Annotated in this window: 51 protein-coding genes and 1 pseudogene (1 of these 52 cut by a window edge); 29 read left to right on the forward strand and 23 right to left on the reverse strand. The window is 62.3% G+C overall.

The window, feature by feature from the left end; translation table 11 throughout:
* Positions 1-111 (forward strand): annotated as a pseudogene (locus tag ACQ4WN_RS21365) (IS1595 family transposase); the annotation flags it as partial.
* A 171-nt stretch (positions 112-282) separates the two neighbouring features.
* Here the strand turns inward: ACQ4WN_RS21365 and ACQ4WN_RS21370 are convergent.
* Positions 283-1524, reverse strand: coding sequence for a hypothetical protein (locus ACQ4WN_RS21370; protein WP_436553329.1), 1242 nt, complete (start codon positions 1522-1524; stop codon positions 283-285).
* A gap of 144 nt (positions 1525-1668) precedes the next feature.
* Positions 1669-3294 carry a response regulator gene (locus ACQ4WN_RS21375; protein ID WP_436553330.1) on the reverse strand — a complete coding sequence of 542 codons (1626 nt, stop codon included), beginning with the start codon at positions 3292-3294 and terminating at the stop codon, positions 1669-1671.
* Positions 3295-3643: 349 nt separating this feature from the next.
* Here ACQ4WN_RS21375 and ACQ4WN_RS21380 point away from each other — a divergent pair, with 349 nt between their 5' ends.
* Together ACQ4WN_RS21380 and purL are read left to right on the forward strand one after the other, a co-directional pair.
* The gene (locus ACQ4WN_RS21380) at positions 3644-4708 is read left to right on the forward strand and encodes a GGDEF domain-containing protein (protein ID WP_436553331.1); all 1065 of its coding nucleotides are present in this window, start codon (positions 3644-3646) and stop codon (positions 4706-4708) included.
* Between the two features lie 193 nt (positions 4709-4901).
* Positions 4902-8939, forward strand: a complete 4038-nt coding sequence (gene purL / locus ACQ4WN_RS21385; RefSeq protein ID WP_436553332.1) for a phosphoribosylformylglycinamidine synthase — start codon at positions 4902-4904, stop codon at positions 8937-8939.
* Between the two features lie 104 nt (positions 8940-9043).
* Here purL and ACQ4WN_RS21390 read toward each other — a convergent pair whose 3' ends face one another.
* A complete protein-coding gene (locus tag ACQ4WN_RS21390) occupies positions 9044-10189 on the reverse strand; it encodes a DUF3800 domain-containing protein (RefSeq protein WP_436553333.1) in 1146 nt (381 codons plus the stop codon).
* 45 nt (positions 10190-10234) lie between these two features.
* Positions 10235-11041, reverse strand: a complete 807-nt coding sequence (locus ACQ4WN_RS21395) for a lipid II flippase Amj family protein (protein WP_436553334.1) — start codon at positions 11039-11041, stop codon at positions 10235-10237.
* A gap of 312 nt (positions 11042-11353) precedes the next feature.
* On the opposite strand from ACQ4WN_RS21395, the gene ACQ4WN_RS21400 reads away from it, so the two are divergent.
* The gene (locus tag ACQ4WN_RS21400) at positions 11354-11809 is read left to right on the forward strand and encodes a tellurite resistance TerB family protein (protein WP_436553335.1); all 456 of its coding nucleotides are present in this window, start codon (positions 11354-11356) and stop codon (positions 11807-11809) included.
* Positions 11810-11840: 31 nt separating this feature from the next.
* Here the strand turns inward: ACQ4WN_RS21400 and ACQ4WN_RS21405 are convergent, their stop codons facing one another.
* From ACQ4WN_RS21405 to ACQ4WN_RS21420, 4 genes are all read right to left on the reverse strand, one after another.
* A complete protein-coding gene (locus ACQ4WN_RS21405) occupies positions 11841-12368 on the reverse strand; it encodes a hypothetical protein (protein ID WP_436553336.1) in 528 nt (175 codons plus the stop codon).
* Between the two features lie 63 nt (positions 12369-12431).
* A complete protein-coding gene (locus ACQ4WN_RS21410) occupies positions 12432-12824 on the reverse strand; it encodes a hypothetical protein (protein WP_436553337.1) in 393 nt (130 codons plus the stop codon).
* 34 nt (positions 12825-12858) lie between these two features.
* A complete protein-coding gene (locus tag ACQ4WN_RS21415) occupies positions 12859-13308 on the reverse strand; it encodes a hypothetical protein (RefSeq protein WP_436553338.1) in 450 nt (149 codons plus the stop codon).
* Between the two features lie 185 nt (positions 13309-13493).
* A complete protein-coding gene (locus tag ACQ4WN_RS21420; RefSeq protein ID WP_436553339.1) occupies positions 13494-14219 on the reverse strand; it encodes a helix-turn-helix transcriptional regulator in 726 nt (241 codons plus the stop codon).
* A gap of 277 nt (positions 14220-14496) precedes the next feature.
* On the opposite strand from ACQ4WN_RS21420, the gene ACQ4WN_RS21425 reads away from it, so the two are divergent.
* From ACQ4WN_RS21425 to ACQ4WN_RS21445, 5 genes are read left to right on the forward strand one after another with little or no spacing between them, the layout of a single operon-like run.
* Positions 14497-15180: a vWA domain-containing protein gene (locus tag ACQ4WN_RS21425; RefSeq protein ID WP_436553340.1), complete on the forward strand. Its 684-nt coding sequence runs from the start codon at positions 14497-14499 to the stop codon at positions 15178-15180.
* A 14-nt stretch (positions 15181-15194) separates the two neighbouring features.
* On the forward strand, positions 15195-15953 hold the full coding sequence (locus ACQ4WN_RS21430) for a PP2C family serine/threonine-protein phosphatase (protein ID WP_436553341.1): 759 nt from the start codon (positions 15195-15197) through the stop codon (positions 15951-15953).
* On the forward strand, positions 15950-18298 hold the full coding sequence (locus ACQ4WN_RS21435) for a hypothetical protein (RefSeq protein WP_436553342.1): 2349 nt from the start codon (positions 15950-15952) through the stop codon (positions 18296-18298). The genes ACQ4WN_RS21430 and ACQ4WN_RS21435 overlap by 4 nt, the downstream gene beginning before the upstream one ends.
* A 9-nt stretch (positions 18299-18307) precedes the next feature.
* Complete coding sequence (locus tag ACQ4WN_RS21440) at positions 18308-19654, forward strand: toxin-antitoxin system YwqK family antitoxin (RefSeq protein WP_436553343.1); 1347 nt, start codon at positions 18308-18310, stop codon at positions 19652-19654.
* Positions 19639-21012: a toxin-antitoxin system YwqK family antitoxin gene (locus ACQ4WN_RS21445; RefSeq protein ID WP_436553344.1), complete on the forward strand. Its 1374-nt coding sequence runs from the start codon at positions 19639-19641 to the stop codon at positions 21010-21012. Before ACQ4WN_RS21440 ends, ACQ4WN_RS21445 begins: the two co-directional genes overlap by 16 nt.
* Positions 21013-21254: 242 nt before the next feature.
* Here ACQ4WN_RS21445 and ACQ4WN_RS21450 read toward each other — a convergent pair whose 3' ends face one another.
* The 3 genes from ACQ4WN_RS21450 to nadB form a co-directional block, all read right to left on the reverse strand.
* Positions 21255-21626 (reverse strand): DUF4304 domain-containing protein, encoded by a 372-nt coding sequence (locus ACQ4WN_RS21450; protein ID WP_436553345.1) that lies wholly within the window; start codon positions 21624-21626, stop codon positions 21255-21257.
* Positions 21627-21980: 354 nt separating this feature from the next.
* Complete coding sequence (locus tag ACQ4WN_RS21455; RefSeq protein WP_436553346.1) at positions 21981-22484, reverse strand: hypothetical protein; 504 nt, start codon at positions 22482-22484, stop codon at positions 21981-21983.
* Between the two features lie 30 nt (positions 22485-22514).
* Complete coding sequence (gene nadB / locus ACQ4WN_RS21460; RefSeq protein ID WP_436553347.1) at positions 22515-24128, reverse strand: L-aspartate oxidase; 1614 nt, start codon at positions 24126-24128, stop codon at positions 22515-22517.
* A 203-nt stretch (positions 24129-24331) separates the two neighbouring features.
* Between nadB and ACQ4WN_RS21465 the strand changes: the two genes are divergently transcribed.
* The 5 genes from ACQ4WN_RS21465 (at position 24332) to ACQ4WN_RS21485 (ending at position 30937) form a co-directional block, all read left to right on the forward strand.
* Positions 24332-25720, forward strand: a complete 1389-nt coding sequence (locus ACQ4WN_RS21465) for a TIGR03013 family XrtA/PEP-CTERM system glycosyltransferase (RefSeq protein ID WP_436553348.1) — start codon at positions 24332-24334, stop codon at positions 25718-25720.
* Positions 25717-27768, forward strand: a complete 2052-nt coding sequence (gene prsK, locus ACQ4WN_RS21470; RefSeq protein WP_436553349.1) for an XrtA/PEP-CTERM system histidine kinase PrsK — start codon at positions 25717-25719, stop codon at positions 27766-27768. Before ACQ4WN_RS21465 ends, prsK begins: the two co-directional genes overlap by 4 nt.
* 12 nt (positions 27769-27780) lie before the next feature.
* Positions 27781-29136 carry a PEP-CTERM-box response regulator transcription factor gene (prsR, locus tag ACQ4WN_RS21475; protein WP_436553350.1) on the forward strand — a complete coding sequence of 452 codons (1356 nt, stop codon included), beginning with the start codon at positions 27781-27783 and terminating at the stop codon, positions 29134-29136.
* A gap of 117 nt (positions 29137-29253) precedes the next feature.
* Positions 29254-30165, forward strand: a complete 912-nt coding sequence (locus ACQ4WN_RS21480) for a hypothetical protein (protein WP_436553351.1) — start codon at positions 29254-29256, stop codon at positions 30163-30165.
* A 202-nt stretch (positions 30166-30367) separates the two neighbouring features.
* On the forward strand, positions 30368-30937 hold the full coding sequence (locus tag ACQ4WN_RS21485) for a DUF1439 domain-containing protein (RefSeq protein ID WP_436553352.1): 570 nt from the start codon (positions 30368-30370) through the stop codon (positions 30935-30937).
* A gap of 23 nt (positions 30938-30960) precedes the next feature.
* Here the strand turns inward: ACQ4WN_RS21485 and ACQ4WN_RS21490 are convergent, their stop codons facing one another.
* Both ACQ4WN_RS21490 and ACQ4WN_RS21495 read right to left on the reverse strand, forming a co-directional pair.
* Positions 30961-31449 (reverse strand): hypothetical protein, encoded by a 489-nt coding sequence (locus tag ACQ4WN_RS21490; RefSeq protein ID WP_436553353.1) that lies wholly within the window; start codon positions 31447-31449, stop codon positions 30961-30963.
* Between the two features lie 8 nt (positions 31450-31457).
* Positions 31458-31724, reverse strand: coding sequence for a DUF7661 family protein (locus tag ACQ4WN_RS21495; protein WP_436553398.1), 267 nt, complete (start codon positions 31722-31724; stop codon positions 31458-31460).
* A gap of 168 nt (positions 31725-31892) precedes the next feature.
* On the opposite strand from ACQ4WN_RS21495, the gene ACQ4WN_RS21500 reads away from it, so the two are divergent.
* Entirely contained in the window at positions 31893-32666 is a 774-nt protein-coding gene (locus ACQ4WN_RS21500; RefSeq protein ID WP_436553354.1) for a hypothetical protein, read from the forward strand.
* Positions 32667-32785: 119 nt separating this feature from the next.
* Complete coding sequence (locus tag ACQ4WN_RS21505; RefSeq protein WP_436553355.1) at positions 32786-34834, forward strand: M13 family metallopeptidase; 2049 nt, start codon at positions 32786-32788, stop codon at positions 34832-34834.
* A gap of 33 nt (positions 34835-34867) precedes the next feature.
* On the opposite strand, the gene fdx is transcribed toward ACQ4WN_RS21505, so the two are convergent.
* Both fdx and lpxO read right to left on the reverse strand, forming a co-directional pair.
* A complete protein-coding gene (fdx, locus tag ACQ4WN_RS21510) occupies positions 34868-35200 on the reverse strand; it encodes an ISC system 2Fe-2S type ferredoxin (protein WP_436553356.1) in 333 nt (110 codons plus the stop codon).
* Between the two features lie 182 nt (positions 35201-35382).
* Positions 35383-36282, reverse strand: a complete 900-nt coding sequence (gene lpxO, locus ACQ4WN_RS21515) for a lipid A hydroxylase LpxO (RefSeq protein ID WP_436553357.1) — start codon at positions 36280-36282, stop codon at positions 35383-35385.
* Between the two features lie 144 nt (positions 36283-36426).
* On the opposite strand from lpxO, the gene ACQ4WN_RS21520 reads away from it, so the two are divergent.
* From ACQ4WN_RS21520 to ACQ4WN_RS21560, 9 genes are all read left to right on the forward strand, one after another.
* Positions 36427-36870, forward strand: a complete 444-nt coding sequence (locus tag ACQ4WN_RS21520; protein WP_436553358.1) for a hotdog fold thioesterase — start codon at positions 36427-36429, stop codon at positions 36868-36870.
* Positions 36871-37085: 215 nt separating this feature from the next.
* Positions 37086-38666 carry a methyl-accepting chemotaxis protein gene (locus ACQ4WN_RS21525; RefSeq protein ID WP_436553359.1) on the forward strand — a complete coding sequence of 527 codons (1581 nt, stop codon included), beginning with the start codon at positions 37086-37088 and terminating at the stop codon, positions 38664-38666.
* 97 nt (positions 38667-38763) lie between these two features.
* Entirely contained in the window at positions 38764-39300 is a 537-nt protein-coding gene (locus tag ACQ4WN_RS21530; RefSeq protein ID WP_436553360.1) for a hypothetical protein, read from the forward strand.
* Between the two features lie 148 nt (positions 39301-39448).
* A complete protein-coding gene (locus ACQ4WN_RS21535) occupies positions 39449-39946 on the forward strand; it encodes a VOC family protein (protein WP_436553361.1) in 498 nt (165 codons plus the stop codon).
* A 116-nt stretch (positions 39947-40062) separates the two neighbouring features.
* A complete protein-coding gene (locus tag ACQ4WN_RS21540) occupies positions 40063-40551 on the forward strand; it encodes a hypothetical protein (protein WP_436553362.1) in 489 nt (162 codons plus the stop codon).
* Positions 40552-40604: 53 nt separating this feature from the next.
* A complete protein-coding gene (locus ACQ4WN_RS21545; protein ID WP_436553363.1) occupies positions 40605-41111 on the forward strand; it encodes a hypothetical protein in 507 nt (168 codons plus the stop codon).
* Positions 41112-41264: 153 nt separating this feature from the next.
* Positions 41265-42503 (forward strand): formate-dependent phosphoribosylglycinamide formyltransferase, encoded by a 1239-nt coding sequence (purT, locus tag ACQ4WN_RS21550; RefSeq protein ID WP_436553364.1) that lies wholly within the window; start codon positions 41265-41267, stop codon positions 42501-42503.
* Positions 42503-42940 carry a DUF6678 family protein gene (locus ACQ4WN_RS21555; protein WP_436553365.1) on the forward strand — a complete coding sequence of 146 codons (438 nt, stop codon included), beginning with the start codon at positions 42503-42505 and terminating at the stop codon, positions 42938-42940. The genes purT and ACQ4WN_RS21555 overlap by 1 nt, the downstream gene beginning before the upstream one ends.
* 16 nt (positions 42941-42956) lie before the next feature.
* A complete protein-coding gene (locus ACQ4WN_RS21560) occupies positions 42957-43694 on the forward strand; it encodes a hypothetical protein (protein WP_436553366.1) in 738 nt (245 codons plus the stop codon).
* Here ACQ4WN_RS21560 and ACQ4WN_RS21565 read toward each other — a convergent pair.
* From ACQ4WN_RS21565 to ACQ4WN_RS21590, 6 genes are read right to left on the reverse strand one after another with little or no spacing between them, the layout of a single operon-like run.
* The gene (locus tag ACQ4WN_RS21565; protein ID WP_436553367.1) at positions 43681-44397 is read right to left on the reverse strand and encodes a tetratricopeptide repeat protein; all 717 of its coding nucleotides are present in this window, start codon (positions 44395-44397) and stop codon (positions 43681-43683) included. The genes ACQ4WN_RS21560 and ACQ4WN_RS21565 overlap by 14 nt on opposite strands.
* On the reverse strand, positions 44394-45707 hold the full coding sequence (locus tag ACQ4WN_RS21570; RefSeq protein ID WP_436553368.1) for a glycosyltransferase: 1314 nt from the start codon (positions 45705-45707) through the stop codon (positions 44394-44396). Before ACQ4WN_RS21570 ends, ACQ4WN_RS21565 begins: the two co-directional genes overlap by 4 nt.
* Positions 45701-46612: a hydrolase 1, exosortase A system-associated gene (locus tag ACQ4WN_RS21575; RefSeq protein ID WP_436553369.1), complete on the reverse strand. Its 912-nt coding sequence runs from the start codon at positions 46610-46612 to the stop codon at positions 45701-45703. Before ACQ4WN_RS21575 ends, ACQ4WN_RS21570 begins: the two co-directional genes overlap by 7 nt.
* Positions 46609-47466, reverse strand: coding sequence for a hydrolase 2, exosortase A system-associated (locus tag ACQ4WN_RS21580; protein ID WP_436553370.1), 858 nt, complete (start codon positions 47464-47466; stop codon positions 46609-46611). Before ACQ4WN_RS21580 ends, ACQ4WN_RS21575 begins: the two co-directional genes overlap by 4 nt.
* The gene (locus tag ACQ4WN_RS21585) at positions 47463-47708 is read right to left on the reverse strand and encodes an acyl carrier protein (RefSeq protein ID WP_436553371.1); all 246 of its coding nucleotides are present in this window, start codon (positions 47706-47708) and stop codon (positions 47463-47465) included. The genes ACQ4WN_RS21580 and ACQ4WN_RS21585 overlap by 4 nt, the downstream gene beginning before the upstream one ends.
* Positions 47687-48466, reverse strand: a complete 780-nt coding sequence (locus ACQ4WN_RS21590) for a GNAT family N-acetyltransferase (RefSeq protein ID WP_436553372.1) — start codon at positions 48464-48466, stop codon at positions 47687-47689. Before ACQ4WN_RS21590 ends, ACQ4WN_RS21585 begins: the two co-directional genes overlap by 22 nt.
* Before the next feature lie 186 nt (positions 48467-48652).
* On the opposite strand from ACQ4WN_RS21590, the gene ACQ4WN_RS21595 reads away from it, so the two are divergent.
* The 3 genes from ACQ4WN_RS21595 to ACQ4WN_RS21605 all read left to right on the forward strand — a co-directional run bounded on the left by ACQ4WN_RS21595 (position 48653) and on the right by ACQ4WN_RS21605 (position 53480).
* Positions 48653-50257, forward strand: coding sequence for an acyl-CoA ligase (AMP-forming), exosortase A system-associated (locus ACQ4WN_RS21595; RefSeq protein WP_436553399.1), 1605 nt, complete (start codon positions 48653-48655; stop codon positions 50255-50257).
* A 113-nt stretch (positions 50258-50370) separates the two neighbouring features.
* Entirely contained in the window at positions 50371-51549 is a 1179-nt protein-coding gene (locus ACQ4WN_RS21600) for a pyridoxal-dependent decarboxylase, exosortase A system-associated (protein WP_436553400.1), read from the forward strand.
* On the forward strand, positions 51546-53480 hold the full coding sequence (locus tag ACQ4WN_RS21605; protein WP_436553373.1) for an asparagine synthetase B family protein: 1935 nt from the start codon (positions 51546-51548) through the stop codon (positions 53478-53480). Before ACQ4WN_RS21600 ends, ACQ4WN_RS21605 begins: the two co-directional genes overlap by 4 nt.
* Here ACQ4WN_RS21605 and ACQ4WN_RS21610 read toward each other — a convergent pair.
* Positions 53389-54324, reverse strand: coding sequence for a polysaccharide deacetylase family protein (locus tag ACQ4WN_RS21610; protein ID WP_436553374.1), 936 nt, complete (start codon positions 54322-54324; stop codon positions 53389-53391). The two genes, ACQ4WN_RS21605 and ACQ4WN_RS21610, sit on opposite strands and share 92 nt — an antisense overlap.
* A complete protein-coding gene (locus tag ACQ4WN_RS21615) occupies positions 54321-55619 on the reverse strand; it encodes a putative O-glycosylation ligase, exosortase A system-associated (RefSeq protein ID WP_436553375.1) in 1299 nt (432 codons plus the stop codon). The genes ACQ4WN_RS21610 and ACQ4WN_RS21615 overlap by 4 nt, the downstream gene beginning before the upstream one ends.
* A gap of 133 nt (positions 55620-55752) precedes the next feature.
* Between ACQ4WN_RS21615 and ACQ4WN_RS21620 the strand changes: the two genes are divergently transcribed.
* A protein-coding gene (locus ACQ4WN_RS21620; RefSeq protein WP_436553376.1) for a glycosyltransferase crosses the window boundary here: on the forward strand, positions 55753-56110 show its start. The gene runs 1727 nt beyond the window's last position; the window shows 358 of its 2085 coding nt (coding positions 1-358); it begins with the start codon at positions 55753-55755; its stop codon lies off the right edge, out of view.

Raw genomic sequence — 56110 nt, forward strand, 5'->3', positions numbered from 1 at the left:
CTGCCGAATTATCTGGGGTGGCGCTGGATACTCGACGCCGGACGCATCCGCTCCCCAGAAACATTGTTGAAGGCAACCATGGGAGAGTTCCCACACCTTACGGTGACATAGCCTAATTTAACGAGCGCTTCTGGTAGAACCCGGCCGATGGCGTTCAGGATAGCGGTTTGCCCATCTGTAAAACGCATTAATGGGCAACATTTCCGTGCACGCGTGAATGTTTCGTAGCGGGGAATCAGTTTAATTGCAAATTTACAATTATTGAGATGCCCTCCACCCCTTCTAAGGTGTCACGAGCTGCGCAGAAGCGCTGCCTTCAGGGATAATCAGGGCAAAGTCGTAGCCGTTGATCAGGTTGAACAATTCAATGTCGCCGCCCGCCAGCTTGCGCGAGCCTGGCCGCAGTGGACGCAGATCAAATAGCGACCAACTGCCGTCGGTGGCGCCTGCACTGGCCAGCAGTTTGAAGGCCGGGCTGTCAAGTTCGATTTGTGCCGGCTGATATGGCTTGCCCGCTCCCGCGAATCTCAGTTGCGTACCCTTCGCCGCCAGCACGATCAGGTGCAGCGAGGTAAGGCCCTGGCCTTCGGCGCGTTCAGCCAGAAAGTTGCCAATGTCACGATTGTTAAGTGGATTAATACCCTTGTATGCGTGATTTGCGCCGACCTTGACCACCAGCTTTTGCTCTTGCATGCCGAGCCGGGTTTCCAGGGTCCGCTTTAACAGCGTCAAACGCAAGCGGTTGGATAGCTCGCGATCGCCGGGCACTTTAGAGGCGCTTTTCTGATAGATGGCGCGGGTGGCCAGCAATGCATCGAGCAGGCCTAGCGCGGTTTGCTCTTTGGGGCCGGCAAGTAGCGGGCGCAACGATGTCAGGTCCTCGGTTGAGCCCGACAGTATAAAGTACTCGAAGGGATTGCCGGTGGATGCCGCCTTTTGAGACGCGACAGCTTCCATTTGACGCAAGGCTTCCAGCTTCGCGCGGGCGGCCGGATTAACCGGCTGGGCCAGCATCAGAGTGATCAGATATTTGGCCGCACCGACGAACTCCTGATCGATGCCCCATTGCTGGAAGCGCGGTCCTGCGGCCAGGGCAAAGCCGGCGAGCATCTCTGCTTCCTGGCGCATGGTGTAGAAAGCAACGGAGTCCGGATAAGTGGCGTCGAATCTGGCGATAGCAGCAACCGCGTCGGCGCCCTTGAGTATCCCTTGGAGCGCGCTTGTCACGGCTGGGCCATTTTCAGTTACCAAGGTCGTGAAGCCGGCAGGGGGCAAGGCATTGAAGTAGGCGGCTGAGAATTGGGCGATCTCGGCGACACCGTGATCCTCGCCCAGGAGGACGTACTGCGCCTGGCGAGAAGCCTGCAGCAGCAGTGCCGCACCGGGTCCCGATAACGTGCCTTTGTCAACGGTGATGGCGAGTCGGCTAGCTGTGAGTTTGTCAAGGACGGCGGTATCGGCGACGGCCGAATCGGCGAAGCCGAGCGTCAGGGCGGCGGCAAAGAAGGCGAGACGGAAGAACATAGTAGTGTGGGCCGATCAGGGCGGTCAGTAAATGAATCAACAGTGTAAACTGTCGTTAGGAACGTCGGCTTCTGGGCCGATAGCGGACGGGGACGCCGGTTCCCCCAGGGGCACGCCCCGTCAACCAAAGGGGGCAGGCAGGAGTCAGGTTGCGATACCATACTTGTGCTGCGTGGCAGCATACTGTTGCTTGAGCGATTCCAGCTTCGGATGCCTGGGGTCGATCTTGCGGATCACTTGCATCTGGTGCTGCGCCTGTTCGGCCAGCGGGGCTTCCCAGCCCAGCATATTGAGCTGGCGCAAGATGGCGTCGACGGAGGCGAACAGCACGGGCAGGTTGCCTGGCGTCTTGCGCAGGGCCTGGCGCAGCACGAAGACGGCGCCTTTGAGCTCGCCGCTTTCCGCCTTGCTGGCCGCGTCCTGCATCAGTTCCTGCACCTGGTTGCTGATTTGCTGGCCCATGCCTTGCGCCAGGTCATGGCGGCCCGCTTTTTCAAACACGTCGACGGCCGCTTCCATCGTCACGTCGCTGTCGGCTTCGTTGACGAGTTTCATCATGACATCGGATGCGGCCTGCTCAAGGTTGTTTTTCAGGCAGCTTTGCACCAGGCCCACCTTCAGTTGCGTCGACAGGCCCCGCGCCGTGTCCAGGGCGGCGGCGGCCAGCTGCAGTTCGCTGGCGGCGGCGATGTCGTTGCCCGACAGTTCATGCAGCATGGCGGCCGAGATGGCGCGGCAGGCTTCCACATTGGCGCCGCCCCGCAGCGAGCGCTCCATGTCGCGCAGCACGCCGCTGGCCTGCGGCGCATCGCCCTTCTTGACCAGTGTTTTGACCAGGTTGACGTGGTCTTCCGGATCGCGGAATTCAGAATACTTCGCTTTCGTCACCACTTGCTTGTAAGCCCGTTCGGCCGCGCCGATGTCGCCCGTGTCAAACGCGATGCCACCCAGGTGGCGCAAGCGGCGCACCATGTGCGGCGAGATGGCCACCGCGTCTTCGAGGATTTTCTTCGCCTGCATCTGCTGGCCCATGGCTTCATGGTTTTGCGCCAGCAGGTCGTAGGCGGCCATGAAGCGGGGATAGGTTTCCACCAGTTCCAGCAGCGCCTCCTGCGCATCTTCATGGCGCTGTTGTTCGAACAGCGTGCGCGCCAGGCCCAGGTGGGCCCAGGCCATGGGCCGCGTGGCCAGCATGTCGGCGTACAGCTGTTCCGCTTCCTTCCATTCATCGAGGGTGATGTGCAGCTCGGCGCGCAGGCGGGTGAAATCGGCCGCCAGGCGCGGGTGCTGCAGTTCGGCCGCGCGGCAGCTTTTCACGGCTTCGCGCAAGTCGCCCTTGTCGATCAGCTGATACGTGGGCAGGAAAATGGCGCGCCGCTCGATGGCGCGCGCGATGCGTCCGCTCAGCACGTCGACCGTAAACGGTTTTAAGATGTAGTCGGACGGGGTCAGTTCGGCCGCGCTGATCACCTTGCTGTGGATGGCTTCGGAGGTCAGCATGATGAAGATCGTCCACAGGCCGATCAGCTTGTGGTGGCGCAAGTCTTCCAGCAATTGCTGGCCATCCTGGCCGTCCATGCCACTACCAAGATCGTACTCGCACAGGATGATGTCGAACGGTTTCTTCATCAGCAGGCGGATGGCCGTGCCGGAATTGACCGCATATTCCACCTTGGTGATGGCCGCCTGGTTCAGCATATTGTGCAGATTTCCCCGCATGCTGGGGTTCGGGTCGACGATCAGGACAGATAAGTCGCTAGTTTCTGGCATTGTTCAGCTCTCGTTCATCTGTTCGGTCATTTGCCGGAACGCTTTTTATATGTCTCTACCCGGCAACATTATTTTTTATCAGCATACTGCAAAGCCGGCCGACACTGCCAGCAAAATGCATGCAATCGGGCATGCAGCGCGAGGGCAGGGACGCCCGGCGCCGTCCAGCGTTGTATTTCATGACACAGGGTTCGCTTGTGGCGGTCCCAGCACCTGTTTTTTCGTCCATTTATTGACTAGCGTGATAGTATTTTATAAATGCAACAAGTGTTGCATACCGCGCCATGTCGCGGCAAGGCATGCGCAGGCTGTATGGGCGCTTTCTCCCTCTCTGGTATCGATACCCGTCATGCGCTTACCCGATCTGTCTACCTTGCGACGCATTGCCGTTCCGCTGGCATTTGGCGGCAACAGCGAACAGCAGCATACCTATTTTGCGGAACTGCACCGGGTCGGTATGGTTACGCAACTGCTGGGCATCATCGCCTACAGCATGACCTGGCTGCTGATGCCAGAGCCCTATCATCCGAACCTGCCGCACGCCGTGCTGGCGCTGCTGGGCATGTTGACGAGCCTGGTGGTGCGCTATCGCTGCACCACCTTGCCCGTGCTGACTATTACCGGCGCCTGCGCCGTGCTGACGTTGACCTTCGGCTTGCGCACCATGGCCGACGCCGTCCTTCACGCCAGCTTCTGGGTCTTGCCCGTGGGCGTCTTCATGACCCTGGCGATTGCCTCCATCTTCAATGGCGGCCTCAGCTACCTGGCCGTGGTGGCCGGCGTGTGGTGGAACGTGGGCCACGGCCTGTACCCGGTGAACGCGGGCTTGCCCGACCAATCCTGGGCGCCCTTGATGATAGTCGTCAGCGTCCTGTTCGGGCTGGCGCTGAATGTCAGCTTCAGCTTATTGCGTTTGCGTAACTATCACGCCAAACTGGAACTGACGCGGCTGGCCTTCCAGGACAGCCTGACGGGTTTGAACAACCGCCGCATGTTCACGCAGCGCGCGCAGCAGATGCATGGCGCGCCCGACGGCGGCATGCTGCATTTCCTGATGATCGATATCGACGATTTCAAGATCATCAATGACCAGCAGGGTCACGATGCAGGCGACGAGGTGCTGGTGCGCACGGCCGCCATCATCGCGGACAAGGCGCAAGGCCATTTGTGCGGCCGCCTGGGCGGCGAGGAATTCGGTGTCGTCTACGCGGGCGACCACGAAGCGGTGCGCACCTTTGCCGGCACCTTGGTCGAGGCCGTCAGCCAGGCTTTCCATGCTGCACAGTTTGTGTCGATCAGCGTGGGCGTGGCCGAGCTGGAGCGAGGCAAGGAACTGGGCCACAGCTACCGGCTGGCGGACGAAGCACTGTACCTGGCCAAGCGCCAGGGCAAGAACCGCTTCGTGATTGCCTGATGTTCGCATGAGGGTGTTGTTGCCGTGTCAAAAACTGCCGCTGTGTGGGGCGCAAGGGTGGCAAAGCCCCAAGTTCCGGTCATAAGGCAAGGGTAAAACGGGTATAATGCGCGCAAAGGAAATTTGCCGTACGAAAGATATTGTCATACCTACCTTTAACCCGCAGCCACGCTGCATCAACCACCTTCCAATCATGTTGATACTGCCGGGTTCCAATGCCCTGTCCCATTTCCGTAGCCACCGTCTGTTAAGCCAACTGCAAGCCGTTTCGCCTGCGATTGTTGCCGTGCAAGCACGCTATGTCCATTTCATCGATGCCAGCGCGCCTCTCACCAACGACGACAGCACGCGCCTTGGCGCCTTGCTGACGTACGGCGAACCGGCCCACGCTGACAATACGGAAGGCGCTGCCGAAGAATTCTTCGTCATCCCCCGTTTCGGCACGATTTCGCCGTGGGCTTCGAAAGCCACCGACATCGCGCACAACTGCGGCATGGCGCACATCAAGCGCGTCGAACGCGGCATTGCTTTCCGCATCAACCTGAAATCGGGCATTCTGGGCAGCGCCATTGGCGCCGGCAAATTGACGGACGAGCAGGTTCAAGCTGTGGCCGACCTGCTGCACGACCGCATGACGGAATCCGTGCTGCGCAGCGCCGACCAGGCCAAGGACTTGTTCCGCACCCTGGAAGCGCGCCCACTGGAATCGATCGACTTGCTGGGGCAGGGCAAGCGTGCGCTGGAAACGGCGAACACGGAACTGGGCCTGGCGATGTCGGAAGACGAAATCGACTACCTGGACGCCGCCTTCACCAAGGCTGGCCGCAATCCGACGGACGTGGAACTGATGATGTTCGCGCAAGCGAACAGCGAGCATTGCCGCCACAAGATCTTCAACGCCGACTGGACCATCGACGGCGTGGCGCAGCCAAAGTCCTTGTTCGGCATGATCAAGAACACGCACGAACTGCAGCCGAAGGGCACCGTCGTCGCCTACAGCGACAATTCCTCGATCATGGAAGGCGCCACCGTGTCGCGCTTCTACCCGCGCGGCGACAAGCACGAATATGCGGCATCGACGGAGCTGACACACACCTTGATGAAGGTGGAAACGCATAACCACCCGACGGCCATCTCCCCATTCCCTGGCGCCTCCACGGGTGCGGGCGGCGAGATCCGCGACGAAGGCGCGACGGGCCGCGGCGCAAAGCCAAAAGCTGGCTTGACGGGTTTCACCGTATCGAACCTGTCGCTGCCGGACGCCGTGCGCAGCTGGGAAACGGCCGCTTCCGTGACGGCGCCTCTGGCTGGCCGTACTGACGCAGATCAATACGGCAAACCGGAGCGCATCGCTTCGCCGCTGCAAATCATGATCGAAGGCCCATTGGGCGGCGCCGCGTTCTCGAACGAATTCGGCCGTCCGGTATTGGGCGGCTACTTCCGCACGTATGAACAGAACGTCGGCGTCGACAGCGATGCCGTATTTGGCTACCACAAGCCGATCATGATCGCCGGCGGTATCGGCAATATCTCGGCGCAGCACACGCACAAGAACGACATTCCCGTTGGCAGCCTGCTGGTGCAGCTGGGTGGCCCGGGCATGCGCATCGGCATGGGCGGCAGCGCCGCCTCGTCGATGACCACCGGCAGCAACACGGCCGACCTGGACTTCGATTCCGTCCAGCGCGGCAATCCGGAAATGGAACGCCGCGCCCAGGAAGTCATCAACGCCTGCTGGCAAATGGGGCTTGATAATCCGATCATCTCCATCCACGACGTGGGCGCGGGCGGCTTGTCGAACGCTTTCCCGGAAATCACCAACGACGCCAAGCGCGGCGCGATTTTCGACTTGCGCAAGGTGCCGCTGGAAGAATCGGGCATGGCGCCGAAGGAAATCTGGAGCAATGAATCGCAGGAACGCTACGTCCTGGCCATCGCGCCGGAAAGCCTGCCATTATTTAAGGCCATGTGCGAACGCGAACGCTGCCTGTTCGCCGCCGTGGGCGTGGCCACCGAAGAGCGTCAACTCAAATTGATCGACCCGGAACTGGGCAACGAACCGGTCGACATGCCGATGGACGTTCTGCTGGGCAAGCCGCCAAAGATGCAGCGCGACGTGGTCCACGTGGCCAACGATTTCCCGGCGATTGACCTGACGGGCATGGACTTGAAGGATGTAGCGCAAAAAGTGCTGCTGCTGCCTACCGTGGCCGACAAATCCTTCCTGATCACCATCGGCGACCGCAGCGTGGGCGGCATGACCGTGCGCGACCAGATGGTGGGACCATGGCAAGTGCCGGTGGCCGATTGCGCCGTCACCACCATGAGCTTTGAAGGTTATCTGGGCGAGGCGATGGCCATGGGCGAACGCACGCCGCTGGCCGTGATCGACGCCGCCGCCTCGGGCCGCATGGCCGTGGGCGAAGCCGTCACCAACATCGCTGCCGCCGCGATTGCCGACATTTCCGACATCAAGCTGTCCGCCAACTGGATGGCCGCCTGCGGCCAGCCTGGCCAGGACGCAGCCCTGTACGACACGGTGAAAGCCGTCGGCATGGACCTGTGCCCGGCGCTGGGTATCAGCATCCCCGTCGGCAAGGATTCGCTGTCGATGCGCACGACGTGGAAAGATGAGAACACGGGCGCGGCGAAATCCGTCACGTCGCCGGTGTCGCTGATCGTGTCCTCGTTCGCGCCAGTGACGGACGTGCGCAAATCGCTCACGCCGCAGCTGAAAACGGACAAGGGCGACACGTCCTTGATCCTGATCGACCTGGGCCGCGGCAAGAACCGCCTGGGCGCATCTGCGCTGGCGCAAGTCATGGGCCAGCTGGGTAATGAAACGCCGGACGTGGACAGCGCGGCCGACCTGAAAGGCTTCTTCGCGGCCATTCAAAAGCTCAATAGCGACGACAAGCTGCTGGCCTACCATGACCGTTCGGACGGCGGCCTGTACGCCACCCTGACGGAAATGGCGTTTGCCGGCCACACGGGCATGTCCGTCAACCTGGACATGCTGACCATGGAAGGCGAGCACTCGAGCGACTGGGGCGACGCCAAGAACTGGACCGGCCAGGTTGCGGAACGCCGCAACGAACTGACCCTGCGCGCCTTGTTCAGCGAAGAGCTGGGCGCCGTGATTCAGGTGCGCGCGGAAGAAAAGTCGCTCGTCATGGACGTGCTGCGCACGTTTAACCTGGGCGCCTGCAGCCATATCATCGGCAAATTGAACGACCGTGACGTGATTGAATTCACGCGCGACGCCAAGCTGATTTACACCCAGCCGCGCGCGGAGCTGCACCGCCTGTGGAGCGAAACGAGCTGGCGCATCGCCCGCCTGCGCGACAATCCGGCTTGCGCGGACGCCGAATACGACCGCCTGCTGGACGTGCAAGACCCGGGCATGTCGCCTATCGTCACGTTCGACCAGAACGAGAACGTCGCCGCGCCATTCATCGCCACCGGCGTGCGTCCGCGTGTCGCCATCCTGCGCGAGCAGGGCGTCAATTCGCACATCGAGACAGCTTACGTGATGCACCAGGCAGGTTTCACGGCCGTCGACGTGCACATGAGCGACCTGATTGCGGGGCGCGTCAAGCTGGACGACTTCCAGGGCGTCATCGCCGTGGGTGGCTTCTCGTACGGCGACGTGCTGGGCGCGGGCGAAGGCTGGGCGAAAACGATTCTGTTCAATGCCAGCCTGGCGGAACAGTTCGCGCGCTTCTTCAACCGCACGGACAGTTTTGGCCTGGGTATCTGCAACGGCTGCCAGATGATGAGCAACTTGAAATCCATCATCCCCGGCGCCCACGCCTGGCCTAAATTCACGCGCAACAAGTCGGAGAAATTCGAAGGCCGCTTTGCCATGGTCGAAGTGATGGACTCCCCATCGATCTTCTTCAACGGCATGGCCGGCACCCAGGCCGGCATCGCCATCGCCCACGGCGAAGGCTACGCCGACTTCTCGCAAACGGGCGACATCACCCAGGTCACCAAAGCCATGCGCTTCGTCGACAACAAGGGCGCCGCTACCGAAGCGTACCCGTACAACCCGAACGGCTCGCCGGAAGGCATCACCTCCGTCACCACGCCAGACGGCCGCTTCACCGTGCTGATGCCGCACGCAGAACGCGTGTTCCGCAGTGTCCAGCAGTCCTACCACCCTGAAGCATGGGGCGAGGATTCGCCGTGGATGCGCATGTTCAGGAATGCGCGGAAGTTTGTGGGGTAATTAGCTCGCTTGCAGGGTAGCGCTGGAGTTCAATGCGCTGCTGCTGGGGTAGGAATGAGAAAACCGCTGTCGGGAGACAGCGGCTTTTTGTTTTTTGAAATACATTACTTCATATTTTTAATGATTGCTTGTAAGTTCTGAAATCGTTGCTCACTAAGAAATTTTATTTCACCGATGCTTCCGAGGTCGAAAATCTCGTCAGCTTTTTTTAGACGACTAAGTAAAGGTATGGCAAGTCCATCTACTAAGTCGGCAAAACCTATCAAGTCTGCGTAGCTAGCTGGTATTTTGTAGCCTTTGGTTGAGCTGGCGATTACAACATCATGATCTCTTAGTTTAGCAATTACGTTTGAGCGTAGATATTGTTTTGTTATATCATGAAAACCCTGATATTTTAGGTGATCAAGAATTTCATTGGTGGAAGTGAAAATTTTCTCAAAAGGAAATCTTGTTTGAAAGAGTAGGTAGCTTAGTGTGGCATATTGTATTTTTATTTCCCTGTCAGTCGAGTTGAAATTATTTCTTAAAAATCCAGATGCTCTTTGAAGTGAGATATTGGATATTTTCAAATCAACAGCACTGGATGATTTATTGATTGTTAAGTCTGCCTCGAATTTTGGTGGCCATTCATCTATTCTTATTCTTTTATTTTGTATGAGGCTTAGAAAGCAATCTCGAGCTTGGCCGGAAACTTTTTCTTCATATAATTTTGCGGTAGTGCCAACCAGGAAATCAGCAAGTTGAACTAATATTTGATCTCTGCTATCAACAATTTCGATTTTCGAATCAAAGAAAAGATCAGGTATATGGTTGTTGGAAATGTATTTTCTAAAACTTTCGATAAAATAAGAGTCGCCATGTCCATCGGCATAAATTGTTATATTGCTTATTGAGTTAAATATTTGACTGTAAAGGAGTCCATTTATGAATTTTATAAAGGATTTTTTGTGCCGCAATCCGCTATCTTTTATTATTCGAGATTTATCTACGCAAACCGCGTAAAACTTGAAATTTAAAGATGATATTTCGTTTATTATTTTTATTCTTTTTCTATCGCTCAATTTGCTTGATTTTATCTCGCTAGAATTGAAGTGTTTTATTCTAATTTTTTCTATTGATGCTTCAAGTTCGGACCTTTGTTCGGCCGAAATTATTACTGCTAGCACTATGAAATAATTTGACGCACCAACCTTCTCGGTTGCTAAATCATGGTTTCCGGATTCATCGACGAAGGCAACGTAATCGCTCATTGGTAGTCCATTTTAAGTTTGTACTTTTAGATATTTTTTTAATATTCACAGCCCCTTCGCCACCCCCACAATCACAACCGCCGACGGCACCAGCAAAAACTGCGCAATCAGCGTTCCCGCCAACCGGCTTCCCACCAGCCACACCACTGCGCGCCGGAATTGCGATTCTTCGATCTTGCCCTCGATGACGTCATCTGTCATGCCAGACATATGCGGGTCGATGAAGACGGCCATCATGATGGTGGCGCCGCCGTTGATGATCGATGAAAGCGTGCTGGAGGTGACGCGCACGCTGGGGTCGAGCACGCCTGCGTATAGGGCCGCAAAGACTCCGACTGTCCACAGGGCCGTGGCGATGACATTCATGGCCGTCATGGAGATGGAAACGCCCGATTTTTCGCGCAGGCCCGTGACGTTGGCGGGCTTGGGCAGGCTGGCGGAGGTCTTGAGGTAAGACAGGCCGCCCTTGAAGACGGCGTGCAGCAGCAGTTTCGGTACCGACCTGTGCACCTGGAAATGCTCGACGGCGCGGCAGAAGGCGCGCTGGAAGGTGGGGATCAGGATCGCGCCTAGGATGGTTGCCAGGCTGGCGGAGAATAGCAGCCAGCGGAAATCTACCAATAGCGTGCTGGCGGCAACGTGCTGGTCGATGCCTGTTTCCACGCGCTTGGCCAGGAATGGTCCCAGGAAAGAGTTCGACGTGCGCGACAGCAGCATCAAAATGCTGAACAGGGCCAGCGACACGGCGATGCGTCGCGTGCGGATACCGGCGATGCGCACGGAGTAGGCGAGGGTGCCGATAATGTGGATGATGAACGTCAGTGCGCAAATCAACAGCAATTGCTTGTCCATCACAACCTTGCAGTAAAGAAAATGTCATTCCATGCTGCCATGAAGTTACTTATTCTTCAACTGCAAAGAAGATAATTTTATGTGATTGGGGGTTTTTGGTAGTTTGTGTGGAGTTGACTGAATTTCACCCCAAGGCAGAAACTGGGGTCAGACCCGACGGGTCTGACCCCGGCTTTTGCCTGTGGGTGAGATAAATGCCGCCAGTGAGCGTATGGCGTAGTTCATTGCTTGTATTTCAAGCTTGCACCCTCAACTACCGCACATGGCGGCGTGTCTTGCCGCACTGATGAATGACCAACCCGGAGAACCACCATGAGTTTCGATTCTTTTTTGTCCAAACTGAAGTCCAAAGCAAGTGAACTGAAAACCGAGGCATTGAAGTACAAGAACAAGGATTTCCTGAACGCCGCGATGGCGGGCTCGGCCTTGATCGCCATGGCCGATGGCAGCGTCAGTGCGGAAGAGAAGCAGAAGATGGTGAAGTTTATTGAAAGCAATGATGCGCTATCGGTGTTTACCACCACGGACGTGATCAAGGCTTTCCAGGACTATGTCGGTCAGCTGGAATTCGACAAGGATATCGGCGAAGCCAAGGCGTATCAGGCGCTGGGCAAGATGAAGTCGAATGTGGAGGCGTCGCGCCTGCTGGTGCGCATGATTATCGCCGTTGCTTCGTCGGACGGCAATTTCGATGCCAACGAGCAGCGCGTGGCCAGCAAGATCGCGCGCGAGCTGGGCTTGAATCCAGACGAGTTCGAGCTGCAGTAACCGCCAGGCCAGCCGGCCCCGGCTGGTTAGCTTAATCCTTGTCCCACCACGGCGGCGTGCCGGAAGACCAGGGGCACGCCATTTCCACTTCGCTGATCCTGTAGCGGATCTCGATCACCTGGCCATGGTGGAACGGACCGCGTCTCCAGTCGCCGGAATGAAAAACGTAGCCTTTGCCCTTGATGCAAAGACTGGTCGGATTGTTGCCGATGGGACCGGTCGAGTGCAGGGTGACGCGCACTTCGCCGTTGGCGTCCAGTGGGGCGTCGCCTCCCATGAAGAGTGGATCCGAGCCCACGTCGCAGACACGGGTGCTGCCTATCTTGCTGCAGTGCTTGATATACGTTTCCTGGCGCGCCTGGGCCAGGTAATTGTCATGCCGCATCGGCTTGCCATCGTCATAGGTAAAGCGCAGGATGACTTGCGTGGGTTCGCTGGCAGGATGGCGTGTGGTGCTGGTGCAGGCGGCGCTGACCAGGGCCAGCAAGGGCCAGGCCAGCAGGCGCAGGATGCCGCGCAGCAGCGTTGAGATCGGATTGTTGCCGAGTGAATGCCGCATGTGGCGTTGCCATTTGTCTCATGAACTGGACGGCGATCATAGCATGCGTTGGCGGCGGTTCCGCTAGGCCGCGCCGTGATTCAATTCCTGCAGCACTTTCTTGCACAGCTCGCCGTACCCCACGCCCGTGCCCCGTTTGTGGGCGGCCAGGTCGACGCCGGCGCTGATGTCGTCCCATGCCACGCTGCCGGGCAAGGGAAGCAAGTCGTCGTCCAGGTCCATCTCGAAATGGATGAAGTGGCCGTCAGCGCTCAGCAGCTTGCCGGACACGGTGGGCATGCCGGGCCAGGCCAGTTGCAGGTCAAGCATGAGGGCCGTGCCCAGTGCCACGCCATGGCTGGCGGCGCACTGGCGCAAGGCATCGGGCAGCGGACGGGCGCGCCACCAGGCTGCCGTCTGGCGGATGGCCGCCAGGGTCAGCGCGTTTTGCTGTTGGACCGAATATTGTTTGCTCATGGCTGCCACCCCAGGCGGAACGCAACATGCACCATCAACGTGATGCCAGGCCCATGTTTTGCACGTGGGCGGGCACGATGTCGCCGCTGGCCATTGTCTCGGCTGGTACCCGCATCAGCACTTCGCCACCCACGCTGCCATCGTCGCGCAAGTCGATGCGCATGGCCAGTTGCTGGTCGAGCGCCACGAAGCTGTTTCTGCTACTGGCGATGATGCGGTGTTCTTCCTGATCATCGATGCGCGCATACATGAAGGCGCCGATGGTGCCCGCATTGCGCAGGTGAAGCACCTGGCCGTTCGCCAACGCATAGCCGCCGCGGAACGGGGCAAATTCTTGCGCATTCATAAAGTGCCTGTGGGCAGGCAGTTCGATCGTTTGCAGGCGTCCGCCCGGAATGGTGACGGTCTGGCTGTCGGGGAGCGATTGCGCATTTGCCAGCAGGGCGCAAACGCCCAGGGTGCCGGCCAAGATCCATGTTTTCATTTTCCAGCCCATCCTTGAATGTGGTGCCGTCCGCTGCCGGGGCGGCGATGTTGATGTGGGTGCCAGGGAAACCGAACCGGCTTGTCCGCAAGCGCTGCTGTCACACTGGCAAGGTGCGGCCTACCGGTTTTGCCAGTGTAGGCAAGCAACATGCACCGCGCATCATCCGATCGGATGACACGGCGTCATGCATCGAGTACCGCCAGATGGGCCGTTGCGCCATGGATCAGGGCGATCAGCTCGCCCTGGCGCCGCGTATCCGTCTTCAGATAGGTGTGATGCAGATGCGTCTTGACGGTGTTGACGCTGATGCCGCCGCGCGCGGCGATTTCCTCGATGGTCGCCCCTTGCGCCAGCGCCTTGCCCACTTGCGCTTCGGCTTGCGTCAGGTCGAACAGCTGGCGCAAGGCAGGGACAGACGTGCTCGCTTGCGTCGGGTCGCGCGCGATCAGCAGCGCGCATGGCGGCTGGCAATCGGCAAGCGGGGTGACAGTCAGGGCCAGCGGCGCCTGCTGCTTGCGCGCCAGGCGCAGCGACTGACATTGCGCTGCGCCGCCGGTGCTGGCGATGACCAGGCGCACGGCGTGCACCAGGGCGGGCGGCGCGGCGTGTTCCAGTTGCGCCGTATGCAGGGCGTAGCCGGCGGGGGTGGCGAAGCGCAGCCCGAGGTTGGCATCGAGCACCAGCACGGCGGCGCCCATGGCGTCGAGCGCTGCCAGCGCGCAGTGGCTGGCCAGTTGTGCTTCGCGCAGGCGCTGCTGCAGGCACAGCGCGCGTTGCAGATGCGGCAAGATTTCTTGCCATTGCTGGCCGCTCAGGTCAGCGCTGTCGAGCCGTGGCCAGTCGCCTGCGCCGCAGGCTGAGTCGTACATGGCGCCGATCAGTTTGCCCACATTCATTGCCGTGCTCATGCTTGCCCCCATTTCCTCATTACATCAGTGTGCCGCGGGCGTGCAGGTGCGGAACTGGGTAAGGGCCGTGTGGTACAGCAATTTGCCCCAACTTTGTAAGGAAGGGCTGATCGCTGCCATCTGGCCTGGGCAACTTTCAAGATAGTACAAAGATAGTGCTGCCGCAATGGTGTGAGGAAATCTGCCTGGATAGTGTTCTGTAGGAAACTCGCGCGGCTAAAACACGTCCATGATGTAAGATTCGCACTATGTTCGATTTTACATTTACCGATTGCCCATGAGTTCAATAATGATCCCCGACGTCGCCCTGGTCGACAATACCGAACAACGCACGCCGCTGGTGCTCGTGCTGGACTGCTCCGGCAGCATGGATGGCGAACCCGTCTCGCTGCTGAACGAAGGCCTGGCCTTGCTGGAACAGGAGCTCAAGTCCGATGTCATTGCCGCCAAGCGCGTGCGCATCCTGGTGATTCAATATGGCGCCCACGATGAAGCCGCGGTGGCCAGCAACTGGTGCGACGCCATGGATTTCACGGCGCCCCATCTTGAGGCGAACGGCACCACGCCGACCGGCGTGGCCGTCGAACTGGCCCTGGCCGAAATCGAGCAGGAAAAGCAGCGCTTCCGCCAGGCGGGCGTGGCGTACACGCGGCCATGGCTGTTTTTGATGTCGGACGGCGAACCGACGGACCGCTGGCAGCAGGGCGCCGAACAGGCACGCGCGGCCGAGCAGGCGAACAAGGTAGCGATCTTCCCCATCGCCGTGGGCGACAATGCAAATATCGATACCTTGGGGCAGTTTTCCAGCCGTGGCGAGCGGGGCGTGAAGCAGCTGAAAGGCTTGCAGTTCCGCGAACTGTTCCTGTGGCTGAGCGCCAGCATGCAGGTGGTGTCGCAATCGCGTCCCGGTGCGCAGGCGCAGCTGGCCTCGACGGACGGCTGGTCTGTCGTGAATACGTGAAAGCCCGCTGATCCATGGCGATAGCAAATCAGCATTGGCGCGTGTTTGGCGCCTCCGTCACGGGCAAGGCGCACCTGGATAAAGATATCCCATGCCAGGATGCGCACGCGCATGCCGTCGTGGGCGACGTTTTGGTGGCCATCGTTTGCGATGGCGCCGGTTCGGCTCGGTTGAGCCAGCAAGGCGCGCAGTTTGTTGCTGCGCAAACCGTGCAGGCGCTGGCCGGACGGCTGGCGCAGGGTGCCAGCGTGCAGGATTTGCATGACGGCGCGCTGGCCGGCACGCTGGCGCAAATCCGCGCCGCGCTGGATGACATCGCCCGTGCCGCCAACGCCACCCTCGACGACTACGCCAGCACCGTGGTGGGCGTGGTCATGGGCGCCGACAACGGTTTCTTTTTCCACCTGGGCGATGGCCTGGGCGTAGCGCAACTGGGCGATGGTGGCGAGCTGATTTCGTTGCCCGCCAACGGCGAATATGCGAATGAAACCTATTTTCTGTCCGGCGAGCGCTGGCGCGAACAGCTGCGCCTGCTTGCGATTCCGCAAGCCGTGCGCGGCGTGGTGCTGATGTCTGACGGCTGCATGCCCTTTGCCATGAGCAAGAACAATGCGGCGCTGTACGCACCGTTCATGGATGCCGTGCAAGGCTATCTGCGCACGGTCGAGAGCGTAGAGTTGGGCGATGCAGCGCTGGCGTCCACCCTGGCCGACCCGCGCACGCACCAGATCACGGGCGACGACAAGACGCTGATGCTGGCCTTGCGCGCATGAGTCAGAAGCAAGGCGTCACGCCCGGTCTGAGTCCGGGTGGCAAGATCTGGCTGGATAAAGCCAGAAGTCTTGTCTTGGGCAAACTCGTCAAGAGCGGCGGTGCGGGTAGCGTGTATCTGCTGCCCGGCGCGCCCGCGCAGGTGGCCAAGCTGTACCATCCGCACCTGGACCGGGCCGCCAACCGGCGCAAGCTCGAAGCGATGCTGGAACTGTCGCCCGAGCTGCCCGATCAATTGGAAAACGGCAAGCGCTACGTGCAGATCGCCTGGCCGCAAGCGGCCGTGTTCGACGGCCAGGGCGGCTTTGCCGGCTTCGTCATGCCCCTGCTGGACATGGCCCAGACGGCCGAGCTGGAGCAAATCATGCAGGAGCGCCAGGCGCGCGCAGCCGGCTTGCCCACGGGGCTCGGTCCCAAGCTGACCCTGGCCGCCAACCTGGCCGCCGTCATCGATGCGCTGCACCAGCAGCAGCATTACGTGGTCGACTTGAAACCGGTGAATCTGCGCTTTTACCGCGATTCGCTGTACATCGCCATGCTTGATTGCGATGGTTTCAGCATCCAGGGCCATGCGGAGCGTTTTCCTGCCGAGCAATTCACGGCTGACTACCTGGCGCCGGAATTCCAGCGCAAGGGCATGCCGGTGGGCACGGAAATGGCGCAAGACCGTTTTGCGCTGGCCGTTATCATCTTCCAGTTGCTGAACTTTGGCATCCACCCGTACAGTGGGCGGCCCGGCAATGCGCAGGTGGCGACCGATATTCCCGGGCGCATCCGCGACGGCTGCTATGCGTATGGCGTGAAACGCCACAAGCAGCTGGCGCCGAATGCCACCAGCGGCCACGCGCTGATGCCGCCCGAATTGCGCGCCATGTTCGATCGTGCGTTTTCTCAATCCCCAAAACCGCAGCGGCCATCGGCGGCAGACTGGGCGCAGTTGTTGCGCGGCTATGCACAGCGCAGCGGCGGCAAGCTCGTCGTTTGTACCGCGAACCCCGAACACCAGCATTTCGTGGGCCAGGGCTGCGCTGCCTGCGCGCGCGACAAGGTCATCGGTGCGGCCGCGCAAGCCTCGGTGCAGGCGCAGCAGAGGCAACTGCTGCAACCATCGTGGCCGCAGCAGCGCAGCGCGCGCGGCGCGCACCATACGGCCCCCGGCCAGGCGCCGGTCGCCATTCCATTATCGGGCAACACGGGCGGCGGCATCACGGGCAAGGGCTGGGCCGTGCTGGTGCTGCTGATCGTGCTGTTCCTGATCGGCTTTACGGCCTGGACGTCGTCGCCCGAGGAAGTCAAGAACAAGGCTGCCATGCAGGCGGAAGCCGACCAGGCGGCGGGGCGCGAAGTGTTTGCCTGGCGCCAGCGCAAGACGACCGGTTTCCAGCCATCGGACGCGCGCAAGGCCGTGCGCAGCCTGTCGCAAGCGGTCAGCGAGGGCGACGATGACGCCGTGACGCGCGGCTTGCAGCTGCTGTACCGGGAAGGGGAAGGCAAATCGTCCGGCTACAGCGGCGACAGGGTGCGCGCGCGGCTGCGTGCGACCTTGATGGAGGGCATGGGCGCGATGGCGGGCTACGATTCTGAACTGGCAAACACCTATCTTGACCAGTTGCAAGCGGACCCGCGCGATCATCTGGCGGCGGCGGCCATGGGGCGCATGCATCTGAGCCTGGACGAACGACAGGCGGCGCGCCAGTATTTCGAGCAAGCCGTGTGGGCACGCCCCACCGATGGCGTCGCCTGGCTGGGCATCGCGGCCAGCGCGCTGCTGCGCGGCGGCGACGAGCGCGATGCCGTGAATCTGGTGGCGCTGGCGCAGCTGACGGCTTACCGTTATGCGGTGGAGAACGCCTTGCCGACGGAAGCGGGCGAGCCGGCGGACAATGGTGTCGCCCGCACGATGCAGCGCATGGACCTGAACGCCAAGTTGCTGCGCCTTGCTCAGGGGCGGGCCTACCAGCAGCGCTGGGACAAGGCGCTGGCCGATGGCGCGCTGCTGGCGGCCAGGCTCAAGGCCATGCCGCCCTTGCGGGATCAGGTCGGCGGCGTGCAGCGCGAGACGATGACGACGGTTGAATATGGCGTGCTTGACGAAAAGCATGCAACGGGTGAAAACCGCTTGACCCTGACCATTGCCGCCGACGGCACCCTGAGCTATGCGGCGGCCGAGTTGCCGATGGAGCCGATGCTCAACAAGGTGCTGCTCGATAGCGTCAAGCGCTGGACCTACTTGCCGGCCGTGCAGCACGGTCAATTGCGCGATGCCAAGGTGGTGGTGCTGGTGCGTTACCGCAATGGCCGGGTTAGCTTCGTGCCGGGCGGTGTGGCCGTCACGGCGGATAATTAGAGGAATACCATGAAAATCAAGACGATATGCGCCTTACTAGGCGCCTCCTTGCTGGCCTCAGGCATGGCGCAGGCGGACATCGTGCAGCGCCTGGTATTGACAGCCATGGCGGCCGAGCCAGATAGCGAGGGCGGCGATGTGTTCACTATTGCCGGCACGACAGCCTGCGGCGACAAGCAGATACGCATGGATGCCCGCTCGGTGAATCTGGACGAGGCGCCGTATGACGCGCTGAAAGCCGATCTGGCCCGGCATATCCGCGCCAGAACGCCCATGCGCGTCACCCTGAAAAAATGCCCGGACGATGCGAGCGTACCCATCGTGCGCCAGATTGCCGCCTGCACACAAGCCAGTTGCGCCGATGGCCGGGCGCGGCTGTATCTGCACGAACGTTTCTTCCCCATAGAGCAAGAAAAAGCAGCGAATGTGCTGCTGTTGCCCTTGCCGATAGGCAAGATGCCCGGCACGTGGAAGGTGGACATTGTCAGCGTGGCAGGCCACAAGCTGCGCCTGTCGGGCCATGTCAACAAGGCCGATTATGCCTCCGGTGAACTGGTGGGCGGCTATGTCACGTATTACCCGAGCGGCAAGATCGAGAAGCAGGTGGCGCAGGATGGGCAGGGCCAACAGCACGGCATCGGCAGCAAGTACTTTCCCGACGGCACCCTGGAGCTGCGCGGTGAATGGCGCCATGGCTTGCCCGAGGGCGAGCACCAGCGTTATCACGCCACGGGCAAGCTGAGCGAGGCGACGCTCTACCTCAACGGCACGCAAGTCGACGGGCCTGTGCAGACCTTTGATGAAAATGGCAAGCTGAGCAGCAGCTACACTTTGCGCGGCGGCAAGATGGAAGGCGAGATGCTCACGTACTTCCCGGATGGGAAAATCTCCAGCCGCGCAGAAATGCAGCACGGCAAGTTCAATGGCGTTAGCACGAATTACTACCCCGATGGCGCCGTGCGCGCCAGGATGACGCAGGTCAACGACCTGCCGACTGGCGTGGCGATGGAATTCTATCCAGATGGCAAGGTGGAGAGCCGCCAGCAGTACGGTGACAAGGGCGGGCTGCTGAGCTTGCAGCGCTACAGCCCCCAGGGTGTGCTGGTGCTGGAAAGACGGTGGGATACGCAATTGCGCGAGCAGGGCACGTCGCGCTCGTGGTACGAGAACGGCAAGCCCGAGCAATCCATCGAGTACCTGAACGACCGGCGCGAGGGCTGGAGCCGCAGCTGGCGCGAGGATGGCAGCCTGAAGAATGAATGCCGGTATGTGGCCGGCAAGGCGCAGGGCGACTGCGGCGAAGCGCCGCCAGCGCCGGAACTGCAGCGAAAGGAGCAGGCATGGCGCGCACTTTGAACCATTTGTTTGGCGCCATGCTGCTGTTGCCGGCGCTGGCCCACGCCGAGATTGAGCAGCGGCAAATAGTCACCGCGATCAAGGCGACGCCCGACGGCGATGTGCTGACCCTCGCCAGCGACAGCGGCTGCGGCGGCAGGCAGGTGCTGATGAATGCCGTTTCCGTGGGCCTGGATAAGGATCAGTATGTCGCCATGAAGCATCAATTGGTTCCCTTGATCCGCCACAAGACGCCCTTGCTGATGCGTATCACATCGTGTCCCGCGCCAGGCAAGGTGGAAGGCGAAGCGGGAGCGCTCGCCATGCCCGAAGTTGGCAAGCTGGGCCGCTGCGAGCCGCAGGCCTGTGCCGACGGCAAGCCGCGTTTGTACCTGAATCACAATCTATCGAGCGGCGAAGTCAAGGAACATGCGCGCTATGCGCTGGTCCTGCCGCTGCCGCCAGGCAAGACGCCAGGCACCTGGCACGTCGAGGTTTATCATGTGCGCGAAGGCGAGCCGAAGCGTCTGACGGGCCAGGTCAACGATCGCGATTACCTGCGCGGCAAGCTGGTGGGCAACTACAGCATGTATTACCCGCATGGACAGCTGGAAATGCAGGTCGAGCAAGATGGGCGAGGCGTGCAGCAGGGGACGCAGACCCGCTATTACCCTGACGGCAAGATGTCCATACGCGGCACGTGGCGCAACGGCGTGCAGGAGGGGGAAGAGCAGACCTATCACCAGAATGGCAAGCTGATCGAGTCGCGCACCTACCGCAACGGCGCCCGTGCCGATGGCCTGGTGGAAACGTTCGACAAGGATGGCAAGCTGCGCACGCGCATGACGCAGGTCAAGGGCCAGACGGAGGGCGAATTGCTGCTGTTCTATCCGGACGGCACAGTAGAAAGCCGCAGCCTGTATGTGAACGGCATCCAGACGGGGCCGAGCACCAGCTATTTCCCGGATGGCAAGGTGCATCGCACAGGCAACTATGTCGACGGCAAGCCTGCTGGCGAAAGCGTCGAGTATTACCCGGACGGCAAGGTCGCCAGCAAGCGCACGCACAGCGGTCACTACGTCATGCGCAGCGAACAGCGCTTCAGCCGGGCCGGCGTATTGATCGTGCACAAGCTGTGGAATGCGGGCGGGCGCGAGGAGGGCGCATTGCGTTCCTGGTATGCAAATGGCAAGCCGAGGCAGCTGATTAAATATGTCGATGGCGAGCGCCAGGGCTGGACGCGGCACTGGCGTGCGGACGGCAGTGTGGAAAGCGAATGCCGCTATGTTGCCGACGTGGCGCAGGGGGAATGTACCGGCGAGTCAGCCAAGTTTTCTTACACGGAAGATGGCATCGAGTTTGACATGCCGGAACCCTGAACAGGGAAAGTCACTGCCGTCCGATCACTGGTGCGTGACTAGCCTTTTGCGAGGCATGTACAGGTACTGGAGTGACACTGGATGGCGCCCAGAGCTCGTCCGGCCGCAGCACCGTGGTCGTGGCGGCATTTCGCATATAAATACCGTTGGCTGCCTGGACTGATCCGTAGCGCATGGCTGTTTGTGCCGAGCAGGACCTTTTGTGGGCGGCAGCTTTCGCCCCAAAGCGGACGGTCGAGTAATTAGGTGGATATTCGAACTTCTTTAAAGACTAACCCTTTTTTTGAATCCGAATCTGCCAGCCGAGAAGCGTCGCTTAGGCGCTCTCTCGCGGCGAACCATGACAGCGCATTATCAAGAGCCACGACGGGCTCAGCGAGCGCTAGTCTCATTTGCACATGACATTTATTCTCTGTTGGATTCGTCAGACTTCCGAGCGCGAGGAAGTAGGTACCAAGATTAATATAGTAGTCGCCACTTCCCCAGGGCGACTTCGTTACGTTCAGAACTGCAATACTTTCCGCCTGTAATCTTCGCCAAGTTGCGTTAGACTTTTTAAATCCATGAGCCTTTAAAAGCGGAGCAATGGTTTTGATGAAGGTTTCTGAGTTCATAAATAATTTGTCAGCTATTGGCCGGATTCGGCCATACGCAACTAGCCCTTTCTTTTGGATTTTTCGTGTTGCAAAATCGACCTGCACTCGTCTGCGGTTGGCACGTTTTTCGCAGTCAGTATGGTATGCCAGCCACCGCAATCAGGGTCAGGGCAACCACACACCGTTGTTCGCACCGGGTGCTGGGTTAATCCATCGCGTTTCTGAATAGCATTAGTTCGTTCCTGACTCTTGATAAGGTGGACTACTGCGCCTCGACTCAAAAATTTCCCTGCCATGATTTTCCACTAGGTACCCTGAACCGCTCAAGACGTTAACGTTTTTAATGTCTGCTGTTGGCCAGTTGTAGCCACCTCAAATTCCATAATTGTTTTGAACAGCGGCCTTCAGTTCAGCCTGCGACAAGCCTCCTTGCTGCCAAAAATAAAAAAAATACTCCAATGTTTCGGCAGGAGCGCCAATATCCATAGGATGCAAGACGCATATGGCAGTTCTTATTTTCAAAACGTCTGGCTCGTCCGATTGGTCTCGCCCTTCAATTGCTCGCCAGAGGCGTACACGCTCCCTGATGACTTCCTCAGCCGTCGCCGCACCGGTGATGTATCGATGCGCCACAGCTGCTGCTGACTTGGCAACCTCAGGCAATTGGGAAGTCACTCGTTCAATAGCCTCAAGCATGAATCGCTGAGCTAAAAGTTGTTCTGCAGGGTCATCCAGGTCCACCGCAGATGCAATGGCATCAAAAAGGTTACTATGCAACATTTCCATCCAGTTTAGGTGATTGCTCGATGCCTGCAGCGTGGGCGCTTCTGGCAAATAGCGGAACACCGCAATGCCTGATCGTACGATGTGATGCAATCAGCATTCGACGGCGCTTGTGTATGTCGCCTACCTATGCGGCGGCGTCAGCACGCTGGCGATGGCTTTGGGCAAGGTTTCCGGATAATCTCGGCTGAAGTGCAGGCCGCGGCTTTCCCGGCGCGACAGGGCGCTGTTGACGATCATCGACGCCACGTCGACCAGGTTGCGCAGTTCCAGCAGGTCGTGCGTGATGCGGAAGTTGCGGTAGTACTCGTCGATTTCCTCTTTCAGCAGCGCGATGCGGTGCTGGGCGCGTTCCAGGCGCTTGGTCGTGCGTACGATGCCCACGTAATTCCACATGAAGCGGCGCAGCTCGTCCCAATTGTGGGAAATCACTACTTCCTCATCCGCATCCGTGACGCGGCTTTCATCCCAGTCGGGCAGATACGGCGTGCCCAGCTTTTCCTTGCTTTCGATGTCTTGCGCGCAGGCGCGGCCGATGACGATGCATTCGAGCAAGGAATTCGACGCCAGGCGGTTCGCCCCATGCAAGCCCGTGCAGGCCGTCTCGCCCACCGCATACAGGCCCGGCAAGTCGGCGCGACCGGACAGGTCCGTGACGACGCCGCCGCAGGTGTAGTGGGCGGCGGGCACGATGGGGATCGGCTGCTTGGTGATGTCGATGCCCAGTTCCAGGCAGCGCGCGTAAATCGTGGGGAAATGTTCGATGAGGAATGCGGCCGGCTTGTGGCTGATGTCCAGGTGCACGTAGTCGAGACCCCGTTTCTTGATCTCGAAGTCGATGGCGCGCGCCACCACGTCTCGCGGTGCCAGTTCGGCCCGCTCATCGTGGGCCAGCATGAAGCGCGTGCCCGCTGCCGCGCCCGCTTCAGGCGGCAGTTTCAGCAATCCCCCTTCGCCACGGATGGCTTCGGTGATCAGGAACGATTTCGCGTAAGGGTGGTACAGGCAAGTGGGGTGGAACTGGATGAATTCCATGTTCGACACGCGGCAGCCGGCGCGCCAGGCCATGGCGATGCCGTCGCCGCTGGCCGTGTCCGGGTTGGTGGTATATAAATACACCTTGCCCGCGCCGCCCGTGGCCAGCACGGTATGCTCGGCGGCAAAGGTGTGCACCTTGCCCGTTTGTTCATCCTGCACGTACAGGCCGTGGCAATGCGGTTGCGCATTGCGCTGGGTCGGCTTCATGCCCAGCTTGTCGGAGGTGATCAGGTCGATCGCGCAGTGGTGTTCGAACAGGCTGATATTCGGGTGGGAGCGTACCTTCTCTTCCAGCGTCACTTGCACGGCGTGGCCCGTGGCGTCGGCCGCGTGGATGATGCGGCGCTGGCTGTGGCCGCCTTCGCGGGTCAGGTGGAAGCCCAGCTCGGCCGTGGCGTCGCGCGTAAACGGCACGCCTTGCTCGATCAGCCATTCGATGGCTTCGCGGCCGTGCTCGACGATGTAGCGCGTGGCGCTCTCGTCGCACAGGCCGCCGCCCGCGATCAGGGTGTCTTCGATGTGCTGCTGGTGGCTGTCGCCCGAGTCCAGCACGGCCGCGATCCCGCCTTGCGCCCAGTTGCTGGCGCCATCGAGCAGCGCGCGTTTGGAAATGATCGCGACAGTGCGCGTCTCAGCTAAATGCAGTGCAACCGATAAACCCGCCAGGCCGCTGCCGACAATCGCTACATCAAATTTCATGACATTTATCTCTTTTAGGGGAAGCATACTATATGCCATTTCCCCTCATTCGGTAATGTGTTGAGATAAATTCTGCCAGCGAAAGATAGCTGGGGCCGTAGCTTGTGGCGCATCAATGTCTTCGTGGAACAGTTGGCCATCATGGCAAGACAGCAGCAAGCCGCCCTGTGCGCGGCCTGATGCTTTTTGCCGCAGGAGGAACCATGATCCGCATCTTCAGCCATTATGTCTCGAAAACAGCGTTCATCCTGCTGTTGCTGGAAATCCTGATCCTGCTGCTGTCGGCCACCCTGACATCGCTGCTGTGGCTGGCGGACGGCAGCCGCGTGCTGCGGCTGGGCGAAGTCTATCTGTCGTCGGCGATCTTTGCACTGGTCATCGTGTTCAGCATGAGTGCGCTGGGCATGTACCAGCACCGTTCGCGCGAAGACATCCGCAACACTTTATTGCGCATCCTGCCGTCGTTCGCGCTGGGTTTTGCCGTACTCAGCGTATTGATCCGTTTCGTCCCGTCCTTGCATTTCGGGCGCGGCAGCGTGCTGATCTTCGGCCTGGGTGCCATCGGCGTGCTGCTGGCGCGCCTGGTGGTGTTCAAATCCTCGCAATCGGCGCTGATGGAAGGCCGGCTGATCCTGGTGGGCGGCGGGGTGCTGGCGCGCGAATGCATGGAATTGGCCGCTAGCAAGATCGGCTTCCACCAGTTTACGGTGGTCGGCTGCATCGATGTGGCTGGCGAGCAATGCTGCGTGCCGGTATCGGCCTTGCTGCCGGCCGAACCGTCGCTGCTGGCCATGGCCCAGCGCCATGCGGCGCATGAGATCGTCGTGTCCGTCAGCGACCGGCGCAATGGCGCGTTTCCTGCCAAGCAACTATTGGAATGCGCACTGGGCGGCGTCAAGGTGATCGATGCGGCCACATTTTTCGAGCGCGAAGCGTGCCAGATCCGCATCGATTCATTGCAACCGAGCTATCTGATCTATGGCGGTGGCTTCGACCAGAGTTTTTTCCGCGCCGCCTCGAAGCGTCTGTTCGACCTGGCGGCCAGCAGCGTCATCTGTCTGGCGGCGCAGCCCGTGATGCTGGTGACGGCGCTGTGCATCCGCCTGGAAGACGGCGGCCCCGTGTTTTACCAGCAGGAGCGGGTGGGGCGCGATGGCTTGCCTTTTAACGTGCTGAAATTTCGCAGCATGCGCTGCGATGCCGAGCGCGACGGCAAGCCCATCTGGGCGCTGACCGACGATGCGCGCATCACGCGGGTGGGCAAGCTGATCCGCAAGCTGCGCATCGACGAGTTGCCGCAACTGCTCAATGTGTTTCGCGGCGAGATGAGTTTTGTCGGGCCACGCCCCGAGCGCGCGTATTTTGTCGAGCAACTGAAGCAGCAGGTGCCGTACTACAACATTCGTCACAGCATCAAGCCGGGCATCACGGGCCTGGCGCAGGTGCGCTATCAATATGGCGCCTCCGTCGACGATGCCGTGAAGAAGCTGCAATACGATTTGTATTATGTGAAAAACAATAGCCTGTTCCTCGACTTGCTGATCTTGCTCGATACGGTGCAGGTGGTGCTGTTTGGCAAGGGCAGCCGATGATGGGGGCGCAGTCGGACTGGCTGGCGGCGGCCGACGCGGCGGCCCTCAGCCATGGCCTGGCGTCGCTGGCGTTCTTCGTGCTGGCGCTGCTACTCATCAGCAACTGGCGCGCGCGGCAAAACGTGCGCGTCTTGCTGGTGGCTTGCCTGGCGACCGGTGGCTGGGCCACGGGCACGGTGGTGCTCGTGCTGCTGGGGCAACGCATCGCGCTGGCCGGTGATGCGCTGGAGTTGCTGCGCACCCTGGCCTGGCTGGTGTTTTTGCTGCTGCTGATCGAACCGTCGCGGCCCCGCTTGCACATGGTGCTGGTGAGCATCGTCCTCACGGCGCTGGCGCCCGCGTTGTTCGCGCTGGCCTCGTCGTGGCTGGCACTGCCTTTGCCGGCGCGCATCATCGCCAGCGTCAGCCGTTTGCTGCTGGCCGTGCTGGGCATGTTGCTGGTGGAACAGTGGTACCGCAATACGCCGCCCTTGAAACGCTGGGGCATCAAGTTTGCCTGCCTGGGCGTGGGCGGCCTGTTCGCCTACGATTTTTATCTGTACAGCGACGCCTTGCTGTTTCGCGCGATCAACGACGACATCTGGGCCGCGCGCGGCATCGTCGACGCCCTGTGCGCGCCGCTGCTGGCCGTGTCGGCCGCGCGCAATCCCGGCTGGGCGCTGGGCCTGTCCGTCTCGCGCCAGATGCTGTACCGCTCGGCCGCCTTGCTGGGTTCGGCCATCTATCTGCTGGCCATGGCGGCCAGCGCCTATTACTTGCGCTATGTCGGCGGCACCTGGGGTTCGCTGATGCAGATGGCTTACCTGGGCGGCGCGGCCCTGTTGCTGGCGGGCGTGCTGTTTTCCGGCAGCCTGCGCGCCAAGCTCAAGGTCACTATCAACAAGCATTTTTACAATGCCATCTTCGATTACCGCGAGGAATGGCTGAGGTTTACGCGGGCGCTGTCCGAAGATGGCCCGGCCCTGGGTGAACGCACGATACAGGCCATGGCGCAACTGGTGGAAAGCCGCGCAGGCGCGCTGTGGATATTGCGCGAGCAGGGGCAGTTTGTCCCGGCCGCCAGCTGGAACTGGCCACCGAGCACGTGGAGCGAGCCGGCGTCGGGTCCCCTGTGCCAGTTCCTGGAGGCAAGACTATGGGTGGTCGACGTGCCTGACTGCCAGCAAAACCCGCGCCAGTACGGCGGCCTGCTGTTACCGCCGGCCCTGCTGGCGTTGCCGCAAGTGTGGCTGCTGGTACCCTTGATGCTGCATGGCCAGCTGTTCGCCTTTGTCGCGCTGGCGCGGCCGCGCACGCGTATCGGCTTGAACTGGGAAATCCGCGACGTGCTGAAAATTGCCGGCAGCCAGGCCGCCAGTTACCTGGCGCACCGCGAATCGCTCGACACCCTGACGGTGGCGCGCCAGTTCGATTCGTTCAACCGCCTGTCCACTTTTATTGTGCACGACCTCAAAAACCTGGTGTTCCACCTGTCCTTGTTGTTAAGCAATGCCGAAAAACACCGCGCCAATCCCGCCTTTCAGCAAGACATGCTGGGCACCCTGGACCATTCCGTGCAGAAAATGAAGACCTTGCTGCAGAAACTCGCGCGTGGTGAGGCGCCGGAAGCGCCGGCGCCGCTGCTGCTCGATGGCTTGCTGCGCCAGGCCGTGGCCGCCAAAGCCAGCCTGGCGCCGGCGCCCCGGCTGGAAATCGTCGATGGCGAGCTGACGGTGCTGGCCAACCGCGCGCGCCTGGAACGCGTGCTGGGACATTTGATCCAGAACGCCATCGAGGCGACGGCCAGCGATGGCAAGGTGGCTGTGCGGCTGCGGCGCGAGCAGCACACTGCCGTGGTCGAGCTCGACGATACGGGGCAGGGCATGAGCGAACAATTCATCCGTGAACGTCTGTTCAAACCGTTTGACACGACCAAGACGGCGGGCATGGGCATCGGCGTGTTCGAAAGCCGCGAATACCTGCGGGAAGTGGGCGGCAGCCTGGAAGTGCGAAGCGAACCCGACGTCGGCACCACGTTCCGCGTGATCCTGCCGCTGCACGCGGCCTAGCAAAGGAGTGCCATGGGCAAACAGAAACTGCTGGTCATCGAAGACGATCCCGGCCTGCAAAAGCAGCTGCACTGGAGTTTTGACGACTATGAGGTCTTGCTGGCGGGCGAGCGCGAGGCGGCGCTGGCGCTGGTGCGGCGCCACCAGCCGGCCGTGGTGACGATGGACCTGGGCTTGCCGCCCGATCCGGACGGCGCCACGGAAGGCCTGGCCACCTTGCAGCACATCCTCGCGCTGGCGCCGGACACCAAGGTCATCATCCTCTCGGGCAACCAGGAGCGCGCGCATGCATTAAGGGCCATTGCCCTGGGCGCTTACGATTTCCATCAGAAACCGTTCGAGGCTGACATGCTGGGCCTGGTCATCGCCCGCGCGTTCTACCTGCACGCGATGCAGCAGGAAAACCGCCGCATGCTGCAGACGCAGGCGGACTCGCCGCTGGCCGGCATCGTCAGCCGCGACCCCGGCATGCTGAAACTGTGCCGCAGCGTGGAAAAAGTGGCGCCCTCGTCGGCAAGCGTGATGCTGCTGGGCGACTCGGGCAGCGGCAAGGAGCTGATTGCGCGGGGCTTGCATGCGCTATCGAGCCGTCACGCGCAGCGTTTCATAGCCATCAACTGCGCGGCGATTCCCGAAAACCTGCTGGAAAGCGAGCTGTTTGGCTATGAGCGGGGGGCATTTACGGGTGCGGCGCGGCAAACCCTGGGCAAGATCGAACTGGCACACGGCGGTACTTTTTTTCTTGACGAGGTCGGCGATATGCCGATGCCGCTGCAGGCGAAACTGCTGCGCTTCCTGCAGGAACGGGTCATCGAGCGCGTGGGCGGGCGCGCCGAGATCGCCGTCGACGTGCGCATCGTCTGCGCCACGCACCAGGACTTGAAGGTGCTGGCGGAGCAGGGACGTTTCCGCGAAGACCTGTTTTACCGTCTCAGCGAAATCGTCCTGCGCATTCCGCCGCTGCGCGACCGGGCCGGCGATTGCGCCTTGCTGGCCCACCATTTCAAGAACAAGTTCTGCGCCAGCGAAGCGCGCGGCAGCCTGCATTTCAGCGCAGGCGCGCTGCAGCTGATCGAAAGCTACGGCTGGCCCGGTAATGTGCGCGAGGTGGAAAACTGCATCAGGCGGGCCGTCATCATGTGCGACGGGCCGCAGATCTCCGCCGATGACCTGGGCTTGCCCGCCAGCGCCCAGGCGGCGCCCTCGGATGAGCCGCTGAACCTGCGCCAGGCCCGCGAAGTGGCCGAATACAAGGTCATGGTGCGCGCGCTGGCGCGCGCCGACGGCAATATCGCCCGCGCGGCTGATTTGCTGGGCGTGAGCCGGCCCACCTTGTACGACTTGATGAACCACCACGGTATCAAGTGAGCACCGCATACGGATGTGAGTGAAATGTAAAGATTGTGTTTGGCGTCGCACATACGCGGCGGCGACGGCGCGGCATGCTTCCCCCTGTAACTTAATCAAATCAATAGGGAGAATTCCATGCAATCTACACAACTGTCCGCATCGGACATGAACAATCCGGGCGTTTCCTGGGGCGCCGTGCTGGCGGGCGCTGCCGCTGCGGCCGCCTTGTCCTTCATCCTGCTGATCCTCGGCGTGGGACTGGGCCTGTCGTCCGTGTCGCCGTGGTCGTTCAACGCCACGGCCATCGGCGTGTCGACCATCGCCTGGCTGGCCTTCATGCAACTGGCCGCGTCCGGCATCGGCGGCTACATGGCTGGCCGTCTGCGCGTGAAATGGAGTTCCATCCACACGGATGAGGTGCATTTCCGCGATACGGCGCACGGCTTGCTGGCCTGGGCCGTGGCGACCCTGATCACCGTGGCCGTGCTGGCCGGCGGCACGCGCGCCGTGCTCAGCGGCGCTATCGATGCGGGCAGCGGCGTGGCGGCGGCAGTGTCCCCGGCCGCAGCGGCTGGTGCCAAGCAAGGCGAGGGCAGCAGTACCAATGCGCTCGACTATTTCTCGGACATGGTGCTGCGCACCGCGCCCGCTGCTGCCAGCGGCACGCCGGCGATTGCGGCCCCTGGCGTCACGCTTGCCGACCAGCGCGTGGAAATCGGCAAGATCTTCGCAACAAGCCTGTCGACGGGCAGCCTGGCCGCCGATGACCGCGCCTACCTGGCCCAGGTCGTGGCCAGCCGCACGGGCTTGACACAAGCTGAAGCGGAAGCGCGGGTCGACGCCGTCTACGGTCGCGCCGCCAAGGTCGCCGCCGATGCCAAGGCGAAAGCACAGCAGGCGGCCGATACGGCCCGCAAGGCCGGTGCCCACACGGCCCTGTGGATGTTCGTCGCCTTGCTGCTGGGCGCTTTCGTGGCCAGCCTGGCGGCAACGTTTGGCGGGCGCCAGCGCGACCATGAGCGCGTGCTGCGCCATGTAACCATTTAAATCATTCATTTCAATCTAGGAGACTGCCATGCGTTCCATCCTCTTGCTGCTGCTGGGCATTCCATTGCCCATCGTCATACTGATCGCCCTGTTCGTGCACTAACAAAGCAAGAACCGGCGCCCGCCGCAAGGTGCGGCGCCGGTTTTTGCGTGAAAGCGGGCGCATGTGTAAGATGGCGCCAACTTTCCACCGAGACTATCCATGAATGTGACCGCCCTGCGCCCCTTGCTGAAAACCGCCACCATCGCTGCATTTGCCTGCACGCTGCTGGCCTCGTGCTCCACCCTGATCGGCCCGCGCGACGTGAATGTGTCGCTGAGCAAGATGCAGCAAGGCCTGGAGCGCCGCTTTCCCATCGACAAGCGCGTGCTGTCTGTGCTGGACGTGAAGCTGACCCACCCGCAGCTGTCGCTGCAGCCCGAGCGTGAACGGGTAGCCCTCAGCGTGGAGGCCAGCGTCTTGCCGCCGTTCATCCGCCAGAGCTGGCGCGGCAGCCTGGCCATGTCGGGCCGCCTGGTGCTCGACGCCCAGCGTAACGCCGTCTATCTGAGCGAAGCGAGCGTGGACAAGGTAAGCATCGACGGCATGGATGAAGCGCAGCAGCGCCAGTTCGCCAAGGTGGCCAGCCTGGTGGCCGACCAGCTCATGCATGAAACGCCGATCTACACCTTCAAGCCCGATGAGTTGCGCTATGCGGGCGTGCAGTTCGTGCCGACGCAGATCAGGACCACCGGGAATGGGCTGACGGTGACGTTCGAGCCGGTGAAATAGGGGCGCATTGCATCAGGATGCCATTACGGGCAAAAGTATTGGCGGCTATCGGCAGGCGGATCTATCCGCTCAAGAAGTACCCAGGCGAGCAGCTTTTCGATGGCTGCAGCGTCGCGGACATTTTGCTCTGACACTGCATAGCCATCATGTAAAGAAATTTTCACCACCCCGGCGTGGCACCAGATGAAGACCCCGATACCCATGATGTCGCACCGACCTGGCTGTTGCCACAAGGTGCCATCAATCAGCGATGGAAACCGCAAGTACTCGTCTCCCTGGTAGGCGATGCCCGGCAAGGGCTGCGGTGGCTGTGCGTCAAATTTCACCAGCTTGATGCCCAGGCTCGCCAAGAATGTGTCGAGCTGTGCCGGTTCGCCATAGGCAAAGGCAACATCCAGTGAGTCGCCGTCATTCGCATGTCCTCCAAGCGCCCTGAAAAAACGGAAGAGCTTCAGGCGCCGTGCCCACTTGCGCAGTTTTTTTTCGCCATGTTCCTTGAACAGGTATTGCATCCATCTATTCACGGCGATCCTTCACTATTCAACGCAGGGGCGGTGTTTGCGGGCTTATACGATATCTGTGTCGTTGTGTTATTGCGCGGCGTCGCCTCCTCATGGAACAAGTCAGCCAGGTATTCGCACAGCGCATCGGCTTGAATATCGTCCGGAATAATGAAATCGGCAGGCCGGCGCTTGCCTTCCGCGCCGAGATAGAATACGCGCCATGCCCCCTGATTTCCCCGGATGGCAATCAGCGTGCCGAAAACATTGAATCGGAATTCCTGCATCAAGCTGCTCCAATTAAAGAGATAGGCAAAGAGATAGGGCACCCGGGCTGGAATAGCTGTCGCATGAGCTAGAACGTCATCGCCGGAGAGAGAAAACCCGTGAATTCCCCCTGAATATCTTGGATATTTATTGTGCTATAGTAACATTTACTTATCTTGGGGGCGGCGATGATGAATATCAGCACGGCAGGAATCCAGCCTGGGGCACTGTCTGCCGCAGAAGGCAAGAAGACCTTCTCGTCGGACAAGACGCCGGCCCTGGCAGCGCCAGCCGGTCCTGGCGCCGTGGCGGACGATGTCGTGATCTCGACCCTGGCCGGGCGCCTGGCGAAGGCTTCGACGGCCACCAGCGCCACCATCCGGGGCTTCGATCATGCGGCGCTGGGTCGGTGGGTGAATGACAATACCGATGACATCCTGTATCCGCTGGACGCCGAACACAAGGCGTCCGCCGCCAAGCAGGTGCCGCAACCGAATGACGCGGCATCGGCAAAGTCGGCCGCCGCCGCCACCGCTTATGTCGACAGGAAGGGCCCCAATCCGTTTGCCGGGCTATCGCGCGAGCAATTGTCCGCCATTTCGAACGATGACAGCGGAACCTTTACCATCAACGAGCGGCGCGCCGCCTTTATGCAGGCGTATCAGGAAGAAGAGGCCTGGCGCACCCAGGTCGTGGCGCAAGCCATGCATGAATACGAAACTACCGGCAAGACGACCAACTTCTTCAAGTCGGTGCTCGCGCATTTCAATGCATTGCCCCATCTGGAACAAGCGCAATATCCTGCCAATTATGCGAGCGACCTGGAAGACAAGATCAAGCTCGATTTTAACTATTTCAATCACGCGGCCGGCAATGGCGGGCCAACACCGGGTTCGCTTGCGGATCTGCTGAAAAATCAGGATAAAAAAGGCCTGGACCTGTTTGATCTCCTGATCCGCTGATCTCTGGAATTGTTCAACCGTCATTGTTGCCTCGCAAGCAGGCCGACTATAATCTTGCCTCTCATGCCTGGACACAGCATGTTCCCCAACATGAAGTGAAAACAATTAAAGGAATCTTCGTGAAACGTTCACTCATCAGCGCCGCCTGCTGCGCTTTGTTCGCCTTATCCTCGCCAGCGCTGTACGCCCAGCAAGCCGTCACTGCTGCCGCGCCCGTTTCCGGCATCGACCTGAAAACTCTGGACCCCGCAGTCAGCCCCAGGGATGATTTCTACGGCTACGTCAACGGTGTGTGGACCCGCAATACCGACATCCCGGCCGACAAATCCGTCTGGGGCACGTATATTGAATTGCGCGAAATCGCGCAGGGCCAGCTGCGCAGCCTGATTGATGCCACCGTCAAGAACCCCGGCAAGCCCGGCAGCGAGGCGCACAAAATCGCCGACCTGTACACGAGTTTCATGAATGACAAGGCGCGCAATGCGGCTGGCTTCAAGCCCCTGCGCGCCGAGCTGGCCCGCGTTGCTAGCGTGAAAGATAAGAAAGACTTGCCGGCGCTGTTTGCTTATTTGCAAGGCAATGGCATCGCCACGCCGTTTTCCGCCTATGTGGCGCCCGATGCGCAAGACCCCGAGCGCTACACGGTCAACATCAGCCAGTCCGGCCTGGGCTTGCCTGACCGCGATTATTACCTGAAGGATGACGACGCCAAGCTGCAAGCCGTGCGCGCCAAATACCTCAAGCATATCGAGACCATGCTGGCTATGAGCGGCGACAAGGCAGCCGCCGAACACGCGGCGCAAATCCTCGATATCGAAACGCGCCTGGCGGCCGTGCAGTGGACGCGCGTGCAGATGCGCGACCCCGTCAAGTCGTACAACCGCGTCGATTTCGACAAATTCACGGTACTGGCACCCGCCTTCGACTGGAACGCCTACTTTGCCGCCGCCGGCCTGGCGAAAAAGGCATCCTCGGCCGTGGTGCGCCAGCCCAGCTTCATGACCGGCTTTTCCGAGAGCGTAGCTGCCGTGCCGCTGGAATCCTGGAAAAGCTACCTGAACTGGCGCATCATTGAAAGCTACGCTTCCTACCTGGACAGCGCTACCGTCAAGGAGCGCTTTGCCTTCGACGGCACGGTGCTGCGCGGCGTGCCGCAAAGCGAACCGCAGTGGCAACTGGCGCTGCGCTTTACGGATAACGCCATCAGCGACGCCGTCGGCAAGCGTTACGTGGAAATGTATTTGCCGCCGGAAACCCGGCCCCGCGTGATGGCCATGTTCGACAATTTCGTCGCGTCGTTCAAGGATGGCATCGAGCAGCTCGACTGGATGGGCCCGGAAACCAAGAAGGAAGCCCAGCTCAAGCTGGCCGCCTTGAAGCCGAAGATCGCCTACCCGGATACCTGGCGCGACTACAGCAGCATGAAGACGCAGCCGAACGACCTGATCGCCAACGTGCGCGCCTCGCGCGCCTGGAGCCGCCAGCAAAACCTGGACAAGCTGGGCAAACCCGTCGACCGCGATGAATGGTCGATGACGCCGCAAACCGTGAACGCCAGCTACAGCCCGTCGCTGAACGCGATCACGATTCCTGCCGCCATCCTGCAGCCGCCATTCTTCAACGTGAAAGCAGAAGATGCCGTCAATTACGGCTTGCTGGGCATCACTTTCGGCCATGAAATCAGCCATGCCTTCGACGATTCGGGCAGCCAATATGATGCCAAGGGCCGTTTGCGCAACTGGTGGACGGCAGAGGACCGCACGGCCTTCAAGGCGCTGGCCGCCGGTCTCGTCAAGCAATACGGCGCTTACAGCCCCGTGCCTGGCTACCATATCAATGGCGAGCTGACCCTGGGTGAAAACATTGGCGACAATTCCGGCCTGTCGATCACCTACAAGGCGTATCAGCGCTCCTTGAACGGCAAGCCATCGCCAGTCATCGATGGCTTGACGGGGGAACAGCGGCTGTACATCGGTTTTGCGCAGAAATGGCGCGCGAAATTGCGTCCTGAGGCGGCGATTGCCCAGATCAAGAGCGACCCGCATTCGCCGGGCGAATTCCGCGCCAAGGGCACGGTGAAGAACCAGCCCGGCTTCTATGAAGCGTTCGGCATCAAGCCGGGCGACCCGATGTATCTGCCGCCCGAGCAGCGCGTGATCATGTGGTAAAGCAGTAGGGCAGACAGGCAACCGCGCCGGGGACTATTCCTTGGCGTGGTTCAGCGTGTAGCGGGGCAGTTCCACGGTCAGGTCTTCGTGGCTCACTCTTGCCTGGCACGACAGGCGCGAGTGGGGCTGCAAGCCCCAGGCCTGGTCGAGCATGTCTTCTTCATTGTCGCCCAGCTCGTTGAGCGAGTCGAATCCCTGCACCACGACCACGTGGCAGGTGGAACAGGCGCCCACCTGGCCGCAGGCGTGTTCCATGTCGATATGATTGAGCAGCAGGGCGTCGCAAATGCTCATTTGCTCTGGCGCGTCGAACACGGCGCCGTCGGGAGCCAGCTCGGCATGGGGCAGGACGGTGATTTTTGGCATACGGGATTCTCCTCGGTTATCCTTCAATAGCGTCACCTTGGACCTTCCCGCCTTGGCAAGGTCAAGTCCCTGCACGATCCTGTGCGACGATGCACGCATCCAGAATTCTCCTGCTCAGTGGCATCGCATGATAAAAAAAACCGCCCGAAGGCGGTTTGCTTGTATGCGTGACAGCACGTCAGCTAGATAAAGTAAATCAGCGCGATGATGCCCACCACCAGCGCCACGCGGGTGATCTGGTACGCCGTCTTGTTCCACGCCTTGAAGCGGCGGCGGTACTGGCCCATGGTCCAGGAAATCTGGAACAGTTTGCTCACGCCGCCTACCTGGTCGCCCAGTTCGTTGGGCGAGGCGGCGGCCGTCATCAGGGTGCGGCCCAGCCAGCGGTTCAGGCCTTGCGCCCAGCGGAAGCGCATCGGGCGTTCGATGTCGCAGAACAGGATGATGCGGTCGCTGTCGGCATCGTTGCGTGCCCAGTGGATATACGTTTCATCGAACATCACGGCCTGGCCGTCGCGCCAGCTGTGGCGTTCGCCATCGACATCGATGAAGCAGCGGTCGTCGTTCGGCGTCTGCAAGCCCAGGTGGTAGCGCAGCGAGCCGGCGAACGGGTCGCGGTGCGGGTTGAGCTTGCCGCCTTGCGGCAGTTCCGCAAACATGGCCGCCTTGATCGAGGGAATCGATTGCAGCAGCGCATAGGTTTGCGGGCACATTTGCTGTGCCGACGGGTGATTCGCGTCATACCATTTCAGGTAGAAACGCTTCCAGCCATACTTGAAGAAGGAATTGAAGCCCACGTCATTGTTTTTTTCCGCCGCCTTGATTTTTTTCATTTCCTGCATGCGCAGCGCTTCATCGCGGATGATTTGCCAGTTCTGCTGCAGCGGCGCCAGTTCCGGAAATTGATCGACGGAAAGATATGGCGTGGCCGGCACCTTGGAAAAGGTGTGCATGAACAGATTCAGCGGCGCCATGAACGAGGAGTGATCGAAGATCTGGCGGCGGAACGGCAGGCGCACCTTGCCACGAAAATGAATATGTAAAACGGAAAACAAAAAAATGCCCAGCAAGGCCCACTTCATACACAACCTCGTTTTTTAAGAATGGGCCAATTATAACCAGTTAATGCCACCGCCACCCCGTACTACGGTGAAGGAACAATGAAGCAGCGCGCGCGCGCCGGCTGCCCTACAATGTTTTTTTCTTCACGTTTATCCGAGGTAATCATGGAAATCTGGCACGCACCGCTCGACCTGGCCACGCTCAACGCCGCCAGCGAGGGCACGGCCATGCGCCACCTGGGCATCGTTTTTACGGCATTGGGCCCCGACTGGATCGAGGCGACCATGCCCGTCGACCACCGCACCATGCAGCCGTTCAAGCTGCTGCATGGCGGCGCTTCCGTCTTGCTGGCTGAAACCCTGGGCAGCATGGCTGCGAATGCCTGCCTGGACAGCCGCCGGCACGTCAGCGTGGGCCAGGAAATCAACGCCAACCACGTACGCGGCGTGCGCGGCGGCCACGTGACGGGGCGCGCCACGCCGATCCACCGGGGCCGCAGCAGCCAGGTGTGGGAAATCCGCATCGTCGACGAGGACGGCAAACTGTGCTGCATCTCGCGCATCACCATGGCCGTCATCGACGCTGCTTTACTTGCCTCAAAGCATTAATATTGCTATTCGCATATAATGCAGTGTGCTGTTGTACTTGCGTGGGGGGTTATTCCCCCCGCGTTCACATTGCCCGAAATAGAAGCTGACTGCCCAAAAAACGCCAGTTGGATACTGATATTGCTCTCTACGCAATGTCGGCAAGTGACGGTGAGCAGATCGCTGGTTTTTAGATGACCGGCAAAAATCAACTTTATTACAGGGCAAAAACAACAATGATGTCATTCAATCGTTTGACCATAGGCGCGCGCCTGAGCGCAGGTTTCGGCTTGCTGGTGGTATTGATGCTGGCGCTGGCTGCATTCGCGCTGCTGCGCATCGCTGCCATCTCCGGTGCCATGGACGCGCAGGACAAGGTACAGCTGGAAAAACTCGACCCGCTGTACGTGGCGCGCGAAGCGCTCGACCAGACGGGCATCGCCGCCCGCAACGCGTATATCTTCCATGACCAGGCCGCCGCTGAAAAAGAGCTGGCCATCCTCGACAGCCAGAAGGCGCTGTACCTCGAAGCGCTGGCCCGGCTGGCGCCGCAGTTCGCGGGTGACGCGCAATTCGAGAAAGTCAGCAAGGGCCTGAAAACCATGGCGCAGGAACTGCAGCGTCCGCGCCAGTTCCGCGCCACCGGGCAGATGGAGCAGTACGGCACCTTCCTCGTCGACGAGTGCAGCCCCTTGCGGCGCCAGATCGTCGCCGACATCGATGCCGTCCTGAAAAACGTGCAGCGCGAATCGGAGCAAGCCAGCGTGGCCGCGCGCGCCATCTACGGCCAGTCGCTGCGCTGGATCGGTGTGCTGGCCGCGCTCAGCGTGCTTATTTGTATTGCGGTCGCCACCGTCATCACGCGTGGATTGCTGCGCCAGCTGGGCGGCGAACCCGCGTATGCGGCCGCTATCGCCGGGCGCATCGCTCTGGGCGAACTGGCCATCGACGTACATACGCGCGATGGCGACGACAGCAGTTTATTGTTCGCCATCAAAACCATGCGCGATAACCTGGCCGCTATCGTCGGCAAGGTGCGCCATGGTACGGAAAGCATCGCCACGGCATCGAGCGAGATCGCTTCGGGCAACCGCGACCTGTCGCAGCGCACGGAGCAGCAGGCCGGTTCGCTGGAAGAAGTGGCGTCGTCGATGGAAGAACTGATTTCTACCGTGCGCCAGAATGCGGACAATGCGCAGCAGGCAAACCGTCTGGCGCGCGAAGCGTCCACCGTGTCGGAGCAGGGCGGCAAGGCGGTGGCCGAAGTGGTGCACACCATGGGCTTGATCAATGCCTCGTCGAACAAGATCGTTGACATCATCGGCGTGATCGACAGCATCGCCTTCCAGACCAACATCCTGGCCTTGAACGCGGCCGTGGAAGCGGCGCGCGCCGGTGAACAGGGGCGCGGTTTCGCCGTGGTCGCCACCGAAGTGCGCAGCCTGGCGCAGCGTTCGGCTGCCGCCGCGCGCGAAATCAAGACCCTGATCGACGATTCCGTCAGCAAGGTAGGCACGGGCACAGTGCTCGTCGAGCAGGCGGGCGCCACCATGCACGAGGTAGTGGCCGGCATCGGCAGGGTGACGGGCATCATGGCCGAGATCAGCCACGCCACGCAGGAGCAGGGCGCCGGCATCGAGCAAGTCAACCGCGCCATCGTCGACATGGACCGCGTCACCCAGCAAAACGCGGCCCTGGTGGAGCAGGCAGCCGCCGCCGCACACGAGTTGCAGCAGCAGGCGGCGCAACTGGAACAGGAGGTGGGGATTTTCAAATTGGCCCAGCCTGCCAACGCTCCCCTGCGCCTGGCGGCCTGAGGCAGATAGCGCAGCAGCGCGGCGCACCAACAGCCATGCACCAATAGTCATATTACGCGCTACAATGAGAGTTGGATCACCGCCAGGACTTCTTCTCATGCAAGTGCGCAGCAGCCACGATCTATCCAGCCCGGACGACGACAAACCGGCGCCGCCCGCGCTGCAACTAGCCCTCGCCGGCCTGGGCTGGGGCTTGCTGACCTGCATGCTGTGCTTTGCCATCCTGTTCCTCACCAAATGGCTGCTGCCGCCCGAATACTGGGGCGCACACACGGGCCTGACCAAGTTCAAACACGAAATGTCGCTGCCCCTGCTGGTATTCTGGGTCGTCGTCTATTCTCCCATTCTTGAAACCTTCCTGGGACAGCTGCTGCCGCTGGAAATCCTCAAGCGCCTGGGTGCCGGCCGCCAGCTGAGCATTGTTATCGGTGCCATCCTGTGGGCCATCGTGCATTGCATCAGCGGCGGCTTGCTGCACGCCATCGTCGCGCTGGGCTCGGGCGCCATGTTCAGCTTTGTCTACCTGCGCTACCGCGCTCCCGGCGTGGCCGTTGCCTACGCGACGACGACGTTTTCCCGCGCCTGCAACAATATCGCCGTCCTCGTTGCCGTGTTCTACGGCCTCGACGCCTGAGTCCCATCCTTCCTGAGCAAATACGGCACCAGCGCCGCCAGCGCCACGGCCGCCGCGCCATGGTCGCGCAATAGTGACTATATTGATAGCTGTCCTTCCCGCGCGGGAAGGCGTTCCTATCCCGGCTATTCCGACCAATGGAGACATCATGCACAGCGTACATAAGATTACCCCATGTTTATGGTTCAACGGCAACGCCGAGGCGGCGGCCCGGTTTTATACGGAAATATTTCCCAATTCGGAAGTGGGCCAGATCCTGCGCTACGGCGAGGAGGGCAGGGAAATCCACGGCCAGGTGCCGGGCAGTGTGCTGACGGTGGCATTCGAACTCGATGGCCAGACGTTTACGGGCTTGAATGGCGGGCCCTTGTTCCAGTTTTCCGAAGCCATCTCGTTCCAGGTCAATTGCGAAACCCAGGAGGAGGTCGACCATTACTGGCGCCAGCTGTCCGAAGGCGGGCCGCCGGAAGCCCAGCAATGCAGCTGGCTCAAGGACCAGTTCGGGGTGTCCTGGCAAATCGTGCCTACCCTGATGATCAAGCTGCTGACGGACCCCGATCCCGTCAAGGCGCAGCGCGTGATGAAAGCCATGATGGGCATGAAAAAGATCAACATTGACGAGATCAAGCGGGCGTATGCGGGCTGACTGGCGTGCGAGTTTGATCTGCCTCAAGCTAGGCGGGGAATGATTTGCTACTTGGATGGGCAAGGTGCAAAGTGAATCGACATGGCGTTCACGTTGCAGCATATCGAGGAGGACTTATGCCGACCAATACCATTCTGTTGTCGGTCCTGTGTGTCGCTTTACTGAGCTCCTCCCCGGCGCTGTGCCAAATGTCTGGCCCCGGAGGAGCGGCAGAGCGCACCAGGCTGCCTTCTGTCGGCGATTGGGCGCGCCCTTCGAATTCGTCCAGACATTCAATAGCCCTGCCGGCGGAGGCAGTAAGCATCGAGAATTTCAATATTAGTGACGCGAAAAAACGGGAACTGGAAGAGCAGATCAGCCAATTGAAGAGCATATGCCCCAACTGCGCGATCGGCGTGACGATAGGTGGTCCCACAATTGTCGGCGCCAATGTGGCGGGGGCGGGCGGAGGCTCTTCCTCCGTCCGGAATACATCCGTGATCAATTCTTTCAGTGCCCAGGAGGCAAAATGCGCAGCCTTGCCGGCTGGGGCGAGCGACATCGATTGCGTGTTGGTCAGCAAGGGGCTGTACGAGTATTTGCGCGGCAGATATCGCGCGCAATAGCCGGAACAAAGTCGTCGTGGCGCTGCGACACAGGCAGGTATGCCTGATACCTAGTGGGCAATACCGATAAGGATCGGAGTGGCCTCATGAAAAAGATATATGGACTGGCATTGTTGATGCTCTCGCTTCTTTTCGTGCCTGTCCAGGCTACGCCGGATGCCAGCACTTATCAGGCTTATCGTAACAGCACCTATGACATCCAGCGCGCCTACCTGCAAAGGATAGCGCAGCATCAGGCCAGGATGATGAACGACATGGAGCAAAAGCTGACGCAACAGCAATGGCAAACCAGCGCAATTTCCGTGATGGTGTTCATCATGGTGGGTTTTGGTCTCGTCCTTAGCGGCTTGCAATTTTATTTGGATTTTCGGCGCGGCGGCAGTTCCAGCGTTTCGTTCAAGTTCGGGGGCGGCTCCTTCGAGTTGAGCAGTACCGTGATCGGTATCGGCATTCTGGCCTTGAGTTTCTGGTTCTTTCAAACCTATGTCGAGAAGGTCTACGATGTCAAGGTCATGACCGTGGCGCCTATCGATATCACCACCTTCGGCATCGACCGTTAGCGGCATACCGCTTGTCGATCCTCTGTTTCACTTCTTCTGTGCCGCTTCCAGGTGTCGTTCCTTGTTCGCCGCACGCCAGCGGTGCGCCCTGTCCAAGATGGCCGGCATTTGTTATAGTCCCAGCCATCTTTCCTTCCGCCTACAGACCCTGCCATGACCACTAGCATCAGCAGCACCAGCAGCACCATCGCGCCCCGCACCTTCGGCACGCCCCTGTCTTCTACCGCCATCAAAGTCATGCTGCTGGGCTCGGGTGAACTGGGCAAGGAAGTGATCATCTCGCTGCAGCGCCTGGGCGTGGAAGTGATTGCCGTCGACCGCTATCCGAACGCACCGGGCCACCCCGTGGCGCACCGCTCGCACGTGATCGACATGAGCGACGGCGTGGCCCTGGCGGCCCTGATCGACCTGGAAAAGCCGGACCTGATCGTGCCGGAAATCGAAGCCATCGCCACCGATACCCTGGCGGCGCTGGAAGCGGCGGGCCAGATCACCTGCATCCCGAACGCGCGCGCGGCCGTGCTGACGATGAACCGCGAAGGCATCCGCACGCTGGCGGCCGAAACGCTGGGCGTGGCGACCTCGCCATACCGCTTCGCCAGCAGCCTGCAGGAGCTGCAAGTGGCGTGCCAGGAAATCGGTTTTCCCTGCGTCGTGAAACCCGTCATGTCTTCGTCGGGCAAGGGCCAGTCCAAGCTCGATAGCGCCGCGGATGTGGAAACGGCGTGGGCGTATGCGGCCAGCGGCGGCCGGGTCGATACGGGCCGGGTCATTGTCGAAGGCTTCATCGACTTCGATTACGAAATCACCCTGCTGACGGTGCGTGCCGTGGGCGCGTCGGGACAGATCGAGACGCAGTTTTGTGAGCCAATCGGCCACTTGCAGGTGCAGGGTGACTACGTGGAATCGTGGCAGCCGGCCCGCATGGCGCCGCTGGCCCTCGAACGTTCGCGCGACATCGCCCGCAAAGTGACGGATAACCTGGGCGGCCTGGGTCTGTTCGGCGTGGAGCTGTTCGTCAAGGACGACATGGTGTGGTTCTCGGAAGTGAGCCCCCGTCCGCACGACACGGGCATGGTCACCATGGCCAGCCAGGTGCAGAGCGAATTCGAATTGCACGCGAAAGCCATCCTGGGCTTGCCCGTCAACGTGGCGCTGCGTTCGCCCGGCGCCTCGGCCGTCATCTACGGCCAGCTGGAAGCGAAAGGCATCGCCTTCGAAGGCGTGGCCGACGCCTTGAGCGTGCCGGGCGCGGACTTGCGCCTGTTCGGCAAGCCGGAATCGTTCGCCCGCCGCCGCATGGGCGTGGCGCTGGCCACGGCCGACGATACCGACACCGCCCGCGCGCGCGCCGTGCTGGCCGCGTCCAAGGTCAAACCGGTCGCTAAATAATGGCTGAAGCCAGCCTGCCGCTCGCCGACGCCGGCGGCGACGACGTCAAGCGCAAGCTGCGCGGCCACATCGCGCGGCGCAACCTGGCCGGAGCCGCCAACGACTGCAAGTGGAACGAGCTGCTGGCCTTCATGCGCGGCCAGACTGAATGGCTGCCCTCGTACCGCTATGGTTCAGTGTCCGGCTACGTCTCGCGCTGGGATACGGAATGGGATTACCACCCGCCGTTCCCGTTCATGGGAGTGGAATGGTTCGACATCGGCCTGACCTCGGAAGAACACGTGGCCATGCTGCTGCCGAAAAAAATCATCGATCACGGCGTATGGATCGTGCCGGAACTGGAACGCATCGGCTTCGATTTCGAGGTGCGGGAGCGGGTCGCGCGCATCTGGGGCTATTTGCCCCGCAACTTTCACGACTTTCCACCCGCAGACTAATTCAACGAGTATTGTCATGCCTGATAACACTATCCCGCAAGTACCGCAACCGGACGACGCCGTCGTCGGCAAGGAAGCGGGCGCGCAGATGCTGGCCACGGCCTGCGCCGCGCGCGACGCCTTTTATGCCACCCTGGGCACCGTCGACGCCGACGTGCTGGCGCCGCTGGTCAATCCCGCCTTCATGGGCGGCCCCCGCTGGCCGTCACTGCGCCAGGCCTGGCGCGTGATCCGCCGGCCCGGCTCGATCGTGATCGCCAGCGATGGCTTGAGCGACCCGTTCGAGGATGACGACGACGTTTTTGTACCGCGCGGCCATTTGCTGGAAGTGTGCATTGAGGCGCCGCTGTCCGCCTTCGACGGCGATTCCGTGCAGGTATCGTGGTTCTTCGATGTAATTTATCAGGTCAGCCAGAACGTGGCAGACCACGGCTCCATCGATTTGCTGCTGCAGCGCCACGGCAGCGTGTCGATGCTGCTGGACGTGCAGGATGCACCGAAGGGACTGGAAGACGAAAACGAACAGGTGGGCGTGCTGCTGGCCCAGGGCGCGGCCACGCTTGCCCCAACGTTCGACACGCCGTATGGGGAAGTGATGCTGCTTACCATCACCGTGCTGCAGCCAGCGGAGCTGGCGTACATCAGCGAGGCGGAAGACAAGGCCCAGGCGCGGCGCGATCTGGCCGCCGCGTTGCTCACCTCGCCGACGGGGCATCTGAGCGTGGCCAGGCGGCCGGCCGTCATTCCCCGCTAGTTTTTTCGGCCGGCACGGCAGTTGCAGGTACTGGGGTTTCTTCCGTTTTCTGCACTTCCTTGGTGTCCTTCTCTTCAATGACGACGGGCGGCGGTTCGCGCCATTTGCCCGCCGCCTTCAGCTTGTTCTTCAGCCCGGGTAAGGGAAAGCCCAGTGCATAGGCTTTTTGCGCGTGCCCGCTGGCCTTCTCGTACTCCTTCTTTTTGAGATACATCAGGCCCAGGTTGTACTGGATGGTCGCTTGCTCGGGCGCCAGGCGGCTGGCCGCGTCCAGCTGTTCCAGCGCCGTCGCATCCTGGCCCGTGGACAGCAGGTAGTTGCCATACACCATGCGCGCCGTCACGTCGTGCGGCGCGAAGGCGATGGCGCGCTCGAAAAAGCAGCTGACCGTATAGCGGGCGCCGACGGGCTGCGCGCTTTTCAGGCGCAAGCCCAGCTTTGCCATCGAGGCCAGCGCCCGGTGGTGATTCGGGAAGTGTTCGAGCGTGTAGCTGATGTCGCCGCCCAGGCTGCCCGTCATGCCTTGCGTGAGCGTTTCCACGGCGCGCGAAAAATGGAATTGTTCAACCACGGACAGGCCCTTGCGGTCTTCCGCGCTCGTGTAGTCACCGCCTGTGGTGCCCTTGACGTACGGCGGGCAGGCGGCGGCGCCGGCGCTGGCACAGCAGGCGGCAAGGGTGCAGGCAAGTATCAGGTGTTTCATGCTGTTCTCCTGTGGCTGACCTGGTCCAGCAAGTCGGCCAGGGCGTTGCTGCGGGCTTGCCGCGATTGCAGGGCGATGGCGGTGGGGCTGGCCAGCGGCGCGCGGCCCTGGCGCGCCAGTTCCAGGAAGCGCAGCAAGGCGCGCGCGCAGTCGGCGCTGGACGCCAGCTGGCCGATGGTGTCGATGCCGCAGTGGCGCAGCTTGGCCGCGCTGTCGCCGGCCAGGTCGGTCAGCGCCAGGATGGGCCGGCGGCAGCGCAGGTATTCATATAGTTTGGCGGGAATCTGCGCGTTGCAATTGGCCGCCTGCAGCAGCAGCAAGCCGTCGGCCGCCAGCATTTCCTGCAGCGCCGCATGGTGCGGCTGCAAAGGTTCCAGGCGCACCAGGTCCCGGATGCCGTATTTCATCAGCAGGCCTGCCAGCCACGCATCGTGGCCCGTGGCGCGCAGTACCAGCTCGAAATTATGCGCATGCAGCACGCCGTCGTGGCGCAGCCTGGCCAGGGCCTCGAACAGCGGTTGCGGGTCGCGCTCGGACGGGTAGATCACGCCGCTGTGCAGCAGCTGGAAGCGGCTGCGGTGGCCTTGTAGCCCGTATGGCTGATGGGCCTGAACCGCGCCCTGGTCATCATCATGGCCATTTTCGATCAGGCAGAAGCGCTCTCGCCCCACCTGCGCCAGGCGCCGCTGGTGCGCGTCGATGGCGCCCGGCGTGGTGCAGACGATGGCCGCGCTGCGCGCCGCGATGCGCTGTTCGATCCACGCATGCATGCGGTGCAGGCGCGGCTCGGGCGGATACGGCGCCAGCGGATCGCTGTCATCGAGCATGGGGTCGCGCTGGTCGGCGATCCACGGCAAGCCGCTGAGCTTTTGCAAGGTCATCGCGATCAGGTGCGCCGTGGCGATCGGGTAGGTCGACCAGATGGCGTCGGGGCGGTACTGTCGGATCATGCGCAGGCCGGCCGGCACGGCGCTCAACCACCAGGAACTCCAGCGGTCGGGTAGCGCCAGGCAGCGCGGATAGCGCCCGGCGATGGCCAGGTGGCGCGCCGCATCCAGCGCCAGGGTGCGCCGTACGGTGGATTGCGCGCCGATCTGCGCCAGCTGCGAATCGCCCCGCTGCGCATACGCGAGCGGCGCGGGACTGAGCACCAGCGGTTGCCAGCCGCAGTCGGGCAAATGGCGCGCGAAGCCCAGGGTGCGCAGGATGCCGCTGCCGCCAGCAAGCGGCGGAAAATGGTAAGCGACCATCAGCACCCGTTTTGCTCGGGGCGCGTTCGGTCGGGCCGCGTTCGGCGTGATCCCTACCATGACTGCAGCCACCGTGCACACAGCTGTTCGACTTCGCCGCGCCAGGTGGCGCTGGCGAAGGTGTGGTTGGCGCCATCGACCTGCACCTGCGTCCAGGGCGTGCGCGCGGCGACGGCGCGCCACGCCGCATCGCCATCGACCAGCGCTTGCCACTCGCGCGCGCCCAGGTCGTCGCCGCTGAGGATCAGCAAGACCTTGCCCTGGAACTGCGTCAGCGCTCGCAGCAGGGCCGGCGCGGGCGCCTCGTTTTCCTGCGCTGCCTGGGCCAGCATCTGCGTGGCGGCCGCCACCTGCCGCAGCGAGGCGAGGCTGGCGCCCAGCTGCAGTCCGCCTGTGATCAGCTTGCGCCAGAACGCGCCTTGCAGCAGGCGTGGCAGATAATAATGGCGCAGGGTGGCGCGTGCCATGCCGGCGCTGCTGCGCACCCACGGGTTGAGCAGGATTAGCGCGGCGATGCGCACGTCGCGCGGCGCATGGCAGGCGGCCGCCGTGGCGCCGTCGCACAAGCCCCACAGCGCCACTTCGCGCAAAACCGGTACGGCGGCGAAGAATTGCGCCAGCGCGCCCGCGATGTCGGGACCGGCGGCGCGGTAATCGCGCGTACTACCCTCGCTGTCGCCCATGCCGCGCAGATCGAAACGCAGCACGGGCAAGCCTTGTGCGGCCAGCGCGCGCGCCAGCAGGACGAACTGGCGGTGGCTGCCCGCCCGGTACTGGGGACCGCCCGTGACGATCAATACGCCGCGCGGCCCCGGCACGGCAGGCAGGCTGAGGATGCCGACCATGCGCGCCTGCGCCTCGCTCTCTTCACCCGCATCGGCACCTTCGGCCACGCTGCGAAAGCGCAGCGCCAGCTCGCGCACGGTTTGCCCTGCAAGGTGCTGCTGACTGCTGTCGCGCTTCATGGCGGCTTCCTCTCCTCGGCTAGCCAATCGCGGCACAGTTTCCGCGTGGCGTCCAGCAGTTGCGGACACGCCAGCAGCTCGCCGCTGTGCCAGAACGGGCCATCGCCGAAGCTGGCCACGTGCACGGCGGCGCCATGTTCGCGCCACTGGCGCGCCAGCGGCGGCAAGGGCGCACAGGCTTGCTCCGGTGCCTGGTAATGGAGCCAATAGACAGGTACCGCAGGCAGCAGCGCTGCGGCGCTTATACCATCGATGGCCAGCGCCAGCTCGGGGGCCAGCAGGTAGCCGGCCACTTCCACAGATTCACCCTGCGCCAGTGCGGCGCGCGCATGGCCGGGCGCTTCCTGCGTGCCGCCGGCCAGCATGCTGGTGGCCAGGCGCAGGCGCAGGAAGCGGTCGATGCTGCGCCGTCCATCGGCTTCCGGCTGCCACAGCAGCAAACGCGCCAGGGGCAGCGGCGCGCGGCTGGCAAAATCGAGCGCCAGCAGGGCGCCCAGGCGCAAGCCCCACACGGTCAAGGGACCGTCGACGCGCTGCGCCAGCCAGGCACAAGCCAGGCGCAGGTCGTTGTGCCAGATGTCCCAGCGCGCCTCGCCGAAGTCGCCGCTGCTGTCACCGCAGCCAAACAGGTCGATCTGCAGCACGCTGTAGCCGGCGGCGGCAAAGGCGCGCGCCTGAGCGGCGGCCACGTGGCGGCTTTTATTCAGTTCTTCCGCGAACGGATGCACGTAGAGGATGCCGCCGCGCGCGTTGCGGCCCGGCGGCGGCAGATGCAGCAGGCAGTAGCGCTGGCCGCCGCTGGCGGGCAGGAAGAAGGGCAGCAGCGGCAGCGCCGCGGTGGCGGTATGGCTCATCGACGCAGCTGTGCAAACACGAAATCGTGCAGGGTGCCCACGGTGGCGAAGTGGCGCGCGTGGATGTCGTCGTCGGCGACAAAGATGCCGAAATGCTCTTCCAGCGCGGTGATTACGCCGATGACGGCCATCGAGTCGAGTTCCGGCACGCTGCCCAGCAGCGGCGTGTGGGCTTCCAGCGCGCGCCCGTTCAAGCCCAGGGTGGTGTCGAGGATGTGCTTTACTGCTTCAAGATGCGGCATGTCAGCTCCAGGGAAGGGTAGTGCGGCAGGCGGCTGGTATCGAAGGCCAGGCAGGGAATGTCGTCCGGACGGCGCGACAGGTGCAGATACGGCGGCAGGCTGGCGGCCATCCATTGCCAGCGCCCGCAGCGCAGGAAGGTGGCCGTGCCCAGCGCGTGCGTGCCCAGGCGCGCATGGGCGCCCAGCGAGGCGCGGTTGAAACGCGAAATGCGGCTGCACGACCAGCGCACGCCCTGCGCGTACAGCACGGCGTTGGCTTCTTCCCACAGGCGCGCGAAGACCAGGCCGCCCCGCTGTGCGGGATGCACCCACACGTCCAGGTCCCACGAAGACTGGTTCGACGCCAGCGTATAGCGGGCGCGCACCTCGTCCTCCTGGCAGCCGTGGCGCAGCAGCCAGATCCAGCCGGCCATGGCGTCATTTTCCAGGTCTCGCTGGCTGCGCGCCACCAGACATTGCGCGCCCTGGTGATAACGCTCGCGCAGCGCGCCGGGACGGCGTTCGGGGCCGGGCGGCAAGTCTGCCTCGGCCAGGCAGGGCGTGACCGTGATTGACTGGCCGCGCCCGCGGCACAGCGAACCGGGCGCCACGGCTTGCGCCACGAACTGGTAGCGGTGCAGCGCGCAGCGCCCGCCCGGCACCGCCACCAGCAGCCGCGCCAGGGCCAGCCAGGCGCTGTCGCGCCAGCCCAGCTGGCGAAGGCTGGCGGCAAGCCGTTGCAAGGGGGGCAAATGGAGGAAATGGACGAAGCTGGCCATGGCGCTCAAGGATGGGACGGCTTTGCAGCCAACGCTGTCCATTAGAGCGCAGCGGCCAGCGGTGGTCTTGCGCCGGCTCAAGCTGTGTTGCTGAAACTGTTAATTGATCAAAATCAAGACCGCTGTGGCCGTTTGTCTGAATCATAGGGGAATGCATGGCAATCATGGCAACCCGGGGGCGAAATGATGGCGACACTGATACACGAGCTGATCTTCGACGCGGCGCAGCGCGCGCCGCACGCGCCGGCACTGTCGTGGCAGGGCGAGGAACAGAGCTATGCGGCGCTGGCGCAATCCGTGCGCGATGGCGCAAGCACCCTGCTGACGCTGGGCTTGCAGCGTGGCGCGCGCGTGGCCGTGTACCTGGAAAAACGCCCGGAAAACGTCAGCGCCATGTTTGGCGCGGCGGCGGCCGGCGGGGTGTTCGTGCCCGTCAATCCGCTGCTCAAGCCGGAACAGGTGGCTTACATTCTGGCGGATTGCAACGTGACCATCCTGGTCACCTCGCGCGAACGCCTGGCGCAGCTGGGGCCCGCGCTGGCCGCCTGCCCGGACTTGCAGACGGTGTTGCTGACGGGCGAACTCCCGCCGCAAAACAGCCTGGGCGGCGTACGGCTGCTGCCGTGGCATGGCGTAAGCGCCGGCGTCGCGCCAGCGCCCGCACCCCCGTGGCATGCGGTGATCGATACGGACATGGCCGCCATCTTGTATACCTCGGGCAGCACGGGGCGGCCGAAAGGTGTGGTGTTGTCGCACCGGAACTTGCTGGCCGGTGCGCTCAGCGTGTCGTCCTACCTGCGCAACACGCCGCAAGACCGGATCTTGTGCGTCCTGCCGCTCAGTTTTGATTATGGCCTGAGCCAGCTGACGACGGCGTTTGCCAGCGGCGCCTGCGCCGTGCTGATGAATTATCTGCTGTTGCGCGACATTGTCGAGCTCGTGGAGCAGGAAGCCATCACGGGCCTGGCCGCCGTGCCGCCCCTGTGGATGCAACTGTCGCAGCTGAGCTGGCCCCTGTCCACGTCTTTGCGCTACATCACCAATTCGGGCGGCGTGATGCAGAGGTCCACCCTCGACCGGCTGCGCCAGTCGCTGCCGCGCACGCAGGTCTACCTGATGTATGGCTTGACGGAAGCGTTCCGCTCCACCTATCTGGCGCCGGAACAGCTGGAGCGGCGCCCCGATTCCATCGGGCAAGCGATCCCCAACGCGGAAGTGCTGGTGCTGCGCCCGGACGGCAGTGTGTGTGACGCCGACGAGCCGGGCGAGCTCGTGCACCGTGGCGCGCTGGTGGCGCTTGGCTACTGGAACGACGCGGCGCGCACGGCCGAGCGCTTCAAGCCGCTGCCGCCGCAGGCCAGCGGCCTGGTGCTGCCGGAACTGGCCGTCTGGTCGGGCGACACCGTGCGCCGCGATGCGGACGGCTATCTGTATTTCGTGGGCCGCAGCGACGACATGATCAAGACGTCCGGCTACCGCGTCAGCCCGGCCGAGATCGAGGAAATCGCGTATGCGAGCGGGCTGGTGGGCGAGGCGGCCGCGCTGGGCCTGCCCCATGCCGTGCTGGGCCAGGCCATCGCCTTGCTCGTCACGCCCGGGCCGGGCGTCGAATTGCTGCGCGACAGCGTACTGGCCGCCTGCCGCGCGCGCCTGCCCAGCTATATGGTGCCGCTGTGGGTAGAGATCCGCGACGGCGTGTTGCCGCGCAATCCGAATGGCAAGATCGACCGTCCATTGCTGGCCAGGGAACTGGCGCGCGCGTATGCGGTCCAATCAGGAGATGCAGCATGAACGGTCCCGGCATCAAAGTCGCCCATTTGAATAGCGCTGATCGCTCAGCAAGCCCCGATAGGCTGGAACTGCCGTCGCACGCGCCCCTGCGCCAGTTCGCCGTGGCTGGCGACATGCTGCAGATCGGCGGCATGTCCTTGCGCCGGCTGGCCCAGCGGGTGGGTAGCACGCCGTTCTACGCGTATGAACGCGCGCACATCACGCGCCGCTTGGCCGAACTGCGCGCCGCCTTGCCCATCGGCGTGCTCGTGCATTACGCCATGAAGGCCAATCCCATGCCGGCCGTGGTGCAGTGGCTGGCGGGCCTGGTCGATGGCATCGACGTGGCGTCGGGCGGCGAACTGGCGACCGCGCTCGATACGCCCGTGGCGCCGTCGCGCATCAGTTTTGCGGGGCCGGGCAAGAGCGATGGCGAACTGGCGCGGGCTGTGGCGGCGGGCGTGCTGATCAACGTGGAATCGGGTGCCCAGCTGGAAAGGGTAGCGCTGGCCAGTGAACGGCTGGGCGTGACGGCCAGGGTGGCCGTGCGCGTGAATCCCGATTTCGCCTTGCGCCGCACGGGCATGCGCATGGGGGGCGGCGCGCAACCGTTTGGCGTCGATGCGGCCCTGGTGGCGGAGCTGCTGAGCCGCATAGGCCAGCTGGGGCTGGATTTTCACGGCTTTCACCTGTATGCGGGCTCGCAAAACCTGTCGGCATCCGCGCTGGCCGAAGCGCAGGCGCTCAGCGTGCAACTGGCCCTGCAACTGGCTGCCAGCGCGCCGTCGCCCATGCGCACCTTGAATATCGGCGGCGGCTTCGGCGTGCCGTATTTCGCCGGCGACCAGGCCCTCGACCTGGCGCCCGTGGCCGCAGGCTTGCAGCGGCAGCTCGACATACTGGCTCAGGCGGCGCCCGGCGCCCGCCTGAATCTGGAATTGGGCCGCTACCTGGTGGCCGAGGCCGGTATTTATGTGTGCAAGGTGCTCGAACGCAAGGTGTCGCATGGACAAGTCTTTCTCGTCACGGATGGCGGCTTGCACCATCATCTGGCCGCTTCCGGCAATTTTGGCCAGCTGATCCGCAAAAATTACCCGGTCGCCATCGGCAACCGGCTGCATGGCGGGGCGCGCGAAGTGGCATCCGTCGTCGGGCCGTTGTGTACGCCGCTGGACTTGCTGGCCGACCAGATGGAAATGGCGCGCGCCGAGGAGGGCGACCTGGTGGTGGTGTTCCAGTCGGGCGCGTATGGCTTGACGGCCAGCCCGACGGCCTTTCTCGGCCATCCCTTGCCGGCTGAGGTGCTCGTATGAGCGGCCTGTGCGGTTGGCTGGCGGCGGCAGGCGTGGTCGCCGCCGATGCGCACGGCGCCGCGCCCACCGGGCTGGCCAGCATGGCCGCGCCCTTGTCGCGTTTCGATGGCGCGCCCCTGGCCGCCAGTTTGAGCGACGTGGGCGGCGTGGCCGTGGCCGCCATCGACGGCAGCCGCCATGTATATCAGCAAGATGGCTTGCAAGTGGCCATCTGGGGACGGCCCGAGCTCGACGGATCGACGGACGATGTGGCGTGCCGCCTCGCTGCCCTGTGGCTGAGCCGGGGCGTGGCCGCGTGCGCCAGCCTGTCGGGGCCATTTTCGCTGGCCATCCTCGACGCTTTTTCTGGCTCGGCCCTGCTGGCCGTGGACCGCGCCGGCATGCATCCGCTCAGCTATGCGGGCAATGCGCAGGGGCTGTTCTTTGCCTCCTCGCACGACGCCTTGCTGGCCCATCCATCCGTGCGGGGCACGCTCGATCCGCAAGCGCTGTATCACTATTTGTATTTCCACATGGTGCCCGGCCCGGCCACGGCCTATTTGGGCCAGCAGCGCTTGCTGCCCGGCGAATACCTGCATGTGCGCGGTGGCAAGCAATGCAAGGGCCGCTACTGGCAACTGGCCTTCCACGAGCCGGCAGCAAGGCGCACGTGGGCCAGCTTTGCCGCCAACAGGCAGGAATTCCTGCGCCTGCTGCGCCTGGCCGTGGAAAGCAGCCTGGGTGCGGATGGGGCGGATACGGGCGCGTTTCTCAGCGGCGGCACGGACAGTTCCACCCTGGCCGCCATCATGGGCCAAGTGACGGGCCGGCCCGCGCGCACGTATTCCATCGGTTTTGACTCTCCCGGCTATGATGAAATGGCGTATGCGCGCCTGGCCGCCAGCCACGCGGGCAGCATCCACCACGAACGCTACGTAACGCCAGACGATGTGCTGGCCGCGATTCCCGCCATGGCGGCCATTTTCGACCAGCCATTCGGCAATGCCTCGGCCATTCCCGCCTTTTATTGCGCGCAGATGGCGCGCGAGGATGGCGTGACGCGCTTGCTGGGCGGCGATGGCGGCGACGAATTGTTTGGCGGCAATGAGCGCTATGCGTACCAGGCCTTGCTGTCGCAGTATGAACGCTTGCCCATCATGCTGCGCCAAGCCATCATCGAGCCGCTGCTCTTCCGCCAGCAAGGGGGCAAGCCGTGGCGGCTGGGCGACAAGGCGCGCCGCTACATCGGGCAAGCGAGCCTGCCGCTGCCGGCTAGGCTCGACAGCTACAACCTGCTGCTGCGCCATGGCTACCGCACGGTGCTGGAAGCGGGCTTCATCGACACCATAGCCCCGGGCATGGCGCCCGGCTGCGTGAATGGCGCGTATTGGGAGCGGCAAGGCCAGGGCTTGAGCCAGATCAATGAACTGCTGGCACTGGACATGCGTTTTACTTTGGCCGATAACGATCTGTTCAAGGTGCGCAAGGCCTGCGAGCTGGCTGGCGTGGAAGCGGCGTTTCCCTTCCTGCATGATGCGATGGTTGCATTCGCTGCGCGCCTGGCGCCGCGCGACAAGCTCGACGGCAGGCAGTTGCGGCCCTTCTTTAAGCGGGCGCTGGCGGACATCCTGCCGCCGGCCATCGTGCGCAAGAAAAAGCACGGCTTCGGCTTGCCTTTCGGCCAGTGGCTGCACAGCCACGCGCCGCTGCGGGAATTTGCCTTTGATAACCTGACGCAGCTGCGCGGGCGCGGCATCGTGCGGCCCGCCTTCATCGACGACCTGCAGTGCCGGTTACTGGCGGAGCATCCGGCCTATCACGGCACTATGGTGTGGCTGCTGCTGATGCTGGAACAGTGGCTTAGCCAGCATCCGGGCGCGCTGGGTGCGCTTGCCGGCGGTTTTGCCACAAGCGCCACAGAAATGCCAGCCGTCCTCGATCCCACGGCGTAAAGCGGGGCAGTTGCAGCAGGTCCAGCCCCGCGCCGGGGCGCGCCACACCCCAGTCCGTGGCAACGGCCGCCTTGAAACCCAGGCTGCTGACCATTGCCACGTGGGATGCGCCGTAATCGCGCCCGGCCTTGCCGTTCGGATACGCAAACAGAGAGACGGGCGCCTGGATCAAACTTTCCAGCTGGCGCTTGCCGTTGGCGATGTCCAGCCGCGCCGCGTGGTCCGGCAGGGTGGACAAAATCGGGTGGCTGGCGGTGTGTGCGCCCAGGCCCATGCCCGCCGCATGTAACTGGCGCAACTGCGCCGTGCTCAGCATGGCGGCCTGGCCCGTCGTGGCGCCCGCGTGGCGGCGGATGTGCATGGCCAGCTGCTGGCGTTGTGCGAACGGCAGGTACTTGAGCTGCCCGAGCAAGGTGGCGATGGCGGCTTGCCGCTGCGCCAGGCTGGCGACGGGCAGGCAGCCCAGGCCGTGTTCCTGCAAGTCGAGCTGGGGACCGGACACATGGCGCACGGCCTCGATCACCGTGTCATTCCACATCTGTCCACCGTCCAGGTAGGCCGTGGCGATAAAAAACGTGGCGTGCAAGCCATGGCGCTGCAGCAGCGGCAGGGCCACTTGCGCATTGTCCGCATAACCGTCGTCAAAGGTGATGCAGGCGGCGCGCGGCGCCAAGTTGCCATCCTGCAGCCGCTGCACGGCCACGGCTAAGGGCAGCGGCGCATAGAAACGCTTCAGCAGGCGCAGCTGGCGCTCGAACAGCCGGGCGTCCACTTCGCCGGGAAACAGGGGGTCGGGTCGCGCCAGCACGCGGTGGTAGATCAAGATGGACAAGGTGGCCGTCATGGTTGCTCCGCGACGGCGGCCCGTGGCTTGGCTTGGCGGGCGCTGGCGTTGGGGGTGAGGGTGGGCGCCTGCTGTTCGACGATGATGCGCGTGGCGATCAGGGCGGCCATCAGGTAGTACGGCATGTCGAAATACAGCAGGCTGAGGAAGGCGCCGCCCACGGCAAAGCCGATCAGGCTGGCCTGGCTCATCGTGGCCAGGCCGTGCGCCCAGCGCAGTGCCGGCTTGCCCCGCGTGCGGCGGATGATGGCGGCGGCCGTGCGCCAGGTGGCGACGCCCAGCGCCAGGTAAATGAACAAGCCGACAAAGCCGTGTTCGCCCAGCGCCTGAAAATAGATGCTGTGCGCCGCATGCACATCCATGGGGTTCGGCGCGTAGCGGGCGAAGATGCTGGCGTCGGAGACATCGAAGCCGCCCCCGAGAAAACGGTCGCGCGCCAGGTTCCAGGCCATGCGCCAGGCATTCAGGCGGCCCATGGCAGAGACATCTTCCTGATACGTGTTGATGGTGTCCATGCGTTCGGCCCAGCGCTCGGGCATGAAGGCCAGCAGCAGCGGCGCGACCGCACCGAGCAGCGCGCCCAGCACCAGTTTGCGCTCGCTTTTCAGCCACATGAACAAGCCCATGGCGGCGATGGCCAGCAGCCCGCCGCGCGAATACGAGCCCAGCGCGGCCAGCGCCGACAGCAGCATTGCCGCCGTCAGGCCGTGGCGCAGCCAGCGTCTGTCCGTGTTTTGCTGCAGGTAATACATGAGGGGGATGGTGATGATCAGGGCCAGGGCCAGCGCATTGTTATCCCCGATAAACGTTTCTTCCGGCCCCCAGACCCGCTTCGTGCCGCCGCTGCGGATAGTGAAGATACCGCCTTTCACGCCGTAAAAGCCGATCGAGCCCACCAGCACCCACACGAGGCGCACGATGTCGCGCCGCGTGCGTATCACCATCATGATGACAAAGCTCATCAGCATGATCTTCATGACCTTGTTCCATTGCACCCACGACGCTTCCGGCAGCAGGGCGAACGGCGCTGTGACATTCATCCATGCCACGAACAGCATCAGCAGCACGCTGACGGGCGTGAGCGGCAGGTTTTTCGGTTCGCGCGTCGTCAAAAGGCTGAGCATGGTGGCGATGGCGATGATGAAGGCGAACGGCATGTGGGTGGCAAAGCCCCAGGCCTGCGTATGCGGGTTCATCACGCTGACCCAGACCCACATCAGGCCGCCGATGGCCGGCGCCTTCAGGATATAGGGCAGCGAACCCAGGATGATGATGGTGATCACGATGTCGCGCATGAAGGGGGATGCTCCTGGTTTTGCCCGCATGCTCTTGATGCCGGTCAACGGGCTGGCGGGCAGGCTCAGTACACTGGCTAAATACCGTTTCAAGTGCATAGTTTTGTCATGGTAAGACCAAGGAGGCATGTCCTTGTTGACCGTTCTCATGGCGACCTACAATGGTGCCGGCACCTTGCCCCAGGTATTGCGCGCCTACATGGCGCTGCGCGCGCCCGTGGGCGGCTGGCGTCTGGTTATCGCCGACAATGGCAGCACGGACGCGACGGCCCGGGTGATCGCCGCCTTTCGCGGCCGTCTGCCCTTGCGTTCCGTGTACGTGGCGCGGCGCGGCCGCAGTCCCGCCCTGAACGGGGCCATCGAGCACGCCTTGCGCCAGGGCGGCGATGGCAGCGAGCTGTTCGTGTTTGGCGACGACGACGCCATGCCCGCACCCGACTGGCTGTGCCGCTTGCAGGACAGCGCGCGCGGCCACCCCGGCTATGCGCTGT

The organism is Janthinobacterium pasteuri, assembly GCF_051380775.1.
In the GTDB taxonomy this organism is placed as follows: domain Bacteria; phylum Pseudomonadota; class Gammaproteobacteria; order Burkholderiales; family Burkholderiaceae_D; genus Janthinobacterium.

Coding starts and splice junctions, on each gene's coding strand:
- ACQ4WN_RS21370 (WP_436553329.1), bottom strand. CDS start 1,524: ATGTTCTTCCGTCTCGCCTTCTTTGCCGCCGCCCTGACGCTCGGCTTC.
- ACQ4WN_RS21375 (WP_436553330.1), bottom strand. CDS start 3,294: ATGCCAGAAACTAGCGACTTATCTGTCCTGATCGTCGACCCGAACCCC.
- ACQ4WN_RS21380 (WP_436553331.1), top strand. CDS start 3,644: ATGCGCTTACCCGATCTGTCTACCTTGCGACGCATTGCCGTTCCGCTG.
- purL (WP_436553332.1), top strand. CDS start 4,902: ATGTTGATACTGCCGGGTTCCAATGCCCTGTCCCATTTCCGTAGCCAC.
- ACQ4WN_RS21390 (WP_436553333.1), bottom strand. CDS start 10,189: ATGAGCGATTACGTTGCCTTCGTCGATGAATCCGGAAACCATGATTTA.
- ACQ4WN_RS21395 (WP_436553334.1), bottom strand. CDS start 11,041: ATGGACAAGCAATTGCTGTTGATTTGCGCACTGACGTTCATCATCCAC.
- ACQ4WN_RS21400 (WP_436553335.1), top strand. CDS start 11,354: ATGAGTTTCGATTCTTTTTTGTCCAAACTGAAGTCCAAAGCAAGTGAA.
- ACQ4WN_RS21405 (WP_436553336.1), bottom strand. CDS start 12,368: ATGCGGCATTCACTCGGCAACAATCCGATCTCAACGCTGCTGCGCGGC.
- ACQ4WN_RS21410 (WP_436553337.1), bottom strand. CDS start 12,824: ATGAGCAAACAATATTCGGTCCAACAGCAAAACGCGCTGACCCTGGCG.
- ACQ4WN_RS21415 (WP_436553338.1), bottom strand. CDS start 13,308: ATGAAAACATGGATCTTGGCCGGCACCCTGGGCGTTTGCGCCCTGCTG.
- ACQ4WN_RS21420 (WP_436553339.1), bottom strand. CDS start 14,219: ATGAGCACGGCAATGAATGTGGGCAAACTGATCGGCGCCATGTACGAC.
- ACQ4WN_RS21425 (WP_436553340.1), top strand. CDS start 14,497: ATGAGTTCAATAATGATCCCCGACGTCGCCCTGGTCGACAATACCGAA.
- ACQ4WN_RS21430 (WP_436553341.1), top strand. CDS start 15,195: ATGGCGATAGCAAATCAGCATTGGCGCGTGTTTGGCGCCTCCGTCACG.
- ACQ4WN_RS21435 (WP_436553342.1), top strand. CDS start 15,950: ATGAGTCAGAAGCAAGGCGTCACGCCCGGTCTGAGTCCGGGTGGCAAG.
- ACQ4WN_RS21440 (WP_436553343.1), top strand. CDS start 18,308: ATGAAAATCAAGACGATATGCGCCTTACTAGGCGCCTCCTTGCTGGCC.
- ACQ4WN_RS21445 (WP_436553344.1), top strand. CDS start 19,639: ATGGCGCGCACTTTGAACCATTTGTTTGGCGCCATGCTGCTGTTGCCG.
- ACQ4WN_RS21450 (WP_436553345.1), bottom strand. CDS start 21,626: ATGAACTCAGAAACCTTCATCAAAACCATTGCTCCGCTTTTAAAGGCT.
- nadB (WP_436553347.1), bottom strand. CDS start 24,128: ATGAAATTTGATGTAGCGATTGTCGGCAGCGGCCTGGCGGGTTTATCG.
- ACQ4WN_RS21465 (WP_436553348.1), top strand. CDS start 24,332: ATGATCCGCATCTTCAGCCATTATGTCTCGAAAACAGCGTTCATCCTG.
- prsK (WP_436553349.1), top strand. CDS start 25,717: ATGATGGGGGCGCAGTCGGACTGGCTGGCGGCGGCCGACGCGGCGGCC.
- prsR (WP_436553350.1), top strand. CDS start 27,781: ATGGGCAAACAGAAACTGCTGGTCATCGAAGACGATCCCGGCCTGCAA.
- ACQ4WN_RS21480 (WP_436553351.1), top strand. CDS start 29,254: ATGCAATCTACACAACTGTCCGCATCGGACATGAACAATCCGGGCGTT.
- ACQ4WN_RS21485 (WP_436553352.1), top strand. CDS start 30,368: ATGAATGTGACCGCCCTGCGCCCCTTGCTGAAAACCGCCACCATCGCT.
- ACQ4WN_RS21490 (WP_436553353.1), bottom strand. CDS start 31,449: ATGCAATACCTGTTCAAGGAACATGGCGAAAAAAAACTGCGCAAGTGG.
- ACQ4WN_RS21495 (WP_436553398.1), bottom strand. CDS start 31,724: ATGCAGGAATTCCGATTCAATGTTTTCGGCACGCTGATTGCCATCCGG.
- ACQ4WN_RS21500 (WP_436553354.1), top strand. CDS start 31,893: ATGATGAATATCAGCACGGCAGGAATCCAGCCTGGGGCACTGTCTGCC.
- fdx (WP_436553356.1), bottom strand. CDS start 35,200: ATGCCAAAAATCACCGTCCTGCCCCATGCCGAGCTGGCTCCCGACGGC.
- lpxO (WP_436553357.1), bottom strand. CDS start 36,282: ATGAAGTGGGCCTTGCTGGGCATTTTTTTGTTTTCCGTTTTACATATT.
- ACQ4WN_RS21520 (WP_436553358.1), top strand. CDS start 36,427: ATGGAAATCTGGCACGCACCGCTCGACCTGGCCACGCTCAACGCCGCC.
- ACQ4WN_RS21525 (WP_436553359.1), top strand. CDS start 37,086: ATGATGTCATTCAATCGTTTGACCATAGGCGCGCGCCTGAGCGCAGGT.
- ACQ4WN_RS21530 (WP_436553360.1), top strand. CDS start 38,764: ATGCAAGTGCGCAGCAGCCACGATCTATCCAGCCCGGACGACGACAAA.
- ACQ4WN_RS21535 (WP_436553361.1), top strand. CDS start 39,449: ATGCACAGCGTACATAAGATTACCCCATGTTTATGGTTCAACGGCAAC.
- ACQ4WN_RS21540 (WP_436553362.1), top strand. CDS start 40,063: ATGCCGACCAATACCATTCTGTTGTCGGTCCTGTGTGTCGCTTTACTG.
- purT (WP_436553364.1), top strand. CDS start 41,265: ATGACCACTAGCATCAGCAGCACCAGCAGCACCATCGCGCCCCGCACC.
- ACQ4WN_RS21555 (WP_436553365.1), top strand. CDS start 42,503: ATGGCTGAAGCCAGCCTGCCGCTCGCCGACGCCGGCGGCGACGACGTC.
- ACQ4WN_RS21560 (WP_436553366.1), top strand. CDS start 42,957: ATGCCTGATAACACTATCCCGCAAGTACCGCAACCGGACGACGCCGTC.
- ACQ4WN_RS21565 (WP_436553367.1), bottom strand. CDS start 44,397: ATGAAACACCTGATACTTGCCTGCACCCTTGCCGCCTGCTGTGCCAGC.
- ACQ4WN_RS21570 (WP_436553368.1), bottom strand. CDS start 45,707: ATGGTAGGGATCACGCCGAACGCGGCCCGACCGAACGCGCCCCGAGCA.
- ACQ4WN_RS21575 (WP_436553369.1), bottom strand. CDS start 46,612: ATGAAGCGCGACAGCAGTCAGCAGCACCTTGCAGGGCAAACCGTGCGC.
- ACQ4WN_RS21580 (WP_436553370.1), bottom strand. CDS start 47,466: ATGAGCCATACCGCCACCGCGGCGCTGCCGCTGCTGCCCTTCTTCCTG.
- ACQ4WN_RS21585 (WP_436553371.1), bottom strand. CDS start 47,708: ATGCCGCATCTTGAAGCAGTAAAGCACATCCTCGACACCACCCTGGGC.
- ACQ4WN_RS21590 (WP_436553372.1), bottom strand. CDS start 48,466: ATGGCCAGCTTCGTCCATTTCCTCCATTTGCCCCCCTTGCAACGGCTT.
- ACQ4WN_RS21595 (WP_436553399.1), top strand. CDS start 48,653: ATGGCGACACTGATACACGAGCTGATCTTCGACGCGGCGCAGCGCGCG.
- ACQ4WN_RS21600 (WP_436553400.1), top strand. CDS start 50,371: ATGCTGCAGATCGGCGGCATGTCCTTGCGCCGGCTGGCCCAGCGGGTG.
- ACQ4WN_RS21605 (WP_436553373.1), top strand. CDS start 51,546: ATGAGCGGCCTGTGCGGTTGGCTGGCGGCGGCAGGCGTGGTCGCCGCC.
- ACQ4WN_RS21610 (WP_436553374.1), bottom strand. CDS start 54,324: ATGACGGCCACCTTGTCCATCTTGATCTACCACCGCGTGCTGGCGCGA.
- ACQ4WN_RS21615 (WP_436553375.1), bottom strand. CDS start 55,619: ATGCGCGACATCGTGATCACCATCATCATCCTGGGTTCGCTGCCCTAT.